Source organism: Winogradskyella wichelsiae (assembly GCF_013403925.1).
In the GTDB taxonomy this organism is placed as follows: domain Bacteria; phylum Bacteroidota; class Bacteroidia; order Flavobacteriales; family Flavobacteriaceae; genus Winogradskyella; species Winogradskyella wichelsiae.
Window position 1 is genome coordinate 1 of record NZ_JABFDJ010000006.1, and the last position, 57,671, is coordinate 57,671.

Annotated in this window: 49 protein-coding genes and 5 tRNA genes (1 of these 54 running past the window's edge); 10 read left to right on the forward strand and 44 right to left on the reverse strand. The window is 32.6% G+C overall.

Annotation, left to right across the window (positions count from 1 at the left end; all coding sequences use genetic code 11):
- Window positions 1-5,417: MSCRAMM family adhesin SdrC (locus HM985_RS12455; protein WP_218843419.1), on the reverse strand; the 5,417-nt coding region annotated here is incomplete at its 3' end.
- A gap of 358 nt (window positions 5,418-5,775) precedes the next feature.
- On the opposite strand from HM985_RS12455, the gene HM985_RS12460 reads away from it, so the two are divergent.
- Window positions 5,776-7,365: a peptide chain release factor 3 gene (locus tag HM985_RS12460; RefSeq protein ID WP_179376581.1), complete on the forward strand. Its 1,590-nt coding sequence runs from the start codon at window positions 5,776-5,778 to the stop codon at window positions 7,363-7,365.
- Window positions 7,366-7,664: 299 nt separating this feature from the next.
- Here the strand turns inward: HM985_RS12460 and HM985_RS12465 are convergent, their stop codons facing one another.
- The 30 genes from HM985_RS12465 to HM985_RS12610 all read right to left on the reverse strand — a co-directional run bounded on the left by HM985_RS12465 (window position 7,665) and on the right by HM985_RS12610 (window position 38,849).
- Window positions 7,665-7,988, reverse strand: a complete 324-nt coding sequence (locus HM985_RS12465; protein ID WP_179376582.1) for a DUF3467 domain-containing protein — start codon at window positions 7,986-7,988, stop codon at window positions 7,665-7,667.
- Between the two features lie 95 nt (window positions 7,989-8,083).
- Complete coding sequence (gene rpoC / locus HM985_RS12470) at window positions 8,084-12,385, reverse strand: DNA-directed RNA polymerase subunit beta' (RefSeq protein WP_179376583.1); 4,302 nt, start codon at window positions 12,383-12,385, stop codon at window positions 8,084-8,086.
- Window positions 12,386-12,525: 140 nt separating this feature from the next.
- Window positions 12,526-16,338 (reverse strand): DNA-directed RNA polymerase subunit beta, encoded by a 3,813-nt coding sequence (gene rpoB / locus HM985_RS12475; RefSeq protein ID WP_179376584.1) that lies wholly within the window; start codon window positions 16,336-16,338, stop codon window positions 12,526-12,528.
- A 122-nt stretch (window positions 16,339-16,460) separates the two neighbouring features.
- A complete protein-coding gene (rplL, locus tag HM985_RS12480) occupies window positions 16,461-16,832 on the reverse strand; it encodes a 50S ribosomal protein L7/L12 (protein ID WP_179376585.1) in 372 nt (123 codons plus the stop codon).
- A 60-nt stretch (window positions 16,833-16,892) separates the two neighbouring features.
- A complete protein-coding gene (gene rplJ / locus HM985_RS12485) occupies window positions 16,893-17,414 on the reverse strand; it encodes a 50S ribosomal protein L10 (RefSeq protein ID WP_179376586.1) in 522 nt (173 codons plus the stop codon).
- Between the two features lie 19 nt (window positions 17,415-17,433).
- Window positions 17,434-18,123, reverse strand: coding sequence for a 50S ribosomal protein L1 (gene rplA / locus HM985_RS12490; protein ID WP_179376587.1), 690 nt, complete (start codon window positions 18,121-18,123; stop codon window positions 17,434-17,436).
- Window positions 18,124-18,133: 10 nt separating this feature from the next.
- Window positions 18,134-18,574, reverse strand: coding sequence for a 50S ribosomal protein L11 (rplK, locus tag HM985_RS12495; protein ID WP_179376588.1), 441 nt, complete (start codon window positions 18,572-18,574; stop codon window positions 18,134-18,136).
- A 67-nt stretch (window positions 18,575-18,641) separates the two neighbouring features.
- On the reverse strand, window positions 18,642-19,187 hold the full coding sequence (gene nusG, locus HM985_RS12500; RefSeq protein ID WP_179376589.1) for a transcription termination/antitermination protein NusG: 546 nt from the start codon (window positions 19,185-19,187) through the stop codon (window positions 18,642-18,644).
- Window positions 19,188-19,210: 23 nt separating this feature from the next.
- On the reverse strand, window positions 19,211-19,405 hold the full coding sequence (secE, locus tag HM985_RS12505) for a preprotein translocase subunit SecE (protein ID WP_179376590.1): 195 nt from the start codon (window positions 19,403-19,405) through the stop codon (window positions 19,211-19,213).
- 45 nt (window positions 19,406-19,450) lie between these two features.
- Window positions 19,451-19,523: transfer RNA gene (locus HM985_RS12510), tRNA-Trp, on the reverse strand.
- Window positions 19,524-19,629: 106 nt separating this feature from the next.
- On the reverse strand, window positions 19,630-20,817 hold the full coding sequence (gene tuf, locus HM985_RS12515) for an elongation factor Tu (RefSeq protein WP_179376591.1): 1,188 nt from the start codon (window positions 20,815-20,817) through the stop codon (window positions 19,630-19,632).
- A 78-nt stretch (window positions 20,818-20,895) separates the two neighbouring features.
- Window positions 20,896-20,967: transfer RNA gene (locus HM985_RS12520), tRNA-Thr, on the reverse strand.
- Between the two features lie 71 nt (window positions 20,968-21,038).
- Window positions 21,039-21,111, reverse strand: a tRNA-Gly gene (locus HM985_RS12525).
- Between the two features lie 172 nt (window positions 21,112-21,283).
- A tRNA-Tyr gene (locus tag HM985_RS12530) sits at window positions 21,284-21,365 on the reverse strand.
- Window positions 21,366-21,428: 63 nt separating this feature from the next.
- A tRNA-Thr gene (locus tag HM985_RS12535) sits at window positions 21,429-21,502 on the reverse strand.
- A 112-nt stretch (window positions 21,503-21,614) separates the two neighbouring features.
- Window positions 21,615-21,917 carry a ribosome hibernation-promoting factor, HPF/YfiA family gene (gene hpf / locus HM985_RS12540; RefSeq protein ID WP_179376592.1) on the reverse strand — a complete coding sequence of 101 codons (303 nt, stop codon included), beginning with the start codon at window positions 21,915-21,917 and terminating at the stop codon, window positions 21,615-21,617.
- A gap of 66 nt (window positions 21,918-21,983) precedes the next feature.
- The gene (locus tag HM985_RS12545; protein ID WP_179376593.1) at window positions 21,984-22,874 is read right to left on the reverse strand and encodes a tyrosine-type recombinase/integrase; all 891 of its coding nucleotides are present in this window, start codon (window positions 22,872-22,874) and stop codon (window positions 21,984-21,986) included.
- A gap of 107 nt (window positions 22,875-22,981) precedes the next feature.
- Window positions 22,982-24,361, reverse strand: a complete 1,380-nt coding sequence (locus HM985_RS12550; RefSeq protein ID WP_218843420.1) for an alpha-amylase — start codon at window positions 24,359-24,361, stop codon at window positions 22,982-22,984.
- Between the two features lie 205 nt (window positions 24,362-24,566).
- Window positions 24,567-25,733, reverse strand: coding sequence for an acyl-CoA dehydrogenase family protein (locus HM985_RS12555; protein WP_179376594.1), 1,167 nt, complete (start codon window positions 25,731-25,733; stop codon window positions 24,567-24,569).
- A gap of 14 nt (window positions 25,734-25,747) precedes the next feature.
- Window positions 25,748-26,635, reverse strand: a complete 888-nt coding sequence (locus HM985_RS12560) for a ComEA family DNA-binding protein (protein ID WP_179376595.1) — start codon at window positions 26,633-26,635, stop codon at window positions 25,748-25,750.
- A 16-nt stretch (window positions 26,636-26,651) separates the two neighbouring features.
- Complete coding sequence (locus HM985_RS12565) at window positions 26,652-28,277, reverse strand: alanine/glycine:cation symporter family protein (RefSeq protein WP_179376596.1); 1,626 nt, start codon at window positions 28,275-28,277, stop codon at window positions 26,652-26,654.
- Between the two features lie 97 nt (window positions 28,278-28,374).
- The gene (locus HM985_RS12570; RefSeq protein WP_179376597.1) at window positions 28,375-29,397 is read right to left on the reverse strand and encodes a potassium channel family protein; all 1,023 of its coding nucleotides are present in this window, start codon (window positions 29,395-29,397) and stop codon (window positions 28,375-28,377) included.
- Window positions 29,398-29,399: 2 nt separating this feature from the next.
- Entirely contained in the window at window positions 29,400-29,627 is a 228-nt protein-coding gene (locus HM985_RS12575; protein ID WP_179376598.1) for a PspC domain-containing protein, read from the reverse strand.
- Window positions 29,628-29,638: 11 nt separating this feature from the next.
- Entirely contained in the window at window positions 29,639-30,913 is a 1,275-nt protein-coding gene (locus HM985_RS12580; RefSeq protein WP_179376599.1) for a DUF2851 family protein, read from the reverse strand.
- 42 nt (window positions 30,914-30,955) lie between these two features.
- Window positions 30,956-32,677, reverse strand: coding sequence for a PAS domain-containing hybrid sensor histidine kinase/response regulator (locus HM985_RS12585; protein ID WP_179376600.1), 1,722 nt, complete (start codon window positions 32,675-32,677; stop codon window positions 30,956-30,958).
- The gene (locus HM985_RS12590) at window positions 32,674-33,798 is read right to left on the reverse strand and encodes an FIST signal transduction protein (protein WP_179376601.1); all 1,125 of its coding nucleotides are present in this window, start codon (window positions 33,796-33,798) and stop codon (window positions 32,674-32,676) included. The genes HM985_RS12585 and HM985_RS12590 overlap by 4 nt, the downstream gene beginning before the upstream one ends.
- Before the next feature lie 325 nt (window positions 33,799-34,123).
- Window positions 34,124-35,191, reverse strand: coding sequence for a methyltransferase (locus tag HM985_RS12595; protein ID WP_218843421.1), 1,068 nt, complete (start codon window positions 35,189-35,191; stop codon window positions 34,124-34,126).
- Between the two features lie 228 nt (window positions 35,192-35,419).
- On the reverse strand, window positions 35,420-36,313 hold the full coding sequence (locus HM985_RS12600; RefSeq protein WP_179376602.1) for a T9SS type A sorting domain-containing protein: 894 nt from the start codon (window positions 36,311-36,313) through the stop codon (window positions 35,420-35,422).
- Between the two features lie 190 nt (window positions 36,314-36,503).
- Window positions 36,504-37,484, reverse strand: a complete 981-nt coding sequence (locus tag HM985_RS12605; protein ID WP_179376603.1) for a PLP-dependent cysteine synthase family protein — start codon at window positions 37,482-37,484, stop codon at window positions 36,504-36,506.
- A gap of 132 nt (window positions 37,485-37,616) precedes the next feature.
- Window positions 37,617-38,849, reverse strand: a complete 1,233-nt coding sequence (locus HM985_RS12610; RefSeq protein WP_179376604.1) for an ABC transporter permease — start codon at window positions 38,847-38,849, stop codon at window positions 37,617-37,619.
- Window positions 38,850-38,857: 8 nt separating this feature from the next.
- Between HM985_RS12610 and HM985_RS12615 the strand changes: the two genes are divergently transcribed.
- Complete coding sequence (locus tag HM985_RS12615; protein WP_179376605.1) at window positions 38,858-40,156, forward strand: exo-beta-N-acetylmuramidase NamZ family protein; 1,299 nt, start codon at window positions 38,858-38,860, stop codon at window positions 40,154-40,156.
- A gap of 12 nt (window positions 40,157-40,168) precedes the next feature.
- On the opposite strand, the gene HM985_RS12620 is transcribed toward HM985_RS12615, so the two are convergent.
- The 4 genes from HM985_RS12620 to HM985_RS12635 are packed head-to-tail and all read right to left on the reverse strand — an operon-like array spanning window position 40,169 to window position 43,309.
- On the reverse strand, window positions 40,169-41,056 hold the full coding sequence (locus HM985_RS12620; protein ID WP_246285008.1) for a glycerophosphodiester phosphodiesterase: 888 nt from the start codon (window positions 41,054-41,056) through the stop codon (window positions 40,169-40,171).
- Window positions 41,019-41,861, reverse strand: coding sequence for a sterol desaturase family protein (locus HM985_RS12625; protein WP_179376606.1), 843 nt, complete (start codon window positions 41,859-41,861; stop codon window positions 41,019-41,021). The genes HM985_RS12620 and HM985_RS12625 overlap by 38 nt, the downstream gene beginning before the upstream one ends.
- Before the next feature lie 5 nt (window positions 41,862-41,866).
- Window positions 41,867-42,766, reverse strand: a complete 900-nt coding sequence (locus HM985_RS12630) for a hypothetical protein (RefSeq protein ID WP_179376607.1) — start codon at window positions 42,764-42,766, stop codon at window positions 41,867-41,869.
- A gap of 48 nt (window positions 42,767-42,814) precedes the next feature.
- Window positions 42,815-43,309, reverse strand: a complete 495-nt coding sequence (locus tag HM985_RS12635; RefSeq protein ID WP_179376608.1) for a YkgJ family cysteine cluster protein — start codon at window positions 43,307-43,309, stop codon at window positions 42,815-42,817.
- A gap of 79 nt (window positions 43,310-43,388) precedes the next feature.
- On the opposite strand from HM985_RS12635, the gene HM985_RS12640 reads away from it, so the two are divergent.
- Window positions 43,389-44,084, forward strand: coding sequence for a class I SAM-dependent methyltransferase (locus HM985_RS12640; RefSeq protein WP_179376609.1), 696 nt, complete (start codon window positions 43,389-43,391; stop codon window positions 44,082-44,084).
- On the opposite strand, the gene HM985_RS12645 is transcribed toward HM985_RS12640, so the two are convergent.
- From HM985_RS12645 to HM985_RS12665, 5 genes are all read right to left on the reverse strand, one after another.
- Window positions 44,081-44,419 carry a hypothetical protein gene (locus HM985_RS12645; RefSeq protein ID WP_179376610.1) on the reverse strand — a complete coding sequence of 113 codons (339 nt, stop codon included), beginning with the start codon at window positions 44,417-44,419 and terminating at the stop codon, window positions 44,081-44,083. The two genes, HM985_RS12640 and HM985_RS12645, sit on opposite strands and share 4 nt — an antisense overlap.
- A gap of 163 nt (window positions 44,420-44,582) precedes the next feature.
- Window positions 44,583-44,759 (reverse strand): hypothetical protein, encoded by a 177-nt coding sequence (locus tag HM985_RS12650; RefSeq protein WP_179376611.1) that lies wholly within the window; start codon window positions 44,757-44,759, stop codon window positions 44,583-44,585.
- A gap of 9 nt (window positions 44,760-44,768) precedes the next feature.
- Window positions 44,769-46,388 carry an amidohydrolase gene (locus tag HM985_RS12655; RefSeq protein WP_179376802.1) on the reverse strand — a complete coding sequence of 540 codons (1,620 nt, stop codon included), beginning with the start codon at window positions 46,386-46,388 and terminating at the stop codon, window positions 44,769-44,771.
- A gap of 158 nt (window positions 46,389-46,546) precedes the next feature.
- A complete protein-coding gene (locus HM985_RS12660) occupies window positions 46,547-48,277 on the reverse strand; it encodes a TonB-dependent receptor (RefSeq protein WP_179376612.1) in 1,731 nt (576 codons plus the stop codon).
- Between the two features lie 54 nt (window positions 48,278-48,331).
- The gene (locus HM985_RS12665) at window positions 48,332-51,355 is read right to left on the reverse strand and encodes a tetratricopeptide repeat protein (protein ID WP_179376613.1); all 3,024 of its coding nucleotides are present in this window, start codon (window positions 51,353-51,355) and stop codon (window positions 48,332-48,334) included.
- Between the two features lie 393 nt (window positions 51,356-51,748).
- Between HM985_RS12665 and trpA the strand changes: the two genes are divergently transcribed.
- The 7 genes from trpA (at window position 51,749) to HM985_RS12700 (ending at window position 55,787) form a co-directional block, all read left to right on the forward strand.
- Window positions 51,749-52,519: a tryptophan synthase subunit alpha gene (trpA, locus tag HM985_RS12670; RefSeq protein ID WP_179376614.1), complete on the forward strand. Its 771-nt coding sequence runs from the start codon at window positions 51,749-51,751 to the stop codon at window positions 52,517-52,519.
- 96 nt (window positions 52,520-52,615) lie between these two features.
- Window positions 52,616-52,759 (forward strand): hypothetical protein, encoded by a 144-nt coding sequence (locus HM985_RS12675; RefSeq protein WP_179376615.1) that lies wholly within the window; start codon window positions 52,616-52,618, stop codon window positions 52,757-52,759.
- Window positions 52,760-52,820: 61 nt separating this feature from the next.
- Window positions 52,821-53,015, forward strand: a complete 195-nt coding sequence (locus HM985_RS12680) for a hypothetical protein (RefSeq protein WP_179376616.1) — start codon at window positions 52,821-52,823, stop codon at window positions 53,013-53,015.
- Window positions 53,016-53,093: 78 nt separating this feature from the next.
- Window positions 53,094-53,483: a DUF805 domain-containing protein gene (locus HM985_RS12685; protein WP_179376617.1), complete on the forward strand. Its 390-nt coding sequence runs from the start codon at window positions 53,094-53,096 to the stop codon at window positions 53,481-53,483.
- An 89-nt stretch (window positions 53,484-53,572) separates the two neighbouring features.
- Entirely contained in the window at window positions 53,573-54,025 is a 453-nt protein-coding gene (locus HM985_RS12690) for a tRNA (cytidine(34)-2'-O)-methyltransferase (RefSeq protein WP_179376618.1), read from the forward strand.
- Between the two features lie 215 nt (window positions 54,026-54,240).
- Complete coding sequence (locus HM985_RS12695) at window positions 54,241-55,131, forward strand: YitT family protein (RefSeq protein WP_218843422.1); 891 nt, start codon at window positions 54,241-54,243, stop codon at window positions 55,129-55,131.
- A complete protein-coding gene (locus HM985_RS12700) occupies window positions 55,128-55,787 on the forward strand; it encodes a hypothetical protein (RefSeq protein WP_179376619.1) in 660 nt (219 codons plus the stop codon). The genes HM985_RS12695 and HM985_RS12700 overlap by 4 nt, the downstream gene beginning before the upstream one ends.
- Here HM985_RS12700 and HM985_RS12705 read toward each other — a convergent pair.
- The 4 genes from HM985_RS12705 to HM985_RS12720 form a co-directional block, all read right to left on the reverse strand.
- Window positions 55,784-56,014, reverse strand: coding sequence for a VF530 family protein (locus HM985_RS12705; RefSeq protein ID WP_179376620.1), 231 nt, complete (start codon window positions 56,012-56,014; stop codon window positions 55,784-55,786). The genes HM985_RS12700 and HM985_RS12705 overlap by 4 nt on opposite strands.
- A gap of 1 nt (window position 56,015) precedes the next feature.
- Window positions 56,016-56,231 carry a DUF6500 family protein gene (locus tag HM985_RS12710; RefSeq protein WP_179376621.1) on the reverse strand — a complete coding sequence of 72 codons (216 nt, stop codon included), beginning with the start codon at window positions 56,229-56,231 and terminating at the stop codon, window positions 56,016-56,018.
- A gap of 3 nt (window positions 56,232-56,234) precedes the next feature.
- Window positions 56,235-57,524: a DEAD/DEAH box helicase gene (locus HM985_RS12715; RefSeq protein WP_179376622.1), complete on the reverse strand. Its 1,290-nt coding sequence runs from the start codon at window positions 57,522-57,524 to the stop codon at window positions 56,235-56,237.
- 111 nt (window positions 57,525-57,635) lie between these two features.
- A protein-coding gene (locus HM985_RS12720) for a tryptophan-rich sensory protein (RefSeq protein ID WP_173587958.1) crosses the window boundary here: on the reverse strand, window positions 57,636-57,671 show its final stretch. Its footprint extends 762 nt past the window's final position; the window shows 36 of its 798 coding nt (coding positions 763-798); its start codon lies beyond the right edge, outside the window; it ends in the stop codon at window positions 57,636-57,638.

Consider the following 57,671-nt stretch of genomic DNA (forward strand, 5'->3'; position numbering starts at 1 on the left):
GCTACATTATCTAAACTTACGTTTCCTGTGTTTTCTACAGTTATCGTATAAGTCATTGTATCTCCTAAACTTAAGCCCGTTGGTAATACATCATTACTGATTACTACTGTTTTAACGGCTTCAATACTTGCTGATGCTGTAATTGTTGTTACTGTGGCATCATCTTCTGTATTGCCATCTGTATCATCATCATCATCACTGGTATCATCAACTGTTGTTCCTGCTGGACTATCACCTTCGGCTAAAACACTGTTACTAAAACCGCCTGCATCTATTGCAGCTTGTTCTATAACATAAGTTGCTGTATATGTTGCCGTTTCTCCTACTGCTAATAAACCTTCTGCACTTCCTGCATCTGAACTATTAAATGTTGGACCTGTTAATAAAGTTAAGGTGTTACCGTTAGCATCTACAAAGGTATCTGCGATAGCTACATTATCTAAACTTACGTTTCCTGTGTTTTCTACAGTTATCGTATAAGTCATTGTATCTCCTAAACTTAAGCCCGTTGGTAATACATCTGTTGTAAGTGCTACCGTCTTAACAGCTTCTAATGCTATTGAACATGCAAAAGAATTTGCTGCATCAGTTACTGCGGAATTAGTTCCTAAAGAATAATCAACACCTGTTTCTGTCACTAAACCATTTGCTGGATTTACCGTAGCTGGATCTGAATCACCAAACTGTCCTCCATCTGAACCCGAAGCAGTTGCGCTTACATAAGCCTCATTAGCATCTGTACAGCCATCTCCATCACTATCTGTATTTTGAAAATCATAGCTATCATCTGCTAATGTATCAATAGGTGTTGTTATTTCTGCATCGTCATCCGCTCCATTATTATTTGAATCGCTAAAACCAGTATCATTAGCGTCTATTACACCATCATTATTTGTATCTAATGCAGTATTTCCTGCTTCATCTACATCATAAATTCCATCATTATCTGAATCTAAATCTAATCGATCAGGTACACCATCTGCATCGGAATCTGAACAAGCATAAACATTCACAACCATTTTAGGGTTTGCTATAGCTCCTGGACCACCGTGATTTGAGTTCCCAAAACGTACATCAACTCCATCTAAACAATTATAAGGAACTGATAAATTCAACTCCCAATCATCAGGGAAATTAAAAGGATCCATAAAAGGAAGTGCATTTTCTCTTGTTCCAGAAGAAGTATCAACCATAAGAGTTACTTCTGTTCCCGTAATTTCTATTGTTGGATTTCCTTCGTTATTCCAAGGTTTCCATAAACCATCTCCATTAGAATCAAATCTCCCTCCTGTATTAAACTCGGTGGTATTAGCACCATTACCAGAAGACCAATGGTTTTGATTAAATTCTAAAACTCGTGTACCATTAATATACAATTGTAAACCATCATCAAAATTATCTGCAGAAAAGCTTAATGTACAAGTGTCATAAATATCTGTTGGTCCAACAGTTGCTAAAACATTAAATTCTGAAACTATACCTACGCTATTGTCACTACCACCAACACCATTTACAGTAGCCATAATAGGATAACCTCCAACTACAGTAGCTGTATCATCACCCGTAATATTTAAAGTTGTAGTGTTAGAAGCACATTCTATTACATCTAGAATTCCATCGTTATCATCATCAATATCCATAGAATCACTGATCAAATCTCCATCTGTATCTCGATCAATAGCAATTGTAACCGTAGCTGTTCTACAAATTAAAACTCCATTTGAATCATTACAAACTTCATAAATAACAGTTACTACCGAACCCGCTTCACTTAATAAAGGAGTATAAGTTAATATACCTGTATCTGCATCGATAGTAATAGTTCCTCCAGCCGTACCAGTTGTTGTATTTGAAACTGTAGTTGTTCCAATATTATTAGTATCTGAATTACCTAGAAAATCATCATTAAATAAAATATCTATAGTACTCGGTCCATAAAGATCTATAAAAGCTGAATCATTTACTGCTGTTGGTGTATTGGTATTTGGATCTGAAGAATTTGGATTTCCATCTCCATCATCGTCTCCATTACATGCAAATGAATTCAAATTGTCAGTTACATTAGTATTAGTACCGAGTGCATAATTAACACCTGTCTCTGTAACTAAACCATTTGCTGTATTAACAGCTGCTGGATCTACAGAAAATTGGCCATCATCTCCACCATCAGCCAATGAACTTCCGTAAGCCTCATTAGCATCTGAACAGCTATCTCCATCACTATCTGTATTTTGAAAATCATAGCTACCGTCATTTAAAGTATCAATAGGTGTTGTTATTTCTGCATCGTCATCTGCACCGTTATTATTACTATCACTAAAACCTGTATCATTAGCATCTATTACTCCATCATTATTAGTGTCTAATGCCGTGTTCCCTGCTTCATCTACATCATAAATCCCATCATTATCTGAATCTAAATCGAAGATATCATACACACCGTCGTTATCAGTGTCTAAATCACAATCTGGTCCGAAAGTAGCATCAGAAAAATCTACACCTATAAATTCTCTAGCATAATCATGATCTATACCTTCATTATTTAAAGTTCCTGTAATTGTAATAGATGTAATCCCATCTGGCAAAGTAATTTCAAAATCAAAATCATTAATCCAGTTTGTTCCTTCCAAATTAGGACTCGTAGCCTCATAAAGTTCACCATCATCATCAAATACAAATTGATAGCCATTCGTTAAAACTGAATCTGAGAACACAGGTGTAGTGCCCGTTGAAGAAGGATCATAAATATTTGGCTGACTTCCATTTCTTGGGTTATTATCAACAACTAATCCTGTAGCACCAACATTACCACCAGTCCAATTTATAGTCCAAATTATAACATCTGAATTTTTCGTACGATCAGTTGGTAAACTTACTTTTATTCCTGATACACCTGAATTGAATGTTTCTGTTGAATAAAAAGTATCACCTGTTACTGCTGAATTAATTAAATAACCAATTTCTAAAAAATTCCCATTTTGTATATTTAATTCAGAAGGTATATAATCTCCCCCTGAAGCTATTGTATTATCTATTATGTTACCTAATGCGTCTGTTAAAATAAAATCAGGATTTGTACCCGTTAGAGTAAGTCCTGGAGTTGTTGAGAACCCACATTCAACAGCATCAATAATACCGTCATTATCACTATCTATGTCCGTAGAATCACCAATTAAATCTCCGTCTGTATCTTGCTCTACAGTAATTGTTACCGTAGCTATTGAACAAATAGAAACTCCATTTGAATCATTACAAACTTCATAAATAACGGTTACTACAGAACCTACCTCACTTAATAAAGGTGTATATGTTAATATACCTGTATCAGAATCGAAAGTAATTGCTCCCCCCGCTGTACCTGTTGTTGTATCTGTAATTGTAGTTGTACCAAGATTATTACTATCTATACTATCTAGATAGTCATCATTACCCAAAATATCTATATAACTCGGTCCATTAAGACCAATAAAAGCTGAGTCATCTATAGCTGTTGGTGCATTTGCGTTCGGGTCAGTAGAATTTGGATTTCCATCTCCATCAATATCTACAGCTGGACCAACTTTAACTGTTACAAATGCAGAATCACAATTTGTAACATTTACTATTTCACAAATTTGATATTCAATATCGTATTCCCCTTCTGGTGTGCCCGCAGGAATATTAATAGTTCCATCTGAGTTGAAAGTTAAACCTGATATTCCACCGTTATCTAAAATTGTTAATGCAACTTCTGCTGCAGTAATTGCAATTCCATTATTTGTATCATTATTAAAAACAGAAGCTGTTGTAGTACCTCCCGAACCTGCATCAATTAAATCTAAACTAAAGTCATCATCTACCGCATCAAAACATGCAATTGACGGGGTCGTTGCTGTAGTAATTGCTAACCCAAAGCCGCCCATTGTAGCTCCATTTACAGGGAACTCAGTTAAAGCAGCACTTGTAGTTCTACCACTAATTCCACCGTTAATATTAATTGTAGGTGAACCCGAAGCAATAGCTACAAAACCTCCTGATCCTCCACCACCAGGACCCTCTGATTCAATAGTGGTTATAAACTGACTACCTCCTTCACCTCCATTAGCATTGATTGTTAAACTAGATGCCAAAATAGCAGATTTTAAAACCACACTACCACCAGCACCAGCACCACTTGGTGCATCATTATGATCATTTATAGTATCAGAGCCATCTTCACCATTAGCATTAAAAATACCAGTACCACTAATTTGATTAGCTCTTATAAAAATTATACCTGCTCCATTGGTTGCATCTAGGCTTGAAAAATTATTAGCATCACCAGCACCACCGCCACCACCAAAGAAAATTCTATTAGATTCTGTTGCTGTCAATGGTCTACCACCTAGCCCCCCTAGATTTCGTCTTCTATTCCATTGCCATGCAGAATTATCTGGACCTACGGTCAGAGCATCTCTATTCTGAATAGTAAAAGTATACCCACCTCGACCACCACCAGATGACACGGTAGGGGTATTACCATTGTTTGTATAACCTGGATCTAAAGACCATGCTGCTGAACCTGTACACGCTGTACACATATTTCCATTACCATCTAACCAAACAACACCATTGTTTCCATTAGCTCCGCCACCACCACCAGCATTGTGTGTGTTTCCACCACCACCACCATTGGCAGGAGCACCTCTTCCAAAACGACCACCTAATAGGTCATATTCTATATTATAACCAGCAATACTTTCTCCTTTTTCTGCACTAACTAACCCAGAATCTGAAACATAATCATCATTATCAGTAGGATCATTATCATTATGATTCGCAGACAAAGTATCTAACAATCCTCCTCTAAACCCTAAACCAGTAACATCAATATCTCCATCAACAACTACATTTAAAGCATCAATTACCACTAAACCTCCTCTTCTACCACCAGCATAATCTTGCCATGGTAGAGCTGTAACGGATGCACCTGCATTAATGGTTAATGTATTATATTGAGGTACTTTAATAACCTGAGCTCTTCCTGCTACTGTATAGTCTTGAGTAACCCCACATGAAATTGTTATGTCATTACCATTAACACTAACTACATATACAAATTCATACAAACCAGCACTGTTATAAGCAGTAACTGCTCCATAATTTACAGTGTTAGTAACATCAATTGAAGCTCCTTGGGCTTGATAAATCATAATTAAATCCCCTGCAGAAAGCGTACCTATATCTGAAGCTAAATCATAAATCTTAATAATATCATCACCTACTGCAATATTTTCGGTAACAGAACTGTAAGTGTTTAGCACTGTATTAGCCGCACTAACTACGACATTACCGTCTTTACCTGGCTGTGCAAATGATTTATTTTGCCAAAAACAAGAAAAAAGAATGAATAATAGATAAGTAATTTTTGTAAAAGAGAATCGAGTAAAGATTTTCATATTATATATAGTTGAAGTAAAATTCCATTTCACATCACTAAATTAGCGATGCTTTGTTTCGATAAAGCGGCAAACATATCCGATAAAATGCAAATAAGCAAATAATTATTCAATTTAAATTAACATTTGTTTTTTTGATTATTAAATGATTCGTCATAAAAACAAACTTTTTTCTATCACGGAAACAAATTAATAATCTAAAAATCAGATAACTAAAACGATTATATGAGTGTATTTTTTTTAAGTAAAATTTAACGAAATTTAAAAAAATAATTATTAACTATTTGCATATCATTACTTCCTTTTACATTTTATCTATTTATACCCCTATATTTGCACACGATTTTTAAAAATATTTATGAACTTTCTAGAAGAAATTAACAGGAGAAGAACATTTGGAATTATATCACATCCAGATGCCGGAAAGACAACCTTAACAGAGAAGTTACTTTTATTTGGTGGTGCTATACAAGAAGCAGGTGCCGTAAAGAGTAATAAAATAAAAAAAGGAGCTACCAGTGACTTTATGGAAATTGAACGTCAGCGTGGTATTTCTGTAGCAACATCTGTTTTAGCATTTGAATATAACGGTATAAAAATTAATATTTTAGATACCCCTGGTCACAAAGATTTTGCGGAAGATACATTTAGAACATTAACGGCTGTAGACAGTGTTATTGTCGTTATTGATGTTGCAAAAGGGGTTGAAGAGCAAACTGAAAAGCTGGTAGAAGTTTGTAGGATGCGTAACATCCCGATGATTGTTTTCATTAATAAAATGGATAGAGAAGGGAAAGATGCATTTGATTTGTTAGATGAAATTGAACAAAATCTAGGTCTTAAAGTAGTTCCTCTAAGTTTTCCGATAGGAATGGGATACGATTTTAAGGGAATTTATAATATTTGGGAAAAAAATGTCAATTTATTCTCTGGTGATAGTAGAAAAGACATTGAAGAAACCATCGAAATTTCAGATTTATCGTCTTCAGAACTAGATAAATTAATCGGAGAAAAAGCAGCAGACACGCTTAGAGAAGAAATTGAATTAGTGGAAGGTATATACCCTGAATTTAACAAAGAAGCTTATTTAAACGGAAGTCAACAACCTGTATTCTTTGGTTCTGCTTTAAATAATTTTGGTGTAAGAGAATTGTTAGATTGTTTTGTAGCTATAGCACCAAAACCGAGACCTAAGCATAGTGAAGAACGTTTGGTAAAGCCAGACGAAGATCAATTTAGTGGTTTTGTATTTAAAATACATGCTAATATGGATCCTAACCATAGAAACAGATTAGCATTCGTTAAAATAGTTTCCGGAGAGTTTAAGCGTAATACAGCTTATCTACATGTTAGAAACAATAAAAAATTAAAATTCTCGAGTCCTAACGCCTTCTTTGCAGAAAAAAAAGAGATTGTAGATATCTCATATCCAGGCGATATTGTTGGTTTACAAGATACTGGAAGTTTTAAAATAGGAGATACCCTAACTGAAGGAGAAATATTACATTATAAAGGTGTACCTAGTTTTTCACCAGAACATTTTAGATATATTAATAACGCTGACCCTATGAAAGCTAAGCAGTTATTTAAAGGTATTGATCAATTAATGGATGAAGGAGTTGCTCAATTATTTACATTAGATCTTAACGGTAGAAAAGTGATTGGAACTGTTGGAGCTCTACAATATGAAGTGATTCAATACCGTCTAGAACATGAATATGGTGCAAAATGTACCTATGAAAATCTTAATGTTCAAAAAGCATGTTGGGTACAAACAGAAACTCCAAAAAGTGAAGAATTTAAAGATTTTTTACGCGTAAAACAACGTTTCTTAGCAAAAGACAAACAAGATCAATTGGTATTTTTAGCAGATTCAATGTTCACATTACAAATGACACAGTCAAAATATCCTAGTATTACATTTCACATGACTTCTGAATTTGAATAGAACTTTATAAAAGTTTTGCTTAGAACAAAGATTCAATTATTTTGATATTCACAGGACATTTAAAATAATAAAACTAGAAAACCCTTAAATTAATTTTTAAGGGTTTTAATTTCTTATATAGTAGTTAAAAAGCAAATTTAAGGCTATATAAGCCTGTTTATTTAAAATGTCATGTTATTGCTTGCAGATTACAAACAAGTTAATTAAAGCGCATTAAAACGAATGTTTTTAGATTCAAAAAAACTATTGATATTATTATTTTGATTGCTTCTATTTATACCTGTGTTTTGATGAAATTTTTAAGCTTGCCCTGTTGGTCCAAAATTTAAGGGAATAGGAGGTTGCTCATAATCTTTAATTTCTCCATGAGCATTTTCAAAACGCGTTACATTATCCGCTAAGGCTTTTAACAAACGTTTTGCGTGTTGTGGTGTTAAAATAATTCTAGACTTTACTTTACTTTTTGGAGTACCTGGCATAATACTCACAAAATCTACTACAAATTCTGAAACAGAATGATTAATTATAGCCAAATTTGAATACGTACCTTCTGCTATTTTTTCATCTAATTCAATATTAATTTGTCCCTTTTTATTATTAGGATTATTGTTTTGATCTGACATATTATCGTTATTTATTTTTATAATTAAAAAAGCCTTCCTGTAAAAATACAAGAAGGCTTTTAATTCATTTATTATTTTGAAAAAAAATTAAAGAATTAATTAAAATTCATCTCTTCTTTTGCTTTCATCATTTCATTAAATTCTTCTCTAGAACCTACAATGATGTTTTCATATTCTCTGACACCTGTACCTGCTGGAATTCTATGACCAACAATTACATTTTCTTTAAGACCTTCAAGTGCATCTACTTTACCATTTACAGCTGCTTCGTTAAGAACCTTAGTTGTTTCCTGGAACGATGCCGCAGAAATAAACGACTTAGTTTGTAATGAAGCTCTAGTAATACCTTGTAAAATTGGAGTTGCAGTTGCTGGTTTAGCATCTCTTGCAGTTACAAGATTCTTATCCTCTCTACGTAAACTAGAGTTTTCATCTCTTAAATCTCTTACAGTGACAATTTGACCTGATTTTAAGTTCTCTGAATCACCAGCTTCTTCTACCACTTTCATTCCGAAAATTTTATCATTTTCTTCAATGAAATCTGATTTATGACCTAATTGATTTTCTAAGAAAATTGTATCACCAGAATCAATGATTCTAACTTTACGCATCATTTGTCTTACAACAACTTCGAAGTGCTTATCATTAATTTTTACACCTTGTAAACGATATACTTCTTGTACTTCATTTACTAAGTATTGTTGAACCGCAGATGGCCCTTTAATGTTAAGAATATCGTTTGGAGTAATAGATCCATCAGATAAAGGCATACAAGCTTTTACATAATCATTCTCTTGTACAAGAATCTGATTAGATAATTTTACTAAGTATTTCTTAACCTCTCCTAATTTAGACTCAATAATGATTTCACGGTTACCACGCTTAATTTTACCGAAAGAAACAACACCATCAATCTCACTTACAACAGCAGGATTAGAAGGATTACGTGCTTCAAACAATTCAGTTACACGAGGAAGACCCCCTGTAATATCACCGGCTTTAGCAGATTTACGAGGTATCTTAACTAAAATCTTACCGATATCAATCTTATCACCATCGTCAATCATAATGTGTGCCCCTACTGGTAAGTTATAAGAACGGATTGTTTCTCCTTTAGAATCTTCAATTAATAATGTTGGTATTAATTTTTTATTTCTAGATTCTGAAATTACCTTTTCTTGAAAACCAGTTTGCTCATCAATTTCAACTTGGTAAGTAATACCTTGCTCGATGTTTTCATACTTCACATTACCTGCAAATTCTGAAATAATTACACCGTTATATGGATCCCAAGAACAAACAACATCATCTTTCTTAAGTTTATCGCCTGGTTTCACATAAATAAATGAACCATAAGGAATGTTACTTGTACTTAATACAATTCCTGTTTTAGCATCCATTAATTTCAATTCTGAAGTTCTAGAGATGACTACATCTACCTCTTTACCTTCATTATCTTTAGATTTTACAGTTTTTAAATCTTCGATTTCAGCAACACCATCAAACTTAACAGTTAACTTATTATCTTCAGAAATGTTACCTGCAATACCACCTACGTGGAATGTACGTAATGTTAACTGTGTACCTGGCTCACCAATAGACTGAGCGGCAACTACACCAACAGCCTCACCTCTTTGTACTAATTTACCAGTAGCTAGGTTACGACCATAACATTTAACACAAATACCTTTCTTAGCTTCACAAGATAAAGGAGAACGTACTTCTATAGAATCTAATGGAGAATCTCCAATTTTCTTAGCTATAATATCATTAATATGTCCGCCAGATTCAACCAATAACTCTTCAGTTAAAGGATTATAGACGTCATTAAGTGATGTTCTACCTACAATTCTATTTTCTAAGCTTTCTACTATTTCTTCATTTTTCTTAAGTGCAGAAACTTCTATACCTCTTAATGTACCACAATCTTCTTCGTATACAATTACATCTTGAGAAACATCTACCAGACGACGCGTTAAATAACCTGCATCGGCAGTTTTAAGAGCCGTATCTGCAAGACCTTTACGTGCACCGTGAGTAGATATAAAGTATTCTAAAATAGAAAGACCTTCCTTAAAGTTAGAAAGAATCGGATTTTCAATAATTTCTCCACCACCAGCAGTAGATTTTTTAGGCTTAGCCATTAATCCACGCATACCTGTTAACTGACGAATCTGTTCTTTAGAACCCCTTGCCCCAGAATCAAGCATCATAAACACTGAATTAAATCCTTGTTTATCTTCACGAATACGTTTCATTGACAATTCTGTCAATTCAGCATTGGTCGACGTCCAGATATCAATAACTTGGTTGTAACGTTCGTTATTAGTAATAAGTCCCATATTATAGTTACCCATAATACCATCAACTTGTGTGTTAGCAGCATCAATCATTCCTTGCTTTTCTGAAGGAATAATAATATCACCTAAACTAAATGATAAACCACCTTGGAATGCGAATTTATAACCTAGAGTTTTAATTGCATCTAAGAAATCAGCCGTTTCAGGTACACTTGTTTTCTTAAGAATTCCATGAATAATTTCTCTTAAAGACTTCTTAGTTAAAACTTCATTTATATAACCAGCAGCCGCAGGTACATGCTCGTTAAAAAGTACACGACCAACTGTAGTTTCAATAATTTGAGTTGTTAACTCTCCTTCTTCGTTAAAGTCAGTTGTTCTAACTTTAATTCCTGCATTTAAGTCAACTTGTTTCTCATTATATGCAATATTTACTTCTTCTGGAGAGAAGAATGTTAAACCTTGACCTTTTACTGTATAATCTTCGTCAGTTATTCTAAGCTTAGTCATATAATATAAACCAAGTACCATATCTTGTGAAGGTACAGTTACTGGCGAACCATTTGCAGGGTTCAAAATATTATGTGATGCTAACATTAACATCTGAGATTCCAAAATAGCTTCTGGTCCTAATGGTAAATGCACCGCCATCTGGTCACCATCGAAATCGGCATTAAATGCAGTACACACTAATGGGTGTAACTGAATCGCTTTACCTTCAATAAGCTTAGGTTGGAATGCTTGAATACCTAGTCTGTGTAATGTAGGAGCACGGTTTAAAAGTACTGGATGTCCTTTTAAAACATTCTCTAAAATATCCCAAACTACAGGTTCTTTTCTATCTATAATTTTCTTAGCCGATTTTACAGTTTTTACAATTCCTCTTTCAATTAATTTTCTAATTACAAAAGGTTTGTAAAGCTCTGCAGCCATATCTTTAGGTAAACCACACTCGAATAATCTCAATTCTGGTCCAACAACAATTACAGAACGTGCTGAATAATCCACACGCTTACCAAGTAAGTTTTGACGGAAACGTCCTTGCTTACCTTTAAGTGAATCTGATAATGATTTTAATGGTCTGTTAGAATCTGTTTTTACAGCAGATGATTTACGTGTGTTATCAAATAATGAATCTACTGATTCTTGTAACATACGTTTCTCATTACGTAAAATTACCTCTGGTGCTTTTATCTCAACCAATCTTTTAAGACGGTTGTTACGGATAATTACACGACGGTATAAATCATTTAAATCTGAAGTCGCAAAACGACCACCATCTAAAGGCACTAAAGGTCTTAATTCTGGTGGAATTACTGGAACAGCTTTCATGATCATCCACTCAGGTCTGTTCTCTCTAACCAAGTTAGAATCTCTAAACGCTTCAACAACTTGTAAACGTTTTAAAGCTTCTGTTTTACGTTGCTTAGATGTTTCATTATTAGCTTTATGTCTTAAATCATAAGATAATTGATCTAAATCTATACGTGCTAATAAATCGATAAGACACTCAGCACCCATCTTAGCGATGAATTTGTTAGGATCTGTATCATCTAAATATTGGTTTTCTTGAGGAATAGTTTCTAAAATGTTTAGATACTCTTCTTCAGTTAAGAAATCCATTTTTTGTACTGGCTCACCTTCAGCATTCATAGCAATACCTGGTTGAATAACCACGTAACGCTCATAATAGATAATCATATCTAATTTCTTAGATGGTAATCCAAGAAGGTAACCTATTTTATTTGGTAAAGAACGGAAATACCAGATATGTGCAACTGGTACAACTAAGTTAATATGACCTACACGATCTCTACGTACTTTCTTTTCTGTTACTTCTACACCACAACGGTCACAAACAATACCTTTGTAACGTATTCTTTTATATTTACCACAAGCACATTCAAAATCCTTCACAGGACCAAAAATACGCTCACAGAACAAACCATCTCTTTCTGGTTTGTGTGTTCGATAATTAATAGTTTCTGGCTTTAATACCTCACCTCGAGACGCTCCTAAAACAGACTCAGGCGATGCTAAACCAATAGAAATTTTATTAAATTTCTGTACTGTATTCTTATCTTGTTTTCTTGCCATGTTATTTTGTGTTATGTATGGGCAGTTATTGCTAACTGCCCAATATTTTTTTTCGATTGTTATGAATAATTTTGCAATTACGGACAACTCTTGAGTTATCCCTATCTGCACCTTATTCACATAGAATAATTTCTAAAAAATTATTCTTCCAATCTAATATCTAATCCTAAACCTTTCAATTCGTGCATAAGTACGTTGAATGATTCTGGAAGCCCTGGTTCTGGCATAGGCTCTCCCTTAACGATAGCCTCGTAAGTTTTAGCTCTACCAATAACATCATCTGATTTTACAGTCAAGATCTCACGTAGTGTACTTGATGCTCCATAAGCCTCAAGTGCCCATACTTCCATCTCTCCAAAACGTTGACCACCAAATTGTGCTTTACCACCTAATGGTTGCTGTGTAATTAATGAGTATGGTCCGATAGAACGTGCGTGCATCTTATCATCAATCATGTGACCAAGTTTAATCATATAAATCACACCAACTGTTGCTGGTTGATCAAAACGATCTCCTGTTCCACCATCATAAAGGTAAGTATGACCAAATCTTGGAATTCCAGCTTCATCTGTGTAAGCATTAATTTGGTCTAAAGTTGCACCATCAAAAATTGGTGTTGCATACTTCTTACCTAAATCTTTACCTGCCCAACCTAATACAGTTTCATAGATCTGACCAATATTCATACGAGAAGGTACCCCTAATGGATTCAATACAATATCAACTGGCGTTCCATCTTCTAAGAATGGCATATCTTCCTGACGTACAATACGTGCAACAATACCTTTGTTACCGTGACGACCTGCCATTTTATCACCAACTTTAAGCTTACGCTTTTTAGCAATATAAATTTTAGCTAACTTAATGATACCTGCAGGTAACTCATCACCAACAGAGATTGTAAACTTCTCACGTCTTAATGATCCTTGTAAATCATTTTCCTTAATCTTATAGTTATGGATTAGATCTGCAACAAGTTCATTAGTATGATCATCAGTGGTCCATTTTCCTGAAGTTAAGTGCGTATAATCATCTACAGCATTTAACATTTTTAAGGTATATTTTTTACCTTTAGGAATAATCTCTTCACCTAAATCATTATAGATTCCTTGTGCCGTTTTTCCATTAACGATATTAAATAACTTATCAACAAGAACGTTTTTAAGATCATCGAATCTGTTATCATAAACATCTTCTAACTTCTCGATATCTTCTTTATCCTGTGCTCTTTTGCGTTTATCTTTTACCGCTCTAGCAAATAATTTTTTAGCAATAACAACACCATGAAGTGATGGAGATGCTTTTAAAGATGCATCTTTAACATCACCTGCCTTATCACCGAAAATTGCTCTTAAAAGTTTCTCTTCTGGTGTAGGATCAGATTCTCCTTTAGGTGTAATCTTACCGATTAAGATATCCCCTGGATGAATTTCCGCACCAATACGAATCATACCATGCTCATCTAAATCTTTTGTTGCTTCTTCAGAAACGTTAGGAATATCATTAGTTAACTCTTCGTTTCCTAATTTTGTGTCTCTAACTTCTAATGAATACTCGTCAATGTGAATAGATGTAAATACATCATCTCTAACAACTTTTTCAGAAATTACAATTGCATCCTCAAAGTTATACCCTTTCCAAGGCATAAAGGCTACTTTCATATTTCTACCAAGCGCTAATTCACCATTTTCAGTAGCATAACCTTCACAAAGCACTTGTCCTTTAGCAACTTTATCTCCTTTCTCTACGATTGGTTTTAAGTTGATAGATGTACCTTGATTTGTTTTTCTGAATTTTACTAGAGGATATGTTTTTGTGTCACTTTCGAAGCTAACCATTGCAGCCTCTTCAGTACGTTCATACCTAATTGTAATTTTCTGAGCATCTACATACTCTACAGTTCCAGCTCCTTCAGCATTTATTAATACTCTAGAATCTGATGCTACTTGACGTTCTAAACCTGTACCTACAATTGGTGCTTCAGGGCGTAATAATGGTACGGCCTGACGCATCATGTTAGATCCCATTAATGCACGGTTGGCATCATCATGTTCCAAAAACGGAATTAAAGATGCTGAAATAGATGCAATTTGGTTTGGTGCAACATCAGTATAATTAACATTGACAGGATCGATAACAGGAAAATCACCTTCTTGACGAGAGATAATTTTATCTGCTAATATTTTCCCATCTTCATCAACTTTTATAGTTGCTTGTGCAATTAACATATCCTCTTCCTCTTCGGCACTCAGATATGTTGGCGCATTTTTAATATCTACTACACCATCTTCAACTTTACGGTATGGAGTTTCAATGAATCCCATAGCATTTACCTTAGCAAAACAAGATAAAGAAGATATTAAACCAATGTTTGGTCCTTCTGGTGTTTCAATTGGACATAAACGTCCGTAGTGTGTATAGTGAACATCACGTACCTCGAAACCTGCTCTTTCTCTTGATAAACCACCTGGTCCTAATGCTGAAAGACGACGCTTATGCGTAATCTCTGCAAGAGGATTTGTTTGATCCATAAATTGAGATAACTGGTTTGTACCAAAGAAAGAATTAATTACAGACGATAACGTCTTGGCATTAATTAAATCGATAGGTGTAAACACTTCATTATCACGAACGTTCATACGTTCACGAATAGTACGTGCCATACGTGCTAAACCAACACCAAACTGAGAAGATAACTGTTCACCTACTGTACGTACACGACGGTTAGATAAGTGATCAATATCATCAATCTCTGCTTTAGAATTGATAAGCTCAATTAAATATTTTATAATAGTTATGATATCTAATTTGGTCAAAACTTGTTTGTCCATTCCGATATCTAACTGTAATTTTTTATTCATTCTATAACGACCTACTTCACCTAAAGAGTAACGTTGATCAGAGAAGAATAATTTGTCAATAATACCACGTGCCGTCTCTTCATCTGGCGGCTCAGCATTACGTAGTTGACGATAGATGTGTTCAACAGCTTCTTTTTCAGAGTTTGTTGGATCCTTCTGTAATGTATTATGAATAATTGCGTAATCTCCTTGCTGTGCACTTTCTTTATGTAAAAGAATCGTTTTTACATCTGCTTCAAGAATTTCTTCAATATTATCTTTATCTATAACTGTGTCACGATCTAATACAATTTCGTTACGCTCAATAGATACAACTTCACCTGTATCTTCATCAACGAAATCTTCGTGCCATGTATTTAATACACGCGCAGCTAATTTACGACCGATAACTTTCTTTAATCCAGATTTTGAAACCTTTACTTCTTCAGCAAGGTCAAAAATCTCTAAAATATCTTTATCACGTTCAAAACCGATAGCACGGAAAAGTGTCGTAACTGGTAATTTTTTCTTTCTATCAATGTAAGCATACATTACTTGATTGATATCAGTTGCGAATTCTATCCAAGACCCTTTGAAAGGAATAACTCTGGCAGAATACAATTTTGTTCCATTAGCATGGAAAGACTGGCTAAAGAATACACCAGGTGATCTATGCAATTGAGAAACGACAACACGCTCTGCACCATTAATACAAAATGTCCCACTAGGAGTCATGTAAGGAATAGTACCTAAATATACATCTTGAACTATCGTCTCAAAATCCTCATGTTCTGGATCTGTACAATATAACTTCAATCTTGCTTTTAAAGGCACACTGTATGTTAATCCTCTTTCAATACATTCTTCTATTGAGTATCTTGGTGGATCGATAAAGTAATCTAAAAATTCTAGTACGAATTGATTACGCGTGTCTGTTATTGGGAAGTTCTCCATGAAGGTGTTGTATAAACCTTCTGTACCTCTTTCTTCTGACTTTGTTTCTAATTGGAAAAAATCCTGGAAGGATTTTATTTGGATATCCAAAAAGTCTGGGTAATCTGTCCTATTTACAATAGAAGAGAAATTAATTCTTTCAGCCTTTTTTGCTAACATTGATGAACGAGATTTTATTAAAATAAAAACTAAAAAATGTATATAACGTTTATATACACAAAAGGGTTTAGGTCTTAGAGTTTCCCTCTAGACCTAAACCATGTATTGTAGATAAGGTAAGCTTACTTAAGCTCAACTTCAGCTCCAGCCTCTTCTAATTGAGATTTTAAAGCTTCTGCTTCGTCTTTTGTTACACCTTCTTTGATTGGACTTGGCGCATCATCAACTAATCCTTTAGCTTCTTTTAAACCTAAACCAGTTAATTCTTTAACTAATTTTACAACTGCTAATTTAGAAGCACCTGCCGCTTTTAAGATAACATCAAATTCAGTTTGCTCTTCTGCAGCTTCACCACCAGCAGGTCCAGCTTGCATTACTGCAGCAGCAGCAGCAGGCTCAATACCGTACTCATCTTTTAATATAGTTGCTAATTCATTAACTTCTTTTACTGTTAAGTTAACTAATTGTTCTGCGAAATCTTTTAAATCTGCCATTTTTCTATTGTTTAATAATGTGTGTTATAATTTAATTTTCTATTGTGTATAGTTATACGATTATCCTTCTCTTTCAGATAACGTTTTAACAAGGCCTGCGATAGTTCCACCACTAGACTTAAGTGCTGAGATAACGTTCTTAGCAGGAGACTGTAGTAAACCTACAATTTCACCAATAAGCTCTTCTCTTGACTTGATCTCTACTAATGCATCTAATAAATCGTCACCAATGTAAACAGATTCCTCAATGAAAGCCCCCTTTAATAAAGGTTTTTCAGATTTTTTACGGAATTCTTTTATTACTTTAGCTGGACCGTTTCCAGTTTCAGAATACATTACTGATGTATTACCTTTTAAAGTTGTTGGTAAATCACCGAATTCTCTATCCGATGCTTCCATTGCTTTCTCTAAAAGTGTATTCTTTACAACCGCTAATTTAATATTAGCTTTGAAACAGGCTCTTCTTAAATTTGAAGTTGTTGCTGCATCTAATCCTGAAATATCAGTTAAATAGATATTCGTATTATCTGCTAATTGAGCAGTCAACTCTTCAATTACTTGGGATTTTTCTTCTCTTGTCATAATATTCTAAGTTTAACTACTATCCTATTTTTGTATCAATTGATATACTCGGACTCATTGTACTAGACATATAGATGCTCTTTACATAAACCCCTTTTGAAGCCGTTGGTTTTAACTTCATAATTGTAGATAATAATTCTTGAGCATTCCCAATAATTTTATCAGTATCAAACGATGCTTTGCCTATTGGTGCATGTACAATACCTGTTTTATCTACTTTGAAATCAATTTTACCAGCTTTAACTTCTGCAACTGCTTTAGCTACATCCATAGTTACTGTTCCAGTCTTAGGGTTTGGCATAAGACCTCTTGGTCCTAATACTCTACCTAATGGCCCTAACTTACCCATTATGCTTGGCATAGTAACGATAACGTCAACATCTGTCCAACCTTCTTTAATTTTTTGTAAGTACTCATCTAATCCAACGTAATCCGCACCAGCTTCTTTTGCTTCTGCTTCTTTATCTGGAGTTACAAGTGCTAAAACCTTCATGTCTTTACCTGTACCATGTGGTAATGAAACTACCCCACGAACCATTTGATTGGCCTTACGTGGATCTACACCTAATCTAATTGCTAAATCGATAGAAGCATCAAACTTTGTGAATGTAATTTCTTTTAGTAAAGCTGAAGCTTCTTCTAAAGAGTAAATTTTGTTGTTATCAACTTTTGCTCTTGCTTCTTTTTGCTTCTTTGTTAATCTTGCCATTTCTAAAAATTTAGTTTGGAGCTTCTCCTCCTTTAACAGTGATACCCATAGATCTTGCTGTACCTGCCACCATTTTCATAGCTGACTCGATCTCAAATGCATTTAAATCTACCATTTTGTCTTGAGCAATTGCTTTCACTTGATCCCAAGTTACTTTTGCAACCTTACGACGGTTTGGTTCTCCTGATCCTTTCTTTACTTTGGCCGCTTCTAATAATTGTACTGCTGCTGGTGGCGTCTTGATTACAAAATCAAATGATTTATCTTTGTAAACAGAGATTGCCACAGGTAAAACCTTACCTGCTTTATCTTGAGTCCTAGCATTAAACTGCTTACAGAACTCCATGATATTAACTCCAGCGGCACCTAAAGCGGGTCCTACCGGTGGCGATGGATTCGCTGCACCTCCCCGAACTTGTAGCTTAACTACTTTGTCTATTTCTTTTGCCATTTCTTAATTTTTATTACGCTTATCTATATTGGAAGCATAGATAATACGCTCTTTATTGTAACAATTATTAAACTTTCTCTACTTGCATGTAACTCAATTCTAATGGTGTTTTTCTTCCAAAAATCTTAACCATTACCTCAAGCTTACGTTTTTCTTCATTAATTTTCTCTATTGTTCCATCAAAACCATTGAATGGACCGTCGATAACCTTAACTGTTTCTCCTTTTGTAAACGGAATTGCAATACTCGCATCTGCTTCAACAGATAACTCATCTACTTTACCTAACATTCTGTTTACTTCAGATTGTCTCAGTGGCACAGGATCACCACCTTTAGTTTCACCTAAAAAACCAATAACATTAGTAATTGATTTAATAATATGAGGTACTTCACCACTTAAATTAGCTTGTACCATTATATAACCAGGAAAATAAACCTTTTCTTTATTGATCTTTTTACCATTACGGATTTGAATAACTTTTTCGGTTGGTACTAAAACCTGATCTACAAAATCATCTAAACCTAATCTCGAAATTTCACTTTCAATATAAGACTTAATTTTATTTTCTTGACCGCTTACCGCTCTAACAACATACCATTTTTTATCAGACATCTTCTCTTCTTGTATAATTGTTATTAGTGTATCATTTCAAAATAAGCTTTTACTGATCTACTAAAAACAGTATCCACTCCCCAAATAGCTAAAGAAAAAATTATTGAAAACACAGCAACAATCACAGCTAATTTCTGAGCTTCTGGCCATGGTGTCCATGACACATTGTTCTTTAACTCTCCAAATGATTCTTTTATATATGTTACTAATCCTGCCATTTGTAATTTACTTTATTTAGGATTAAAAAATCCAATTTTATTTTGCACGGGTTGAGAGACTCGAACTCACGACACCTGGTTTTGGAGACCAGTGCTCTACCAACTGAGCTAAACCCGTATTTACATTTTATATCTTTCTAAGATTAGAAAGAGTCTAACTTGTAAACAATAATCAAGGCGTCCCGACTTATCGAGACACCTTAATTAATTATTTTAAGTATTAATTACTCTAAAATTTCAGTTACCTGACCTGCACCAACTGTTCTACCACCTTCACGGATAGCGAAACGTAAACCTACGTTCATTGCAATTGGTTGGATTAACTCAACTGTAATTGTTAAGTTATCACCAGGCATTACCATTTCAACTCCATCAGGAAGCGCAATGTTTCCAGTTACATCAGTTGTACGAACGTAAAACTGTGGACGGTAATTGTTATGGAATGGTGTGTGACGACCACCTTCTTCTTTCTTAAGAACGTAAACCTCAGCTTTAAATTTAGCGTGTGGTGTTACAGAACCTGGCTTACAAATAACCATACCTCTAGAAATCTGAGACTTCTCAATACCTCTTAATAAGATACCAGCGTTATCACCAGCTTCACCTCTATCTAATATTTGACGGAACATTTCAATACCAGTAATTGTAGATGTTAATTTCTCAGCACCCATACCGATAATTTCAACAGGATCTCCTGTATTAGCTACACCAGTTTCAATACGACCAGTCGCAACAGTACCACGACCTGTAATAGAAAATACATCTTCAATTGGCATTAAGAATGGCTTGTCCATATCACGAACAGGCTCTTCAATCCAAGCATCAACTTGAGTCATTAATTCTAATACAGTATCAACCCACTTTTGCTCACCGTTAAGTGCACCTAAAGCAGAACCTGCTACTACAGGACCATTATCACCATCATATTCATAGAATGATAATAAATCTCTGATTTCCATTTCTACTAATTCTAATAGCTCTTCATCATCAACCATATCCACTTTATTCATGAATACAACCATACGAGGAATACCTACCTGACGACCAAGTAAGATATGCTCACGTGTTTGTGGCATAGGACCATCAGTTGCAGCAACAACTAAAATAGCACCATCCATTTGAGCAGCACCAGTAACCATGTTTTTTACGTAATCCGCGTGACCAGGACAGTCAACGTGTGCGTAGTGACGGTTTAAAGTTGCGTACTCTACGTGTGAAGTATTAATTGTAATACCTCTTTCTTTTTCTTCAGGTGCATTATCAATTTGATCAAATGATCTTGCTTCTGAATAACCTGCATCAGCTAATACTTTAGTAATAGCAGCAGTTAAAGTTGTTTTACCGTGATCTACGTGTCCAATAGTACCAATATTTAAGTGTGGTTTTGAACGATCGAAAGTTGCCTTTGCCATGTTTAATTTATTTTAATCTTAATTATATTATTAGTGTTCAATTGTATATTCTAAATGTAATTAACTTAGAAAAAAAAGAGCCAATGACGAGAATTGAACTCGTGACCTCTTCCTTACCAAGGAAACGCTCTACCCCTGAGCTACACCGGCATTTCATTTACGATTACCGATTAGTTAGATTTACGAAGTAAAAATCACGTGTCGAAACTCGCAAATTTCAGAGCGAGAGACCGGGTTCGAACCGGCGACATTCAGCTTGGAAGGCTGACGCTCTACCAACTGAGCTACTCTCGCATTTTGTAATTAAATCGCTTTAATTAGTGGTTTCAATATTTCAAACTATCCTTTTTATTTTTTAACCAATTAATTTCACCTAACTGACTAATAGATTGATGACCCAACCTAAAAAACCCTAAAAAGTAGTTTTCAAAATTTTACATTTAAAAACTACCTGTTAAAATTAATGTGGGGAGAATAGGATTCGAACCTATGAAGACGTAGTCAGCAGATTTACAGTCTGCCCTCGTTGGCCGCTTGAGTATCTCCCCAAAACTTTAATTCAATATTTCAATATCAATAAAAGCTTATTTTGCAAAATTAAACTTTTAAAGAGCCGATGGAGGGACTCGAACCCACGACCTGCTGATTACAAATCAGCTGCTCTAGCCAGCTGAGCTACATCGGCTTTTTATTACTTTCTTTCACTCCAAAAGAGCTTATTAAAAGCGCCGCTATCTCTAACGGGATGCAAATGTAAAACCTTTTTTCAGTTATTCAAAATATTTTTTAAAAAACTTTTATATATGTGCTCTTAATTTTTCTTTTCGTTTCTTTATTTGTCTTTCTAAAGATGCTATAGCCGCATCCGTACCCTCTTCAAACGTCTTACATTGCTTCTTTACAATGAAACTATCACCAGGAACACTAACCTTGACTTCAAAAATTTTATTTTCTTTATCACTTGTGTTTTCAACTTTTAAATACACATCAGACTGAATTATTTTGTCATAAAACATGTCTAGTTTATCCATTCTTGCTTGAATGAAATCTATAAGTTTACTATCTGCGTTAAAATTTACGGATTGAGTGTTTACTTTCATATGGTTTATTTTAGGTTAAATTAGTTTACTAAAACTTATTACAGTATTAGTTATATAAGCCTAGGCTTATTGTAAATTTCTAGGATGTGCTTTTGAATGCACTTTTTTTAATTCGCCTATACTGTTATGCGTATAAACTTGAGTGGCAGCTAAGCTTGTATGCCCTAAAAGCTCTTTTATTGAATTTAAATCAGCACCTTTATTTAATAAATGTGTAGCAAACGAATGTCTTAATACATGCGGACTGCATTTTGCTTTAGACGATGCTTCACTAAAATACTTATTTATTACTCTGTAAACAAGTTTTTCGTAAATTTTAAGACCCTTTTGGGTTAAAAATAACACTTCATTATCTTCAATTTTAGGCAACTTATTTCTATAACCCAAGTAACACGTTAAGGCTTTGTTTATTGAGTCAATTAAAGGAATATAACGTTCTTTGTTTCTTTTACCAAGTACTTTTATCTGATGACCAGTTTGATCTACATCGGACAGCTTTATATTAACGAGCTCTATACGTCTAATTCCTGTAGCATAAAATAATTCTATTATGAGTTGGTTTCTTGCACTTTCGAAATCTATAACTTCTATTGAATTTTCTAATACAGATTTCAATTCTTGTTCAGAAAAAGGAAGTTGCAGCTTCTTCCCTACTTTTAAAGCCCTATGCTTATTTAATGGATTAATATTAATCTCTTCTACTTTTAATAGGAATTTATAGTAGGTGTTTAAAGATGACACTTTTCGGTTTACAGTTCTATTTGAAATATCATTGTTTACTAATTCTACAATCCATTCTCTGATTTCTGAATATCCGACTTTTGATATGCTAACCGCGTCATGGTTTTTATCTAAAAAACTATTAAAATTTTCTATATCTCTTGTATACGCCAATACAGTGTGCTTAGAATATTTCTTTTCTAATAATAAATAATCTGTAAATGGTTTAAGGTTCATACATACAGTTTGATTAATTTTAAATATAACCATTAACATTTATAGAATTGCATATAAAAAGAAAAAATCCTACTTAAAAGCAGGATTTAAAAATGATATTTAGCATTTTATTTTACAGACCAAACCGAATAACCTTTTGGTGGTGCTAGTATTTTTATCCACTTGTCTGATTGTGTCGTAGTTTCCCAACTAGAATTTCCTGTATAATCTTTTATTAAGGTATTAGACCAATTCGTTTCTATCCAGCGCTCTTGCCATGAATCAGAATTATTTATATATACAATAAGACCATTATTATCATACCCGTTGCGTTTTGCTATGTATTCATCCGTGTCAACATGCAATATATTGGTAGATCCGCCAGCAAGGTTATTATGTATCCATATGAGATTATTCAATTGATCTTTATTTAACCATTCTTCATAATCTTTATAAAAAATAGTTGGATACCCTTCATGAGTTAAAATATACGCATAAGCTAAAATTTTATTATTGATTATTTCATCTGTATCATGGTTTGTTACAAATGTTACTGCTTTAGATGCATTTTGTTTCCAAAGCATATTATCATTTAATGCCGTTAAATCATTCCCCATAAATGCATCTTTCATTTTGTAATAACATGCAAAATCGAAAGCACTCGCCTCAGAGGTACTCGTCCAAGAATCTAAAGTAGATACATTACTGTCCCAATACTCACCTACGGTAAACCCACCTACTTCATTTTTCCAATCTTTTACGACCCATGAGTCAAAACCTTTTACATAATCGAACCTCCAACCATCAAAACCTATAACATCTCTATAATACTTTGCAACACTATTTGAATTTTTCCATAACCAATCCTGAACATAAGGTTGGTGATGACATAAGTCTGGATAACCGCCAAAAGCGCCAAGATCATTAGCGTGTACATTGTTGGCATGAAAATCCGTTGCTGAACGAAGAAAATTCCCAGACCTAGGGTTGAAATCCGTCCAAGTATCCCCGCCTACATAAGGATTTACTTCGCTATCACCACCACTATTATGGTTAATAACGATATCAGCAATAACACTAAGCCCATTATTATGAGCTGTGGTGATCATATCCGTTAACTCGGTTCTAGAGCCAAAACGTGTTTCTACACTACCCATTTGGTCGAATTCTCCAAAATCAAAGTAATCAAAAGGATCATACCCCATTGAAAAAGGTCCATTTTGTGCTTTTGAGGCTGGTGGAAGCCAAATGGCATCGATACCAGCATTACTCCAATCTGCTATTTTAGAGTTAACTGTATTCCACCACGAACCACCCGCGGGCACATCCCAATAGAAAGCTTGCATCATTACACCAGAACCTATTGGTTTCAGTCCTGCGCGCTTAGAAGTTACTGGAGTGTTTCCTGTTAATTTGGATACCTGCTCCTCTTCGACAATATCATCTTGACTACAATTGAATAGGCATAGTATGACACATGCCATACTTAATAATTTAAAATTGTTCATAATTTGTAGAGTTTATTTAGTATTTCTAAAACTACAAGAATATCAACACCAAACAAAACCATTAATTTTACGAAAACGTTGTCGTGTTGATAAATAACAAATTAAAGCCTATTAAAATTATATATTAAACAAAAAACTCATGAATAAATTCACGAGTTTTCATTTTTACAAAAATAAGATTACAATTATATTTTTAATATAAGTCTTATGTTGCTGGCTTATAATCTTTATTGTCAATTACCATTTTGGCGATAATTTCTTTTAATATTTCAGAAGTACCTCCTCCTATTGGACCTAAACGACTATCTCTAGACATACGTGCCAATGGATATTCTTCCATAAACCCATAGCCACCTAAAAACTGAAGACATTGGTAAATAACATCATCTGCCATTTTAGTCGATTGCAGCTTAGACATTGTAGCCTCTTTTACTACATATTCTCCCATATCTAAGCGCTTGGTAACGTAATAATTAAATTGTTTACAAATTTCCATTTGTGTTTCGCAATCTGCATAAGAATGTCTTAATGCTTGAAATTTATCTATAGTTCTACCAAATGCTGTACGTTCACTCATATATTGTTTAGCATACTCTAAAGCATATTCTGCTCTAGCATGTGCATTAACCCCCATAATTAAACGCTCTAAAGCAAAATGTTGCATAATATAGGGAAAACCTTGATTTTCTTCACCCATTAAATTAGATGCAGGGATAACCACATTATCGAATGCAATTTCAGCAGTATCCGAAGCTCTCCAACCTAATTTATCTAATTTAGTAGCAGAAACACCTAATGTATCTCTATCTATTATAAAGATACTAATTCCTTTATTTCCTAATTCCGGACTTGTTTTAGCAGCTACAATCAAGTAGTCACTGTAAACACCATTTGTTATAAACGTTTTAGAGCCATTAATAACATAAGTATCATCCTTTTTAACCGCTGTAGTGCGCATACCAGCTACATCACTTCCGCCAAAAGGTTCTGTTATACATAAACAACCTATTTGGTCTCCGGCAATACTATCTACTAAATATTTTTCTTTTATAGCATTATCCCCTTCTTTATTAAGATGCGTCATTGCCAAATAAGCATGTGCCCACATTGCTGCGGCAAATCCACCAGAATTGATACGTTGTAATTCTTCAAGAAAAATAACCGTATAGAAAAGATCTAGATCTAATCCACCGTATTGTTCTGGATAAGCTAGACCGAAATAGCCCATATCACCAAATTTTTTCCAAATGAAACGTTCTATATGGCCTGTTGATTCCCATTTATCAATATGAGGAACGACTTCTTTTTTTAAGAACTCACGGAGACTTTCTCTGAATAGATTATGCTCTTCTGTAAAATATAAATTAGACATGTATTGTTGTTTGTTTAGAGCTGCAAATATAACTTAATTATATCTATTTTTTTGATGGGGAAATCTTCAACCTTCTGTAATTCATCTAATGATTTAAAGCCATCTCTAAGTGTTCTTTCTTCTATTATATTGTTAGCAACCTCATAATCTATGTATTGAATCATTACCAATTGATCTCTTGTTGCCATATTAAGATTATAAACATTAATTGCCCTAGGTGTCTTTACGGTAAAGTCATTTAGCACGCGTTCTATCACTTCAGGCGATAGTCCCCAAACTTCTGAAAGCTCTATATCTGCTACAAATCCACCTTTTAATTTATGTCGCTCTTTAATAATGCGTTCTGAAAGTTTTTCTCCAATGCCATACACTTTTTGCAACTGAACTGCTGTTGCTTTATTAAGATCTATTTTTTGACTAAAGGTTTTAATCTTGGAAGAATTTGAATAAGATTTGGAATATCCTTGTGTTTGTGGTTTTGGATTAGTAACCCAATCTGGAAATTTAAAAAATGGTGAAATTGTTTCTAAAAAAGAGTCTGAAACTTTAGTGACTTGTTGAAACTCCTTAGCTGAGTTAACCCATTTGTTGGTGTCTCTATATTTGTGTAATCTATCAATTTCGGCAATTGACATACCTAGAGTATATCCTTTATAATCTGTAATGTAATTAGGGTTGAAAGGATAAATTTTAGGTTTCTTATTCTCTATTTCTATTAGTCGAAGTGAATCTATTTCTTTTTTAAAGCCTTTAATTTTATTTGTGTTTTCTATATTTTCAATATCAGTTATACCTGAATCAAAAGGTATAAACCAGTAAACACATTGTAAGGTAAGTACAATTGCTAACAACAAAAAAATCCCATTCCGCTGTTGATTAGTAAACTGGAAATGGGATTTCATTTATATTAGGTTTATTTTATAGAATTTCATTTAAATCATCAGCACCATCCTCAATTGCTTCATGCTTTACATTAATAGCCTTATAATATCTTGCCAATTCTTTCTTAATAATTGGGGATAAAATAATTACACCAATAATATTAGGCACAACCATTGCAAAAATCATAGCATCAGAGAAGTTAATTACCGCACCTAAACTAATAGAAGCACCAACTACAACAAAGAATAAAAATAAAATTTTATATATTAAATCAGTAATTTTTCCTTTCCCGAATAAAAATACCCAACCTTGCATTCCGTAATACGACCAAGAGATCATCGTTGAAAAAGCAAATAATATAACTGCAATTGTTAATATTATAGAGAAATGAGGAATCACAGAATCGAATGCTGTAGCTGTTATCTCTACACCTTCAGTAATCTCTACTCCATATTCCATAAAACCACCATCAAAATTAGTAATTACAATCACTAAAGCTGTCATAGTACAGATAACAACAGTATCTATAAATGGTTCTAATAAAGCCACAATACCTTCTGATGCCGGATATTTAGTACGAACAGCAGAATGTGCAATTGCTGCAGAACCAACACCTGCCTCATTAGAGAATGCTCCTCTTCTAATACCTTGAATCATTACACCTACAAGTCCACCTGCAATACCTAACCCTGAAAATGCACCTTCATATATTAAAGCAAAAGCATCATCAATTAAACTAAAATTAGCTCCTAAAATAATTAAAGAAGCTAACACATATATACCTGCCATAAACGGTACTACTTTTTCAGTAACCTTAGCAATACGCTTAATACCTCCAATAATTACAACCGCGACAAGAACTGCCATAACTAAACCAAAATATAGACCTGCATTAGAAGCTGGATCTAATTCGAATACTTTAACAAATTGTGCTGCCGCTTGATTGGCCTGAAACATGTTTCCACCACCAAAAGAACCACCAACCACGAATATGGCAAATAATACGGCTAGTACTTTACCAAAGCCACCCATTCCTTTAGATCTTAATCCTTTGGTTAAATAGTACATTGGACCTCCGTAAACAGTTCCGTCTTCACCAACATCTCTATATTTTACACCAAGTGTACATTCAGCAAATTTTGAAGCCATACCTAGTAATCCAGCAACAATCATCCAAAATGTAGCTCCTGGTCCGCCAATAGATAAGGCTACAGCAACACCTGCTATATTACCTAAACCAACAGTTGCTGATAAAGCCGCTGTTAGAGCCTGAAAATGTGAAACTTCTCCGTCTGCACCATCATCTCTCATGGTTTCAATTATATTCTCCCCTTCATTTGCTGTGTTATCACCATATAAAGTATCTGCTCCATGCTTCTCAATATCTTCATATTCTCCTTTAACAACTCTAATAGCCATTCTAAAGCCTGTAAAATTGATAAATTTAAAATAGATTGTAAAAAATAAGGCACCACCAACTAAAACGATAAGTACCCATGGAATTTTATAAGTTTCTGAAAATGGAATTTCATAAAAAATAGCATCCACAAACCAACCTGTATAATCTTTGAAAATGACATCAATTTTTTCGGAAGTTGTTTCTTGTGCAAAGTTTAAAAGCGGTAATATCAATGCAAAAATTGATAGAAGGAATCTCTTCATTAGTATCTTTATTAATTAGTTTTTAAGTTTAGAAGTCGACAAGATGCAAAAAAAAAATGAGCCTATAAAGTATCAGCTCATAAAATGATGATATTATTTACTCCAATTCGAACTCCGAATTGAGCCTCATAATTTGTTCTGGGCGCCCAAGCACAATGATATTAGAGCCTGGAATAAGCTTAGTATCCGCCTCAGGGTTAACGATATATTCGCCAATATTATTTTTAAACCCAATGACTGTACAACCCGTTTTATTTCTTAAATCTAGGTCTTTAATTGTTTTAGCATGTTGTGCATTATAAAGTTGTTCAACTTTAATTTCAACCATATTTACATTACGTTCGCCTACAATACTTAGATTATCGATAAACTCAATTAAATCTGGTGTTACAACTAAAGATGCCATATGATCTCCTCCAATTCGGTCTGGAAGTATAACATTATCGGCACCGGCTAATTTTAATTTACTGTACGATGTTTCTTCAGATGCTCTACTAATAATATTTAAATTTGAATTAATTTGTCTTGCTGACAAAACCACAAATAAGTTATCTGCATCATTTGGTAATGCACATATTAAAGTTGATGCTTTCTGAATTCCTGCTTCAATTAAAATATCATCATCATTGGCATTTCCTAAAACAAAGGGTAAATCATCATCTTTAAATTTTTCTATAACCTCTTTATCCTGTTCTATAATAATAAAAGGCTTCTCGTACGATAAAAGTTTTTTAGCTGCTTGCTTACCATTACGTCCATAACCACATATTATAATATGCTCTGCCATTTCTTCTATCTTCTTTTGCATCTTACGTTGTTTTATATCTTCAAGATTATTTCTGTTTAAAATATATTCTGTGATAATGGAAATAGCATAACCGACAACTACAATACTCGTTAAGATTAAGAAAATTGTAAAAATTTTAGAAGGTGTATCTAATGGATTAACCTCAGCAAAACCAACGGTAGTAATTGTAATCACCGTCATATAAAATGCATCTAACCACAAATAACCTGCAATAAATCGATAACCCAAAACTCCAACACTAAGTAAGAAACCAAGTAGTAAAACGGCTGTGTAAATCTTAGATCGATAAAATTTTAAAAGAGTATTATTCATGCTTATAAATCAAAAACTGAAGAGCGTTTTGTATAAACAATATCTTTTATACGCATCCAAAATGCCATAAACAAATAAAGTGCAAAGCCAAACCCTACAGTTACAAAAGTGAGATAAATAAAAGATGTTCTCACAATTTTAGCCCTAATACCTAAACGATCTGCTATACGTTGACAAACGTAAAAACCTCGTTTTTGAAAATATAATAAAAGTGCATAAAACCAATTCATGCTGCAATTTACTATTTTTTTACGATTAGGTCATTACCTATTGCACAATGTAGACACTTGTTTTTATCACAATAATATTGTTTTAACTGCAATAACCCCTGAGAACTTAGAGCATTTTTTTCTATAGGCTTAAGACCTAAAAATTTATTTATTATGCTGTTATTCTCAATTTTTAACGACCTAATAAGCTGAAACAAATCTTCTTCAACTGGTTTCCCTAGTGACTTTGCATAACTAAATTTTAAAGGAATTAAAGTATTTATAATTAATAAATCGATAAAAGATTTTGTCATTGTTTTCTTAGCAACTTTTGAAGTTTTTGCAAATGTATAATGCGTCATCCAAAACTGTGTTACTCCTTTATTAAAGAACTCATATAATTGATCTAAAGTCTTTAATTCCATAACTTTTGAAAACAAATGAGGTTCTAGGGTATATAAATTGGCAAATTGAGACAAGCGAATGGTTGGAAAATTTGGTGGTCTTAGTCTAAAAAATTGCAAAGGTAAAGTACTGCGATTATCAAGATTGAATTTTTGTTTTAAGAAACCATACTTATGCTTTAAGTCTATAAAATATGACTCTTCTATAGTTTCTACGTCCAATAAACCCGCTTGACCAAACAATAATGCCTCTACATTATGCACATTGTTTTGTAGTTTTCTAAAAACAGAAAAGTCAAAAGAATTTGATAAGCTTAAAAACGGCTCTCCATTCACTTTCAATCCAAAGTTCTTCAATAACATCTTGAATAACACAGCTTCCCAGTCGTTATTTGAGTCAGTTAATAAATGTTGAATTGTTTCTGACTTTTGCTCTAAGCGTTCAATATAAAGACGCTCTAGCCAATTATTAAGTAAAAAATCATTTACTTCATTGAAATTAGATTCACAATTAATCCAAGTTTTAGACTTTAAGAGGTTCTGGTAGTTATGAATTAAACTTTTATCTACATAATGTTTCAATTCTAAAGTTGGAATTTCTGAATTATCTTTCCTGAAAATCTCAGTATCATGCTCCCAAACAACATGAAGAATTACATTATCGTAAGCCTTATCTGTTTCGTGATTATGAACATACCAATCTGAAGATTTAATATGAATTTCTACATTCCCAGCCCAAAGCTGATCTGAAATTGTTAATTGAGCATTAAAAAAATCTGGCCCTGCGTTATGATTATGTTGACCTAAATTAACAATACTAATTTTTTCGTTCTCTGTTGTTTCTAAAAACAAAGAATCGAAAGCTTTATGTTTCCATATGTAATGAAGAAAATCTTCTTGCATTGACCTAAAGTACTAAAATCTTAAATAAAACGATTATAATAATTATTGTTTCTCAGAACTGTAGAGACTGAGAACATTATATAATTCATTTACATCTAAAGGCTTACTTAGATATCCATTCATTTTATACCGCTTTGTTTTATCTCTAACTTCAGATTCTGTAAACGCTGTTAATGCAACAATTGGGATGATAGATTTAATGTTATCTGACATTTTTCTGATTCTCATTGTTGTTTCATAACCACCTAAAACAGGCATTTGTAAATCCATTAAAATTAAATCAAAATCTTCATTTATGTATATATCTAGTAATTCTTGTCCGTTTTTAGCTATTGCATAATCTACTTTCCATTTTTTAAATAGCTTTTTAAGTAATAATGCATTAAGATTATTATCTTCTGCTACCAAAACTTTTATATCAATTGGTTCTATTTTTGATACATAATTATTGACATCAATTAATTTTACTTTGGAGTGCTTATATGAAATTTCAAACCAAAATTTAGCCCCTTTTCCCTCTTCACTTTCTATATGCAAATTACTATCATGAATTTTTATAAGTTCCTTACTAATATATAACCCTAAACCAGAACCTCCATAAAGCGCAGATGTGTTATCATTGGCCTGAACAAAGCTTTTAAATATATCTTTTTGCTTATTATAAGAAACACCAATTCCCGTATCTATAATACTAAAACGTATTTTAGTTTTATTTGAAACAGTTTCAACTACCTCTACTTTAAAAACAACACCACCTTCATCTGTGAATTTAAAAGCATTACTTAATAAATTTCTTAAAACTTGTGATAATTTGAGACTATCTCCTTTTAAAACCAAAGGAATGTTACTATCTATAATGGTATCGAAATTGAGTTTCTTTTTTGTTGCTGTTTGCTTAAAGTGTAGTTGGATATTCTGAATAAATTCTGGAAGATTAAAATCTTTTTCAATAAGTTTTATTTCATCAGACTTAAATCTATTGAGATCTAACAGGTCATTAATTAATTCTAATAAATGTTCTCCCGAATATTTTAAAATTTGTAAATTTTCTAATTGTTCTGGTAAATAATTCTCTAACAACAAGATATCAGACATACCGATTACAGCATTTAAAGGCGTCCTTATTTCATGAGACATTGTAGACACAAATTCATCTTTTGTTTTATTAGCCTTACTTAACTCTAGTTCAATTTCTTTTAACTGAGTTACATCTGTCATAGTACCAATAGTGCCATTACATGTACCATCTGCATCGCAAACAATGACTAATCGTAATTGAATCCAAATTTTTTCACCTGTAGATTTGTTAAAATAAAATAAAGAGTTGTAATCATTATCTTTTCCTCTTAAAAATTGAGCAATTTTAACTCGTTCTTTTTTATTTATTCCTATTGATAAATTTCTATAGTTCTTACCCAATACATCTTTAATAGGAATACCAATTAAATCTTCCCACGCTTTGTTTAGATATTTAAAATTGCCATCCATGTCTGTTTTAAAGATGACACCTTCAATAGTATTTACAATGGCATTTAAATTAGTCTCTACACTATTAACTTTAGATTTTAAAGCTAGATTGGCTCTGTAAAGTTCGTTAGAGCTTTGTTCAAAAATGATTTCATGATGTTTTACATCATCATCAAAACTTTTATAGGCTTCATTAACGACTTCAAAAAAGTCTTTAAACTTTTCTAAATCTGCTTCTTCAAAGCCTGCTTTACGAATTTGTCTTCGTAACAATCTGTGTGTATTAGAATTTATCATTCGGATAATGTCGTAATTGTCATTGTTTGATTGTGAAGCTCACAAGGTGAATACAGCCCAAATGGGGCAATTTCTCCATAAGAATAAAAACCTGTAATTTTAGAATCTTTACCTATTACATCTCTAACAACCTCGACTTCTTCTTCTATCAGTTGTTTTAGCACCAATCTGCGACCAATACAACTAATTAAGATTGCCAATTTCGTATCTTGCTTTGTAACTTCTAATGCTTTTTTTGCAGAATCTTCTGCGCCTCCTATAAGCCGATCAACGTTTGCTTTCATTAAGCGTACATAAGAGCCTTCTGGTATATTGCCCGCAAAAGTTAAGCTTTGTTCTTCTTCATTAATGCCTAAAATAGTTCTTACAACAGGTGCATCTGTTTCATTTACACGCATACTTAAAGGAAATAATAAGCCTGAACTGGGTAGCTTTGTTGCATTACTTCCTAAAAAAGATTTATATAATTCTAGTGCTGGTAAGCCATCTAATTCATATAATACGTTTTTTTTAGATCTACTGACTAAGCGATCAATGCCGAAACTGTCCCATCCGCCTTTAGAGCTATAACCAATTTTTAACTGGTCTCCATAAAACCCTAACCCTACAATTATCTTATCCGTTATAGTGCTATTTGCTATTACAAACGTTTCGCTAAAATCGGCACCATCTGCCGCTAAACCACCAGTAATACTGACTTCTGACAAAACACTTTTTAAGCCTTCAACTAATTCAGCACCATTAACATTTAAGCCATCACTAAATACCAAAACATGTTTAAGATTCTCTGTATTAAGTTTTTTTGCGAGAGAAGCAGCGGCTTCATAACTCTTGTCCATGCTATCAACGCCAACTTTTACTAATCTATGATTTGTCTTTTCAAGTTCAATTGCTGTAAGTGAGACAGAATTATCAGATACATTTGTATTAGATATTTCACCAGCTGTAGAGCAGCCTACAATTGTAGCTTCGGGATAAAGTATAATTAATTTGTTTACCAAATCATTCTTAGCAACAAATAAAGGTGATACAAATAATAAGAGAATAGTAGGTACAATCTTAATATTATTTACCTCATCATTCCATGTAGAATTCTTTAAGGATAGTTGCTCTACTTTCATGTTATATTAGGGCTAATTTCAAAAACACTTTGTCGATAAAAAATGCTCTTTAGCCAATATATACTAAATTATTGATACTTTCTAAAAAGTATGATGAATACATCACATATTTGATACTTATAGAGAATTAATCTAATTAATTTTACAAATATTTAATAGAAACGTCTAAATATTAATATTTTAAAACCTTTATAATATCCCTGTATTCTTCTTTAACCTTATTTGTAGGTACACCGAAATATTAATAAACTTATAATATTGATTAAAATTTAAATCAATAATATCTTCACGTATTTACATTTTAAAAACCAAGTGTTACAGCCTTTTACTTAGCATGAGTAAGCACCCATAACTGAACTTCTTCGGTTTTACGATAATGAGAATCGCGAGTTGTTTTATCAGATGCCTTTTTAACATTTTTGGTATAACATTTTTCTAACTGAAAACGTCCTCCTTCTGCTATTTCCTGTTCAATAGGATTTGATTTTGCTAAGCCTGTTATTTCTGCTAGATTAGAGAAAATGAGCACCAACTTACCGTCTGGCAGTAGCATTTGTTTTGCTGCTTTAAAAAAATCAGGAAACAATGTATCATTATAATAAATAGCTGCATCTAAATTTTCTACATTTCGAGCTTCTGGTAACCAAGGTGGATTAAAAACAATAAGTTCCGCTGGTTTATCCCATTTACCAAAAAGTGATCCAAAATCTAATTCTATTTTCCTTGAAAGCTTAGTCTCACCCATCGATTCTGTTAAACCAATAACAGCATTAGGATTGGTGTCTGTTCCGAATACTTTTTGAAATCCATGCTTTATAATTTGTAATGCTAAGACTCCACTACCAAAACCAACATCTATCGCTGACTTCTTAGGACCTGTATAGCGCTTTAACCAGTTATCAAACAATTCTAAGTGTTCAAAGCGTGTTGGAAAATAAATACCATAGTAAGGGTGAATTTTATTTCGTAAAACAGGGATTGTAATCCCATTTTTATACCATTGCCACGCACTATTAAAACCTTGTACCTGCGGAAGACTTAATAAAAAGTCACTAGTATCAGGGTACAATTTTTCAAACCATCCTATAACAGGTGATTTTTTCACTAACAATTGATGATTTTCAATCTGAATCTTAATGAGGTTTGAAAGCTTATGATATTCCGAACGATAAATTCTCTGCTCCTTAAACGACTTATTAGGTAGTTTTCTGTTTAAATGTTCTTGAAGACCTCTAAGTAATATAGCTCCGTTATTATAAAATTCAGTAATTAAAACAGGCTTACCGCTTTCTAAAACTTTTATAACTTGCTGAAGATCTTCTCCTCGATTATAAATTACCAGATCTTGTAATGGTAAAAACGGTTCTGGTCTATTTACTTTTAATTCTTTCATTATAATATGGTATTACTTTTGGGTGAAGGTAGGTAAATACTATTGCAACCATAATGTATTATTAAATTGAAACCATCTATTTTTTAGTTTAGTTACTAAATAAAAAATCCTGATAGTGATATCAGGATTTTTGTTTTATAATAGCGATGAATTAAATACTTTATGTTTCTATATACAATAAATAAAATCTTATTGAATTCTCAAAAAAAAGAAAACACGTATTAAAAACTAAGACTTTATTAGTTTTTTTGACATAGATTCTCCATTAGAAGTTAAAAGTTTTAAAAGATAAACTCCAGATTTTAATGTTGAAGAAAAATTCTCTAAATCTTTAATTGAAGCTGATTTGTAGACCTGTTTTCCTAAAATATTATATAGCATTACATTTTCTATAGGTTGGTTTATTTCAATTCTTACTTTATTATTAAACGGGTTAGGATAAATACTCATAGCTGTTTCTGTAACTTCATCTACAGATAATAGCATTATAGAATTAACATCATATACTTCTGAAATTACAGCATCGTACGACTCTAATTCTAGTTTTAACAAATCAGCATTACAATCACAAACAATAGATTTATTTCCATTCAAACCGTTATAAGGATTGTCAACCAATTCATAACCTCTAACATTAAAGTTGCTAAAAATCTGATTTAAACCATCATCATTTGTTTCAATAATATTCATAGCATTTACTCCTGTTGCAGCTCCTATGCTATCATCAACCAAATTAAAAGATAGACCGTTACTTATTTTCAAATAATCATCTGTATCATTTCCGATAGCATATTTAACAACATTTGAATAAGCTGTTAAATCTAAAATTAATTGTTCTGTATCACAATTTTCACATAGGACATTCATATATCTAGAGTTAATTGCATCTTCATCGTAAAACAAATCAGAGTGAGCTTCAGAGTATAAAACCTGATACGAAGAAATAGTATACGAATTTAATATCGCATTTAAACCATCATCATTAGAGGTTGTATCCCATGAACTACCTGTTGACGGCTGACCAATACTTGGATTTACCAACTCTAATTGAATATATGTGTTTTGCGCGAAACTAACACAACTGATACTTATAGCTAAAACGAATATGTATAATTGCTTCATAGAAATTGGTTTAGGGCCCCAATATAGACAAATTTATGTTATAGAGAAAGCTGTAATCATCTAAATATGTTAACTGTAACTTCCTTTTTAAAATGTACTACAAGTTATTTTATTGCTTTTGTAATCATGCTAAACAAAAAAATCCTGATAATTAAATCAGGATTTTCACTTTTATATAAAGAGTTATTTATTAATCTAAATACCCCATTTCACGCATCCAATCATCATTATACATTTTTCCTACATAACGACTTCCGTGGTCATGAAACAAAACAACAACAACATCTTCTGGTTTAAACTGTTCTTTTAACTGTAACACTCCTTTAATTGCAGATCCTGCTGAGTTGCCTAAAAACATTCCTTCTTCTTTACTTAAACGTTGTGTGTAGACACAAGCATCTTTATCTGTAACTTTAGTAAAGCCATCAATAATATCGAAATCTACATTTTTAGGTAAAATATCTTCACCAATACCTTCGGTTACGTAAGGATAAATTTCATTTTGATCAAACTCACCTGTTTCATGATATTTTTTAAATACCGAACCATAAGTGTCCACTCCCCAAACTTTAATATTTGGATTTTGCTCTTTTAAATATTTACCTACACCGCTAATTGTTCCTCCAGTACCAACACCAACAACAAAATGTGTAATTTTACCATCAGTTTGTTTCCAAATTTCTGGACCTGTACTTAAATAGTGTGCTTTTGTATTACTAGGATTATCATATTGATTAACATACCAAGAGTTTGGTGTTTCTTCTCCTAAACGTTTAGATACAGAATAGTAACTACGAGGATCATCTGGTTCTACTGCTGTAGGACAAACTACAACTTCTGCACCAACAGCTTTAAGAATATCTACTTTTTCTTTAGACTGCTTATCTGCCATTACAAAAATACATTTGTATCCTTTTATAATGGCTGCTAGAGCCAATCCCATTCCTGTATTTCCCGAAGTTCCTTCAATAATAGTTCCTCCTGGTTTTAAACGACCATCTGCTTCTGCATCTTCAATCATTTGCAAAGCCATTCTGTCTTTTACAGAGTTTCCTGGGTTAAAAGTTTCGTATTTAGCAAGTACCAAACAAGGTAAATCTTCCACTAGTTTATTCATTTTAACCAATGGTGTGTTCCCTATAGTACCTAATATATTTTCTACGTAATCCATAATTATTTTTTCAGAAGTGCAAAAATAATGGAATTGAAAGGAAATAAACGATAAATATTAATTAATCTAGTTATGCACAGCCATACTAAAACACAAACATTAAACAACTAACTAACAACCTCTAATAAGGGATTAATCGAATCGGATAGCTTTTACTGGGGAAATTTTAGAAATAATAATAGAAGGAATTAACAACATTAATAAACAAGCTATAAATGTGCCAATATTAAGTAGAACGATATAATCTAAACTGATATAAACAGGTGCATTACTGACGTAATAAGTATCTGGATTTAATGGAAATAGCTTAAAATACTTTTGAGCAAATAATAAACCTAAACCTATTATATTTCCCCAAAGCAGACCTAAACCAATTAAATAAGATGCGTTATAAAGAAACACTTTTCGAATCGTCCAATTAGAACTTCCCAAAGCTTTTAGAACACCAATCATTTGGGTACGTTCTAAAATTAAAACCAACAAAGCGGTAATCATATTAATGCCTGCAACAATAATCATTATAGCAATTATACCATAAGTATTATTATCAAAAATTTTAATCCATTCGAAAATAGCATAGTGCTTTCTAGTAATAGAAGTTGCATTTAATAATGACGGAATCGCTTGATAAATCTCAACTGTTTTAGCTTCGATTTGTGAGAAATCATCTATGAGAACCTCAAAACTTCCTATTTGGTCAGCTTCCCATTTATTTAGACGCTGAATATGTCTTAAATCTGCAATACAAAATTTTTCATCGAGCTCTTGAAAACCTGAATTATAAATACCAACAATATCAAAGCTCATTATCCGAGGCAATCTATCAATACGTTCTGTAAACAATGTTTGTACGTTATCTCCAACTTTAAATCCTAAACGATTAGCTAAATATTGAGATATTAAAATTTCTTCGTTTCTATCTTTTGCGAAATCTGGCAATCTACCATCAATTAAAAATTCTTGAAAATACTCCCAATTGTAATCTGCACCAACACCTTTAACTATAACACCCTCAAAATCAGTTTCTGTTCTAACAACCCCAAATTTTTGAGCAACACCCTGAACATGTTTTACACCTTCAATATCTTTAAAATTCGGATAAAATTCTTGATTAATAGAAATAGGGACTTGAGACTCATCTGAAGTATTATTATCGTAATTAGTAATTTCTATATGACCATTAAAAGCAACAACTTTATCTCTAATTTTTTGCTGTAAACCCAAACCTGTAGCTATTGCAATAAGCATTACAATAACACCAATAGCAATTGCAGCGATACCAATTTTAATTATTGGTCCCGATACACTACTTTTATACGTTTTATTGCCAATTATGCGTTTAGCTATAAATAATTCAAAATTCAAACTTATATATGCTTTTAAAGGTTTTCAAAAATACAGTTTTATTCTCTATAATTATTGGGATTTCATTGGTAACATTTTCATGTGGAAATAGCACAAACAAAGATGCTGGAAACTATAGCATAGATACTTTAGCTATTAACGACACACCAGCCCCGTTAAGTACATTAAATAAACAAAAAATTATTGTTGGTGCTAATAAAACGCAAGACTACCTTCCATTATTAAAAGGAAAACGTATTGCTATTGTAGCTAACCAGACCAGTGTAATTTTTAAAAATAGCAATTCTAAATCTAACGCTATAAATCAAACACATCTTGTAGATTCGTTATTAAATCTAAAAGTTGATGTAAAAAAAGTATTTGCACCAGAACACGGATTTAGAGGTGTTGCAGATGCAGGCGAAGTTGTAAAAGATGGCATTGATACTAAAACGGGTCTACCTATTATTTCACTCTATGGTAAAAATAAAAAACCAAGTGCCGTGCAATTAAAGGGACTTGATCTTGTCGTTTTCGATATACAAGATGTTGGTGCTCGTTTCTATACTTATATTTCTAGTCTACATTATGTTATGGAAGCTTGTGCAGAGCAAAACATTCCGGTTCTCATATTAGACAGACCCAACCCAAACGGGCATTATATTGACGGTCCTATTTTAGAAAAAGAACATACTAGTTTTGTTGGTATGCACCCCATCCCTGTGGTTCACGGTATGACTATTGGCGAATACGCAAAAATGATTAATGGCGAAAGATGGCTAAAGAACGGAATAAAATGTGAATTGAGTGTCATTTCTGTTCAAAATTACAATCATCAGCTTCCTTATAATTTACCGATAAAACCGTCACCAAATTTACCTAACGAAGCGGCTATAAACCTGTATCCAAGTTTATGCTTTTTTGAAGGCACTAATATTAGTGTAGGACGCGGAACTGATAAGCAGTTTCAGGTTGTTGGCTCACCTATTTTCGCAAAGCAAGCATTACCATTTCAGTTTACACCAAAAGCTAATGAAGGTGCAAAATATCCTAAACATGAAAATAAAGTTTGTTTTGGTTATGACTTATCTAAGGAAGCACATTTAGATGCCCTTAATTTAAAATGGTTAATTGAATTCTATAATAAAGACAAAAAATCAGGCTCTAAAGGTCCCTTTTTTACTGACTTTTTTACATTATTAGCAGGAACAAAAAAACTACAACAACAAATAGAATCTGGGTTATCTGAAAGCGAAATTAGAGCCACTTGGAAAGATGGCTTAGTTGCTTTTAGTGTTACACGAAATAAGTATTTATTGTATAAATAGATTAATGTTTATTTATAGCTTAAGAATTTTTATAAGCACATTAGGATAGTCTGTAATGATTCCATCCACATTCCAGGCTATCATTTGCTTCATATCCGTTTCTGTATTTACTGTCCAAGGAATAACTTGAAAACCTTCTTTTTGATAATTTGAAATAGACGCTTCTGATAACAATTTAAAATAAGGACTTATAATTTCGGGTTGAAACGATAGTAAATTCAACTTTTCATTAATGATTTCATCGTCTTCCACTAATAAAGCCAAAGGTATTTTACGTGCTTGTACCTTTACTTCTTCAAGAATAGCAATATCAAAAGACTGTAGATTTATACGACTAAGCATGTCGTGTTTATTTATTTCTTCTAAAATTAAAGCGACATAAGCTTCTGGTTGTGGTGTAAAAATATCATAATAACTGGGGTCTGATTTTATTTCAATATTAAACTTAACATTCGATTTTTTAGTTTTTACTAAATCGAAAACTTCTGATATTAGAGGTTTATACGTTTTAAACTTTTCTTGATTTGGATAAATTGGATGGAATTTTGTACCACAATCAAATGTTTTAATTTCATCGTAATTCATTTTATATAAATTGTAAGCCCCCTCTGACGAATCTGGAATAACAGTACCTTCAGAACTTAAACAAATTACAGGATTCATGTAGGGCTCATGAGAGACAACAACTTTACCATCTTTAGAAATTACAATATCTAATTCTAAAGTTTCTACACCGAGATCTATTCCTTTTTCAAAGGCAGCTAAAGAATTCTCAGGCATTAAACCTCTGCAACCTCTATGGCCTTGAACGTTCATTTTCTTTTTTGAATCACAACTCATCATTAATACTAAGGTTAATAAACTAATTATCAATTTTTGTTGAAAGTGTCGTTTTTTCATAATTTTGAAATGGTTGTTTTAGTAATTCTTTAAGGTTACTATTCTTAACTTCATCTGGAAAAACATCCACTCCGTAAATCAATTTTTCTCTATCTAAATATCTGTAAGTTCCGAGTAAACGATCCCAAACACTAAATATATTTCCGTAGTTAGAATCTGTATATGGTAATCTATAATGATGATGTACTTTATGCATATCTGGGGAAACAATAAAATAACTTAATGCTTTATCTAAACGCTTAGGCATTTTAATATTTGCATGCGTAAATTGTGTAAATATCAGTGACATCGCTTGATAAATCATAACAAGAGCAATTGGTGTGCCCACCAAAAACACCCCCAGTAGTGTGAACGCAAAACGAATTAAGCTCTCTATAGGATGATGCCTATTAGCTGTCGTAGTATCTACTTTATGATCTGTATGATGTACCAAATGCACCATCCAAAGTGGTTTTATTTTATGCTCTACGTAATGTGCTAAATATGCCCCAAAAAAATCGAGTAGAATAACACCTAACAATGCATATAACCATAACGCCATTTCTGGCAACCAATTAATAATTCCAAAATTATTAACAGTGACCCAATCAGATAACCGTAATAATAAAAACGCTAAAGCAAAATTTATTGTAATTGTAGTTAGTGTAAAAAATAGATTAGGAACAGCGTGTTTCCATTTTTTATACTTGTAATTAAACAATGGCAAACTACCTTCTAGCAGCCAAAAAAAGGTAAGACCACCTACTAAAACAAGACTTCTATGTAAAGAAGGAATTGTTTCAAAATACTTAATTATGGTTTCCAATAATTTTAAGAATTAAGGTTTATTAGCAATTCTGCTTTCTTCAAATTTACTGAAGAAATTTTAGATCTCAATAACCCTGCTTCTGTTTCATCCCCTAAAATACGGTAAGATGTATAATATAAAAAGTCTACAAACCTTTGATTTTTTGGTTCTATAGCTTCTTTCTCCATCCGTTTTAACATTCTTAAAACCTTTTTTGGGCGTTTTAATATTAAATATTGTTGTATTCTAGATAGCGCTACTCTTTGTGTTAATCCTAATTGATTTTCTTCAGGATTATCTGCTATATGTTCTACTGCTTCATCGAGATAAATCATTGCTAAATCTATAATGTTCTCTCTTATACTTTCTTTCATATATAATGAATAATCTAAATATTTTGAAGCCAAGTAATAAGCTGAATAAAAATCTGATTTGTCGTTATAACCATTTAATTCAGGTGAGACAAACTCTGTATTTAAACCATAATCTAAAATGATTTTTGTGATATTTTGATAGCCTTCTGGTTGATTTGAAACATTTAAAATATTGCCGTTTACATCCATTATTTTAATAGAGTCGTCATTAAACTTATCAATATATTTCTGTGATTGTTTGTCTTTAATTTTCTCGTATAAATCTGCATATTCAAATTCATTAACAATAACAGGCACAAAGTAGTCCCATATTAAAGGACTTACCTCTTCATTCTCAAATAAATTTTGAACAAAAACAGTATTCCCCTTTTCATTATTTACAACAACCTGATACTTATAATCGGTAGTATCTTCCCAAACCATCAATACCATCTTATTTTGAGATAAAGCCAATTTTTGGGCGATATCTAAATTAGTCATCCATGCTTGTGCATGCGACACATTAATAATAAAGAATAAAAACAAAAATTTTATAAATAGATTTTTCATAAGGTATTTTCTCTTTAAGCATCAAAAATTATTCCGAAGGTTATTCATTTACTTAGGAATCCTCTTTTTCATTTGTTCCACAATATTAAATGCAGCTGGACAAATAGCTACATTTTTTAAGGTTAAGTTAGAGATTTGCTGAAACTTTTTACGATCTGTATGCGGAAACTCACTGCAAGCCTTTGGCCGAACATTGTAAATAGAACAGTAATTATCTGCTCCTAAAAAGGTACAAGGTACCGATTGTAAAACATAATCATTTTCGTCATCTAAATGCAGATAAGTTTCTATAAACTGCTGCTCTTTCATTTTAAAAAATTTTGAAATACGCTGTATATCTTTAGAGGTAAACAAAGGCCCTGTAGTTTTACAACAATTAGCACAATCTAAGCAGTCGGTACGTTCAAATTCTTCTTCATGCAATTCTTGCATTATATAATCTAACTGCGTAGGTGGTTTCTTTTTTAGCTTCGTAAAAAAGATTTTATTCTCCTTATGCTTATCTTTGGCGAGCTTTGGAAGGTTATTAATTTGGTCTTGCATAGTACAAATTTAAGTAAAGTTCTCGATTCATATCCGAGAAAACAAAAATCACTCCACTAAGTTTTAGGAATAATTATATATGAAAGATATTTTTGGACAAGCGTTATTAGATTATCAAAACGGTAATTATTCTGAAGACTTAATCACTTCAACAAACATTTCAGATGAAGACCATTTACCACTTCCTTATTTATTTAGAAGTTATGCCGAAATGCCCAAATTAGAACAAGAGGCATTAAAAATAAGTGAAGGTAAAATATTAGATGTTGGTTGTGGTTCTGGAAGTCATTCTTTATGGTTACAAGAAAAAGGATTCCAAGTAAAAGCGATAGACAGCTCTAAAGGAGCTATTGAAGTTGCTAAAAAACGTGGCGTTTTACATGCTGAACTAAAACCCCTTTTAGAAGAAACTGAAACTTTTGATACCATTTTATTACTGATGAATGGCACCGGAATTTTTCAAGAGTTATCTGAAGTTAGTAAACATTTAAACCATCTAAAATCGTTATTAAATACTGATGGCCAAATTTTGATTGATTCTTCTGATATTTCTTACATGTATGAAGATGAAGATGGCGGAATGTGGTTAGATTTAAACCAAAGTTATCCTGGTGAATTAGATTATTTCTTATCTTATAAAGGTAAAAAAGAAAAGCCTATGAAATGGCTCTATTTAGATTTTGAAACTCTAAAAACAGCTTGTTTGACTGTGGGGTTAAAATGCGAAAAAGTAATGGATGGCGAACACTTTGATTATTTAGCTAGACTTTCTTAATTGCAATTTGAATTATAAAATCTGATAATATCTTGCAAATCTTCCTTTTTAAACTCTTTCGTTTCTATTTTAACTTTAAGAACTGGGCAATCTTCAAAATATTCCATCGCTCTTTTTCTAAAAGACTTTATTAAACTTACTTGATTGAAAATTTCAGGTGTTTCGCCATCTTTTAATATCATTACCTGATTGTGAATCCCCATGTAACCCGGATGATAAATTGGTGCCATATTTGGTGCTCCTGTACCTGGCATAAATCCTCCTCCAGATTGTACAGACACAGTTCTACCAACCAATTTTAAAGTCCCATACACCAATATTTCTGCAAACCCCATTTTAGTTTGTCTATCATTTAAATAAATAGGAATGTAAGTTTCATCTCTTGTCTTCTCTATTCGAGTATCATTTACCCGCTCTTTATATGCAATGGTAAAAACAATACTATCGACCTCTTCTGGTTGATATTTAGACTTCTTAGCTTTTTTATCTGCCTTAAATTTAAGTTGCTCTTTTTTTAAGATTTAAACCATCCGACATCATGGGTATCTTAGCTAAACCTGTTAACACTTTTTGATTTTTAAGATAAACAACTGCATCTGTCCAACCGTATTGAGCAAAAGTAAAATTTGAACAAAACACTAAGAACAATAACGTGTAAAGAGACTTTTTTATCATAACTATTTATTATTGCGCTTCTCCACCTACAACCGTTTTTAATACTTTAATATGAGGAATAACACTTGTATTAACTGACATAATATCTTTATCTAGAATAATAAAATCGGCAAACTTACCAACTTCGATACTTCCTTTTTCATGTTCTTCAAAATTAGAGTAAGCTGCCCAAATGGTCATTCCTCTTAAAGCTTCTTCTCTACTTAATGCGTTTTCCATTTGAAAACCTCCTTCAGGATATTGCTTTAAATCTTGTCTTGCCACAGCCGCATAGAACGTTAAAAACGGGCTTACCTTTTCTACAGGAAAATCTGTTCCTAATGCAACTTTCCCATAAGCTTCTAATAATTGCTTATAAGCATAAGCACCTTTAATACGCTTTTCTCCTACTCTATCTTCTGCCCAATACATATCGCTTGTAGCATGGGTTGGTTGTATAGATGGCATTATATTTTTGTATAATTCAAAATCTTCAGGTGAAACAATCTGAGCATGTTCTACTCTCCATCGTCTATCTTCTTTTCCTGCTAAAACCTTACTATAGGTTTCTAATATGGCATGATTTGCCGAATCTCCGATAGCATGCGTGTTCATTTGAAATTCTGAATTTGCAATACGCTCAGCAGACTTTTTCATAGTTTCTAAATCCGTAACCAATAATCCTAAATGTCCTGGTTTATCTGAATATGGTTCGCGCAGCATTGCGCCTCTAGATCCTAAAGCACCATCGGCATAAAACTTAAATGAACGTACATTAAGATAATCTGTTTTAGTAATTCCCTTATCTAAATAGTAATCTAAATTCTCTTTTGTATGAGAAACCATGGCGTAAATACGCATTTTTAATTCTCCAGCTTTTTGAAGACTATCAATCACCTCAATAGCCTCTCTATTTAAACCTGCATCATCAACAGTTGTTAACCCTAAATCAAAACACATTTTTTGTGCTTCTAATAATGCTGTTGTTATATCAGATTTTGTTGGTTTTGGCCAATGGTCCATTACCAAGCTTTCTGCATTATCTATTAAAATACCAGTTAGCTTACCGTTTTCTACTACAACTTCACCCCCTTCAATCTTACTATCTATAGTTACATTCCCTAAATCTAAAGCTGCTTGGTTAGCTAATATAGCATGTCCATCTATTCGTGTTAGTGCAATTGGTGTATGCGGATAAAGCTGATCTAAGAGGTTCTTATTAGGGAATTCTTTAACCTCCCAATCGTTTTGATCCCAGCCTCGACCTAAAATATATTCATTATTATTTTTATTCTGAAAATTTAATAAGCGTTTCATCATTTCCTCAAAACTCTTCGTATCAAATAAATTAACCGATTGCTGATTAAAACCTAACCCTAAAAAATGACAATGTGCATCAATTAACCCTGGTACAATTGTATTTCCGTCTGCATTGATAGTATCTGCAGCTCTATATTTATTATCCATTTCTGAAGTTGTCCCCACAGCAATAATTTTACCGTCTTTAACGACAAACGATTCCGCCTTACTAAAAGCATCATCTACGGTGTAAATATTAGCATTGGTAACTATTAAATCTACTTCTTGTTTCCCTTTTTCGCAAGACATAAAAAAGAATACAGCCAACAATAAAGAGGCATTTTTGCTCATCTTAATTAAACGTGATAATGGGTAATCGTAATTTTGAAATTTCATCTATTTAGGTTTATTGATATGTAAAAATAACAAAAGCGCTCCGATTAAGGAACGCTTTTAAATTGTAACTTGGTTATTTATAGTACAAAATAGCTTCTAATAACTACTTATTTTTAAAAATCGAATTGATATGTTGCACCTGCTAAGACTTGAATGCCTTGAACGGGATAATTTAACCAACGTTCATAATTTTGACTTGCTAAATTATTACCCTTAGCAAAAATAGATAACTGATCGTTTATTTTATAACCGACATGCAGATTAGCATCAAAATAACTATCTAAACTTACCGTTGTTATGGTTGTGTTTAAAGGATTTAACACATCATAAAATGTAGCTTGATCTTTACGTTCTCCTACAAAGAACATACTAGCACCTGCAGACCATTTTTTTGAAATTTGATAATCTAAAAATACAGATGCTGTAAGATCTGGTAAATTCCAGGCTTCAGATTCATTATCTGTACTATACCCATAATATTCTCCTTTTAGACCTAACGTAAAATTTCTATTTAAATCTACATTCAGCTCACCTGCCACAGAAAACGTAGTTACATCATCATAGGCAACATTAAATGAATTTCCGTATTGATACTCTGTTAAAGCTGCACTTGGCACTTCATTTGATTTGTACAAAGCTTTATTTTTCTCAGAAGTATAATTCGCTTTTAAATTATAACCAATATTGCTAGATAACTTCCCTTTTACTCCAACAAATGTTTTGTATTGCTGATTGGTTGGTGTAACAAATAAGCTAGGTGATACAAATGGATTTTCATTTACAAAATCGTAATAAGAATTTTGAATTAAATCTCCTTTAAGCCCCCCAAAAGCGATTAATATTTCGTCTACTAAACGGTAAGTTGCTTCGATGTTTGGATAAATATAAAACTTATTATTGCTAAATTCTGTGTCATTAAGGTATGCCAATTTAACTCCCAAATCTAGAGTTAATTCATCTTGAATAAGTTGGTAATAAGGTGCAAACCCGAAAGTAACATTACCATAATTAATTTCGCCAATGTTATAGTAATCGCGATCAAAAGTACCGCTGATATAATCTATAGAAAACTCTGATTTAATAACAGCATCTTGCACTTCAAAATCAAAGCCCGACTTAGCTACCAATCTATTTTCGGCTGAATCGTGATTATCTCCAAAGTGTCTAAAACGAAGACTTGCATCTTTTACAATAGCATCTTCAAAATCAATTTTACCACCCACATACAAATCGTTATAAGTCTGCCCCGAATCAATATCATTCAATACACTTTCATCATAAAAATCTTGTGGTACACCGTACCAATTGTAGGTTTGTAAATTAAAACCTCCATCGACTTGCCATGTAAAATCTCTATCACTTTTTTTGTAATAAGCATTTAACATCGTTTTAGAAAAATTATCATCTAATTCTACACCATCAATACCACCTTGCGATGAATGATGACTAAAATAACCACCTACATTTTCATCCCTACTCAGTTCATGATTTAGATAAACCTCACCTAAAATAGTGGTGTAAGAACCAACTCCTAACGACGCATAATTATCATACAATTTTATAGACTTAGCCTTATCTACCGTTGCTGCTTTACCCTTTGCAGGTGTAAATGTTGAAGCTACAGGAATTGAAAATATATTATACTTTATTTCCTTTTTCTTAACCGCATTAGAATCGTTTAACTTCGGATTATCTTTAATTTTAAAAGCATCTGAAATTGTTGGTGTATATGGTCTTATAACGTTTACCGTTTGATCTCCAAGAGTATCTTTGGTACGCTCTTGAGCAAAACTAAAAGCTGCACTCAAGGTAAACATTGATAATATTAAATATTTAATTTTCATTATTAAAATATTAGTATTAGAATTTTAACGATTAAATCTCTTTCCTGGTATTGGTTAATCTTCTTCAGTTTCTACCGATGAATTAGTCTTAGCTTCTTCTGCCTTTATTTTATTAAGTTCAGTTTTTGCTTCACTCACAACATCTGTAAAGTCAGAGAAGTTACTAATGACACTTTCTAAAATATAAGTGGCTTGAAACGCATCTCCTAAAGCATAGAAGTTCTTAGCCATAACCACTAAACCTTTTGCACTATACAATTTATAACTTCCATAATCTTTAGCTAATTTTTGAATGGTAATGTTAGACGCTTCGTAAGCGCTTTCTTTATTTTCAAAATAACCTTTGTAATATAATGCTTCTGCAGCAACACTTCCTGTCGCTATGGTTTCAATTTCAGCATATGCCATTTTTGCTTTAGCTTCATCTTCTATTTTAATAGCAGAACGCGCAATAGTTAATTTTGCATCACTCTTTACTTTATTATCTAATTTTGGATTGCTCAATACTTTTGCTGCATAACCTTCAGCTTTAGCAAAATCATCAGTTTGGTAGTAAGCATTCATTAAATTAGACTGTGCATAAATAACATTCTGAGGATAATCTGCTTCAACCTCTAAACGTTTTAATTCCGGAATTGCTTTTTCCCAATTAGATTGACTTAAATAAATCTCACAAAGCTTAACCGATGCTTGCTCAGAATATTCAGATTTAGAAGCTTCAACAACTGCCAAATAGTGAGGTAAAGCATTATCAAACAAATTCTTTTTGTAATATAATTGTGCTAAATAGAAATGTGCTTTTAGACTATTTAGTCCTTTAGGAAATTCATTTAAGTATTTATTAAATTGACGAATCGCTCTATCCGTATCGTTATCTAAATAAGGTTTTTCTGCTGCTAAATACGTGGTATTATCTAATTCTACATCAGAAACCTCAACGTAATCTAAAGTTCTTACCCAAGTGGCATATTCTTCTACTTGACCTAAATCGATATAAATTAAACGCACCGTTGACACTGCTTGAACCGCTTCACCAGAACCCGGGAAATCTGTGGCGACTTTCTTAAACTTAGTCAACGCTCTAGTATTATCGTTACCATTATAATAAACCAAACCTTGACGTAATAAAGATTTTGAAGTGAAAGCACTCGTAGGATAATCTGAATTTAAACGATCGTACATTAGCATCGCTTTATCGGTGTTACCAGCTTTTACATATGAATTTGCTAACTCATACATAGCATCATCTCGTAAAGCCGATTTTGTATATGTTTTTATAAATGAGTTTAATTCTGAAATTTTTTCTGGCCCTTTTGCCAAGTAACCTAAACTCATTGCTTTTTGAAACGCTGCATAATCCGTTTCTATTTTATTAATTTGAATAGCTTTGGTATAAGCATCAATTGCTTTTTGATATTGGCTAGATACAAAATAACCATCAGCCAATCTTAAATACGCATCGTTTTGACGCAGTTGATCATTCGATTTATTCTTTATGAATTTCTCAAAATAACTTGAAGCATTTGTATATTCCTTCAACTTAAAATAAGTGTAAGCTAAATTATAATTTAAGTTTTCATTTTCTGCTAAATATGAAATGTCACTAAAACCTGCAAATTGCTTAAATCCTATTAAAGCATCATTATAATTGGTTAAATTGTATTCTGTTTCAGCTTTCCAAAATGTTGCTCTTGCAACAAACTCTGAATCAATTTGTTCTTTTAAAGAGCCTTTAAATAAATCTAAAGCCTCATTATATTTATTCTCGTTATATAATTCTACACCTCTAAAAAAGGCTACTTTTTGGTAAGCCGATTTATTTTCAAAACTATTTTTACCTTTTAAAAGCTCTAAAGCTTCCTTATAATTTTTGGATGTGATGTAAGAATCAATTAATAAAGTCTCAACCTCATCTTTATATTTTGTATCTGGATATTGACTTAAATATCCCGTTAAAACCTGAGGAACGGATTGATATGGATTTCCAATATCATAACTAATCTTAGCATAATTTAACCAAGCGTCTTCTTGAATCTTTAAATCAAAATCCATTTGAGATGCGTTTCTAAATGCGTTTAATGCTTCTTGTTTTTTATCTAGGTTAATATAACTTTCACCTAAATGGTAATAAGCATTTTGAGCTACAAAATTATCACCTCCAATAATCTTATTGAATTCTGAAATAGCACTTTCAAAATCATTCTGTTTGTAATACGCATAACCGAGTTGATAATAATCTGTATTATTCCATTTTCTATCTTTTCCTTTATAGTCTTTTAAATAAGGAATAGCAGCCTCATATTGACCAAGGTTAAAGAAACTTTCACCAATAATTTTTGATAATTCAGACTTTTCTGCTGCATTACTTTTAGGTAATTGTGCATCGGCAAGTTCTATCGCTTTCGCAAAATTACCCAACTTAAAATTTAAATCGGCTTGGTAATAAGATAACTTCTCTTTGTATTTTTCGTTGTCACTCACTTGATCGAAATACTCATTTGCGGTATCATAATCATCACCTTGGTAAGCCATAAAACCAATATAATATTTGGCTTGTGATCCATATTCTTTTGAATTAACAACACGATTAAAATACTTAGAAGCTTGCTTTTCTTCTTTAGTGGAATACAAGACATAACCATAATTAAAATTGAAACGGTCTTTTTCTGTTCTAGAAATACTATTTTGATCTACCTTATCGTACCACTTACGAGCATAAGCATATTTTCCATTATTAAAATAATAATCGGCTACATCTAAAAATGCTGTATTTCTTTTTGTGCTAGTCGGGTAATCTTCAACAAATGCTGTTACAAGATTATCTGCATTATTTTGATTTAATCTTACAGCACAATTCGCAATATAGTAAGCACAATCAGATTCTATTGTTGCATCCTTTGTATTCAACTTTACATCGTCGAATAAAGATTGAGCAGCTTTAAATTGGTTGTTGTTGTATAACGTTAATGCTTTTTGGTAGTCTTTAAAATCGTTAGTATATATCGCAGATTTTTGCGCCATACCTATTGAAGAAACTATAAGAAAAACGATGATTAACTGTCTTTTGATGAACATCATTTGTTATGTGTTTTATTGATGGTTTTATTATAAAGCAAATATAATTTAATACTAAATCTATAACGACAGAATTTGATTATAATTATAAACGGAGTTATTATAATTATAAGCTTATTTTCAATCTTCCTTTAAAATTTAAATCTGACGAAACACAACGAATTCGTTTTAATAGATACACTCAGTACAGCAATTTAGAAATGAAATGAATTATATCATCAACGCTCCTGCTACAATAAGCTCTTTATAAAGTAGTGAAATTTCGTTTTTAAGCTTTATTTTTACAACATTGAAAGCAGCTATTAAAACATTAAAAACTCTGCTTTTTGCATATTTAAAATCTGAATAACATTTTATATCTCAGAAATTACAGAATACAATAAAAACACTTGAATTTTGAATAGAATAAACCAAAAGTTAAAAGAAGACCATAAGCTATTATCTATATATTTTACCGCTGGCTACCCAAATATTAACGACACCGTAAGCATCATAGAGAATCTAGAAAAAAGCGGGGTAGATATGTTAGAGATAGGGTTACCCTTTAGCGATCCTTTGGCAGACGGCCCCACAATACAAGCCAGTTCTACAAAAGCTTTAAAAAATGGAATGACAACCGCGTTGCTATTTGAGCAATTAAAAGACATTCGAAAAACGGTTTCTATTCCATTAATTATAATGGGGTATTTTAACCCAATGCTACAGTATGGTGTTGAGGCTTTTTGTAAGAAATGCAAAGATGTAGGTATTGACGGGCTTATTATTCCTGATTTACCAGTTGATGTTTATAACGAAACGTACAAAACAATATTTGAAAAATACGGATTAGTTAACGTACTTTTAATAACACCACAAACTTCAGAAGAACGTGTTCGTTATATAGACTCTGTATCTGATGGCTTTATCTATATGGTAAGCTCTGCAAGTGTCACAGGAGGCAATTCTGGTTTTGGTAATACTCAGACAGATTATTTTAAACGTATTGCTAATCTCAAATTAAAGAACCCACAGATTGTTGGTTTTGGTATTTCTGATCATGAAACGTTTACCCAAGCTACAGAGTATGCTAAGGGAGCAATTATTGGAAGTGCTTTTATTAAACATGTCACCGAAAAGGGACCTACTAATTTTGATGTTTTTGTAACTTCAATTAAGAATAAGTCTTAAAATAATTTAACGTTTTAGTCCTAGATTTTATGAAAATCTTGTGAGCAAAATCAACTATAACTTGTTAGATTAAGCTGAACACAAAAAAGATATATTATGGGAATTATAAAAGATGAAAAAAAGTTTAAAAGAACTACAAAACAAACAAATCCGACAAATCCAACGGCTAATATCAATCAGAAAACTGACACTTTTGATATTAACTCCGATACTATAAAAGAGCAACAGACAAAAAAGTAGTTGCCGAAACCTAAAATAAAAAAGTCTATTCATAACCTTTGAATAGACTTTTTTTTATACCATGAAATGGCGCCTAATAATTTTACTTTGCCGTACCTTAGGATCAACTCCTTTTTTCCCAGAACCTTACCTTATTGATAAAATACGCTGGGTTGCAGGTGGTGCCAATGGCATGACTTTTAAAGATTATGTTGATGTGATTAATGATACTTCTCATAGTAAAAAAGCCCAGTCATTCATTTTTAGTTCTTTGTAAATAGCTTTTTTTTTCCATTATTGATATATAAGTTTATATTTGGTATCAAATAAACTTAACCAATTAAAACTTAAATTTATGAAATGGTATTTAAAAGTCGTAAAAGAGAATTACGCAAATTTCACAGGACGCGCTAGAAGAGAAGAATACTGGATGTTTGTATTATTTAATATGATATTTGCTTTTGCTATTGCATTTGTATCTATAGGATTAGGCCTAATGACAGAGCTGCCTTTACTCTCTTCCCTTTACTTTATTTATGTTTTAGGTATTATTGTACCAAGCTTAGCTGTTGCAGTAAGACGATTACACGATACTGGTAAAAGTGGTTGGTTCTTCTTTGTAGCATTAATTCCTGTAGTAGGAGGTATTTGGTTATTAGTTTTACTTATTACCGAAGGAGATAAAGGAACTAACGCTTATGGCCCAGACCCTAAAGAAGCAGTCCCTGCAGATGTAATTGCCTAATACAGCAATTAGTTAAAAAAAATTAAACTTATATAAAATGCCTATTCACAACCAATGAATAGGCATTTATAATTTAGAAACTAAAATTTATGTCATTAAACATTGTCTTAATAGAACCAGAAATACCAAATAACACAGGTAATATAGGCCGTTTAGCATTAGCTAGTGGTTCAGTACTACATTTAGTAAAACCTTTTGGATTTGAAATTGACGACAAGCGCTTAAAACGTGCAGGACTCGATTATTGGCAACATTTAGAAGTCATCTATTACGATAACATTGAAGATTTCTTCGCTAAAAACAACACTTCTAAAATGGTTTTCTTATCTAGTCATGGCATTAAAGATCACTGGGACATTGAATTTAAAGATGATATGTTTTTAGTATTTGGGAAAGAATCTGTTGGGTTACCTAAGCCGCTTATTGAACAATATAAAGCGCAATTATTTAAAATCCCCCTGTATAGCGAATCCATTAGAAGCCTAAATTTAGCCAATTCGGTAGGCATTGTAGTTTATGAAGGCTTAAAACAAATAAAATAGTTTAGATCAAAAATTCGCCTTAATACTATAACATCATTAATCTCACCGTATATTGTCGAATTACCTTATTATAGAGTGAAATTTTGATTATTAAATATAAAACCATAAGCATAAATAGTAATAAAAAAACACTAGTAACTCTATAAAAAAGAATAGTAAAACAAGTCTGTTTTAAATGGTTTTTGTAACTTTTTACGCAACTAAAAATCAAAAACTTGAAACACTCTAAAACGTATAATTTCTTCTCTGAATTAGGTCAAATCACCTTAGGTATTATTTTAGCTAGTGTCGGTTTAAAAGCTTTTTTGTTACCCAATGGTTTTATGGATGGGGGTGTCACCGGAATAGCGCTATTAGTTAATCGGCTCATCGGAGTAAACATTTCATTATTATTAGTCATCTTTAGTTTACCTTTTTTAATTCTTGGCTATTATACGGTTTCCAAAAGCATTGTAATTAAATCAATCTTAAGTATCATTAGTTTTGCCTTATTAATTCATTTTGGAGATTATGGTACCATTACAGATGACAAACTCCTTATTTCTATCTTTGGCGGACTCTGTTTAGGTGCTGGTATTGGAATTGCGATTAGAAACGGATCTGTCTTAGATGGATCAGAAATTTTAGGAATTTATCTCAATGATAAATTTGGCTTAAGCATTGGTCGCGTTATATTAATGTTCAATATTGTTTTATTCAGTATTACAGCGCTTGTTGTGTCTTTAGAAATTGCATTGTACTCTATTCTTACTTACATCGTCACGGCAAAGGTGACCGACTTAACTATTGAAGGCTTTGAAGACTTTATTGGGGTTACTATCGTCTCTAACGACTATGCAAAAATAAAACATGCCATTATGATAGAACTTGGCGTAGGCTTAACAACCTATAAGGGTTCTAAAGGATTTGGAAGTAATGGACCTCAACAAGATTTTGATATCATCCATACTATTATCAATAGGATTGATATTAAAAAAATGCACAGAATAATTGAAGAAATAGATGATAAAGCTTTCATTGTTGAATTTGACGTGAATAACGTTAAAGGTGGAGTGCTACGTCATTATATAGATAAGAAAAAAGGTAAAAAATTAGGTAAATTATGAAATATCATATAATTATTAATAGCGTAAAAACAGTAGAAGAATTAAAAAATGCGTGGAGTATTGAAGATTATCGTACTTTATTAGAAAAATTTGGATTAGAAGACACATCAAATGCTACAGAACAAGAATTATTAGAATTCTTAACCATGGCCATATCGGATTTTGAACCAAATGAAGCTGCGGCAATTGTATTAGAATATAAGCTTTCTGAACAACTGAACGAAAACCAAATCGATCAACTCTCTCACGAAATGTTGCTAGATAAAATATCTGAAGAATATCCCGATATCTCACTACATCACCAACTTTATGACATTAATCAGTTATTACACAAGGCTTATAATGGCACATTCCCAAACACAAAAGCGACAGTAATAGAATTTGAAATTACACCAAACGAAGACATCACTAAGGAGGTCATTTTAAAATCATTTGAAAAAACTTTAGCCAATAACAATGTAATTAAAAGATTATTTTCAAGTCAACTTGCAGGTAAAGAATCTTTTGATGAATCTGAATCTATTATTTGGGATTTAACTGCAACAGGTAAAAACTCATATATGCTAACCACATCCGAATATTGGATGAGTAGAGACGAATTTAAAGATGCTGAATTTGATGCTGTAGTAATTCCGTTTGAAGAAGAGGAAAACTAATCTTTTTTATTCTTCTTTAAATAACTTAAATACATCTGTTCAACCTTAGTTCTAGCCCAAGGTGTGCGTCTTAAAAATTTTAAGCTAGATTTTATAGAAGGATTATCTGTAAAGCAACGGATTTTAATCTCATAACCCATGTACTCCCAACCGTAATGCGCTTGTAAATCTGTTATAATTTGCTCTAGTTTTATTCCATGAAGTGGATTATTGGGCTGTGTAGACAAATTATAGGATTTTAACTAATTCTTTAATCTTTACTGCTTTTTCAAAATGATCTAGCTGATGTGTTTTTATCCACCAAGTTGCTGCTTCCATCAATAATACAGGATTGTCATTTTTATTTTTAAAAAAAGCATAAAAGGAAACCCCTACATTGGTTCCCTTTTGTGCTATTTTTTTATCACATACTTCTAGTATGGTATTTTTTAAATCAGAAGTCATATATTAACGTCTACTGTCATTACTTCGACTACGACTTTTACTCTTATTTCGATCTGAACTTGAACTTTTAGGCTTACCAGAGTTTCTTGAATTAGAACCTCTACCACGACCTTGATTTCTATTCTGACCTGGTTTTATAGGTTCAGTTGAAGCATTCGGATCAGGTTCAAAACCCTCAACGATTTCAACTTCAATCTTCATACCAATCAACTTCTGAATATCGCGTAAGAAAGTAGTTTCATCTGCACTTACTAAAGAAATAGCTTGTCCGCTAGCTCCTGCTCTACCTGTTCTACCAATTCTATGAACGTAGTCTTCAGAAATATTAGGCAATTCAAAATTGATAACATGTGGTAATAACGGAATATCTAAACCTCTAGCTGCAATATCAGTAGCCACTAAAACTCTAATAGAACCATTTTTAAATCCGGCTAAAGCTTTTGTTCTAGCTCCTTGACTTTTATTTCCATGAATAGCGGCAGCAGTAATTCCTGCACTAATCATCTTTTTACAAAGGTTGTTAGCACCATGTTTTGTTCTAGTAAACACTAAAACTTGTTTCCAGTCACCTTCAGAAATTAACTTAATAATAAGTCCGGTTTTCTTTCCTTTAGCAACACGATATACTTTCTGCTCAATAACCTCAACAGCTGTATTTTCTGGCGTAGCCTCAACTTGAACAGGATTATTAAGAATAGAATAGGCTAATTTTTTAATATCCTTAGAGAACGTTGCCGAAAACATAAGGTTTTGTCTCTTTTTAGGTATTAGTTTCATCACACGTTCTATATCGCGTAAAAAACCCATATCTAACATACGGTCTGCTTCATCTAAAACAAATATTTCAACATGTTTTAATGATAACAATCCTTGACTTTCTAAATCTAATAAACGTCCTGGAGTTGCAACTAAAACATCAATACCCTGACTTAATTTATTAACTTGTGGTTTCTGATTTACACCACCAAATATTACGGTACTTCTAATATTTAGAAACTCGCTATATTCTTTTACATTAGCATGAACTTGCGCTGCTAACTCACGTGTTGGAGTTAAAACCAAAGCTCTAATTGGTCTGTGTCTTTGTTCAGAACCACTAGTAGAAAGATTATGAAGTAACGGTAAAGTAAAACCTGCTGTTTTCCCTGTTCCTGTTTGTGCTGAAGCTAAAACATCTTTTCCTTCTAATACTGGAGGAATTGCTTTTGCTTGGATTGGTGAAGGTGTTTCGTATCCTTTTTTTTGGATAGCTTTAAGTATAGGCTCAGATAGGCCCAATGATTTAAATGACATAAATAGTGTTTATGAAGCAAACGCTATTTATTTAGGTCACTCCTTTAATTAGGTGCGAAGTTACAGTTATTTTGTCCCAACTCTACTAAATACCCTATTTTATTGCAAATACTATGATTTACGCCATTGTTTAAGTTTAAGAAGAGG

Coding starts and splice junctions, on each gene's coding strand:
- HM985_RS12460 (WP_179376581.1), top strand. CDS start 5,776: ATGAACTTTCTAGAAGAAATTAACAGGAGAAGAACATTTGGAATTATA.
- HM985_RS12465 (WP_179376582.1), bottom strand. CDS start 7,988: ATGTCAGATCAAAACAATAATCCTAATAATAAAAAGGGACAAATTAAT.
- rpoC (WP_179376583.1), bottom strand. CDS start 12,385: ATGGCAAGAAAACAAGATAAGAATACAGTACAGAAATTTAATAAAATT.
- rpoB (WP_179376584.1), bottom strand. CDS start 16,338: ATGTTAGCAAAAAAGGCTGAAAGAATTAATTTCTCTTCTATTGTAAAT.
- rplL (WP_179376585.1), bottom strand. CDS start 16,832: ATGGCAGATTTAAAAGATTTCGCAGAACAATTAGTTAACTTAACAGTA.
- rplJ (WP_179376586.1), bottom strand. CDS start 17,414: ATGACAAGAGAAGAAAAATCCCAAGTAATTGAAGAGTTGACTGCTCAA.
- rplA (WP_179376587.1), bottom strand. CDS start 18,123: ATGGCAAGATTAACAAAGAAGCAAAAAGAAGCAAGAGCAAAAGTTGAT.
- rplK (WP_179376588.1), bottom strand. CDS start 18,574: ATGGCAAAAGAAATAGACAAAGTAGTTAAGCTACAAGTTCGGGGAGGT.
- nusG (WP_179376589.1), bottom strand. CDS start 19,187: ATGTCTGATAAAAAATGGTATGTTGTTAGAGCGGTAAGCGGTCAAGAA.
- secE (WP_179376590.1), bottom strand. CDS start 19,405: ATGGCAGGATTAGTAACATATATAAAAGAATCATTTGGAGAGTTAAAG.
- tuf (WP_179376591.1), bottom strand. CDS start 20,817: ATGGCAAAGGCAACTTTCGATCGTTCAAAACCACACTTAAATATTGGT.
- hpf (WP_179376592.1), bottom strand. CDS start 21,917: ATGAAAGTAAACACTCAATCCGTAAATTTTAACGCAGATAGTAAACTT.
- HM985_RS12545 (WP_179376593.1), bottom strand. CDS start 22,874: ATGAACCTTAAACCATTTACAGATTATTTATTATTAGAAAAGAAATAT.
- HM985_RS12550 (WP_218843420.1), bottom strand. CDS start 24,361: ATGAACAATTTTAAATTATTAAGTATGGCATGTGTCATACTATGCCTA.
- HM985_RS12555 (WP_179376594.1), bottom strand. CDS start 25,733: ATGTCTAATTTATATTTTACAGAAGAGCATAATCTATTCAGAGAAAGT.
- HM985_RS12560 (WP_179376595.1), bottom strand. CDS start 26,635: ATGAAATCCCATTTCCAGTTTACTAATCAACAGCGGAATGGGATTTTT.
- HM985_RS12565 (WP_179376596.1), bottom strand. CDS start 28,277: ATGAAGAGATTCCTTCTATCAATTTTTGCATTGATATTACCGCTTTTA.
- HM985_RS12570 (WP_179376597.1), bottom strand. CDS start 29,397: ATGAATAATACTCTTTTAAAATTTTATCGATCTAAGATTTACACAGCC.
- HM985_RS12575 (WP_179376598.1), bottom strand. CDS start 29,627: ATGAATTGGTTTTATGCACTTTTATTATATTTTCAAAAACGAGGTTTT.
- HM985_RS12580 (WP_179376599.1), bottom strand. CDS start 30,913: ATGCAAGAAGATTTTCTTCATTACATATGGAAACATAAAGCTTTCGAT.
- HM985_RS12585 (WP_179376600.1), bottom strand. CDS start 32,677: ATGATAAATTCTAATACACACAGATTGTTACGAAGACAAATTCGTAAA.
- HM985_RS12590 (WP_179376601.1), bottom strand. CDS start 33,798: ATGAAAGTAGAGCAACTATCCTTAAAGAATTCTACATGGAATGATGAG.
- HM985_RS12595 (WP_218843421.1), bottom strand. CDS start 35,191: ATGAAAGAATTAAAAGTAAATAGACCAGAACCGTTTTTACCATTACAA.
- HM985_RS12600 (WP_179376602.1), bottom strand. CDS start 36,313: ATGAAGCAATTATACATATTCGTTTTAGCTATAAGTATCAGTTGTGTT.
- HM985_RS12605 (WP_179376603.1), bottom strand. CDS start 37,484: ATGGATTACGTAGAAAATATATTAGGTACTATAGGGAACACACCATTG.
- HM985_RS12615 (WP_179376605.1), top strand. CDS start 38,858: ATGCTTTTAAAGGTTTTCAAAAATACAGTTTTATTCTCTATAATTATT.
- HM985_RS12620 (WP_246285008.1), bottom strand. CDS start 41,056: ATGAAAAAACGACACTTTCAACAAAAATTGATAATTAGTTTATTAACC.
- HM985_RS12630 (WP_179376607.1), bottom strand. CDS start 42,766: ATGAAAAATCTATTTATAAAATTTTTGTTTTTATTCTTTATTATTAAT.
- HM985_RS12635 (WP_179376608.1), bottom strand. CDS start 43,309: ATGCAAGACCAAATTAATAACCTTCCAAAGCTCGCCAAAGATAAGCAT.
- HM985_RS12640 (WP_179376609.1), top strand. CDS start 43,389: ATGAAAGATATTTTTGGACAAGCGTTATTAGATTATCAAAACGGTAAT.
- HM985_RS12645 (WP_179376610.1), bottom strand. CDS start 44,419: ATGGGGTTTGCAGAAATATTGGTGTATGGGACTTTAAAATTGGTTGGT.
- HM985_RS12650 (WP_179376611.1), bottom strand. CDS start 44,759: ATGATAAAAAAGTCTCTTTACACGTTATTGTTCTTAGTGTTTTGTTCA.
- HM985_RS12655 (WP_179376802.1), bottom strand. CDS start 46,388: ATGAGCAAAAATGCCTCTTTATTGTTGGCTGTATTCTTTTTTATGTCT.
- HM985_RS12660 (WP_179376612.1), bottom strand. CDS start 48,277: ATGAAAATTAAATATTTAATATTATCAATGTTTACCTTGAGTGCAGCT.
- HM985_RS12665 (WP_179376613.1), bottom strand. CDS start 51,355: ATGATGTTCATCAAAAGACAGTTAATCATCGTTTTTCTTATAGTTTCT.
- HM985_RS12675 (WP_179376615.1), top strand. CDS start 52,616: ATGGGAATTATAAAAGATGAAAAAAAGTTTAAAAGAACTACAAAACAA.
- HM985_RS12680 (WP_179376616.1), top strand. CDS start 52,821: ATGAAATGGCGCCTAATAATTTTACTTTGCCGTACCTTAGGATCAACT.
- HM985_RS12685 (WP_179376617.1), top strand. CDS start 53,094: ATGAAATGGTATTTAAAAGTCGTAAAAGAGAATTACGCAAATTTCACA.
- HM985_RS12690 (WP_179376618.1), top strand. CDS start 53,573: ATGTCATTAAACATTGTCTTAATAGAACCAGAAATACCAAATAACACA.
- HM985_RS12700 (WP_179376619.1), top strand. CDS start 55,128: ATGAAATATCATATAATTATTAATAGCGTAAAAACAGTAGAAGAATTA.
- HM985_RS12710 (WP_179376621.1), bottom strand. CDS start 56,231: ATGACTTCTGATTTAAAAAATACCATACTAGAAGTATGTGATAAAAAA.
- HM985_RS12715 (WP_179376622.1), bottom strand. CDS start 57,524: ATGTCATTTAAATCATTGGGCCTATCTGAGCCTATACTTAAAGCTATC.